We start from the raw sequence: 54,995 nt of genomic DNA on the forward strand, positions 1-54,995 counted from the left end.
CAACGAGTGTAGAGTGATAGGCAACGACGTTCGATTGCGTGATATAATCCAGTCCGGCCGGATTCCAGAAGACTGCCGAGCCATCATTGGCGATGGCGGTAAATGCCTGGCCGAATCCTTGCGCACGTGCGCCCAGGCCGGTTTCCATGAAAATACTCGTCGTACCGGCATCACCGCGCTGTGCAAATCCGGGCAAAGCACCAATTAGCCACCCGGAAAGGATGCAGCAATAGATTATTTTGTTAATGGAGAAGCGCAATTAGTATACTCAGATATGGGTCTGCAAGAAAGGGTTTTAATTATGGTAATAAAATAGCGCAAGTTGCCCGCAATAGCAACAAAAAATATAATAATGATCGATCTTAACTGTTTTTATAAACTGAACTTAAATGCTACGACACGTCAGAACTGATCTTTTCGCGGTCTTTATATTTTTGTTGATATCGTTCGATCTTTTCAGCGTCTTCTTTCCGCGCGCGAAATTTGATGGTCAACCGGGTTTCTTTATGAGTCTCATCGAGAATTTCGGTCAGATGCCGGACCATGGAATATAATTTCCCGTCGGTTGCATCCATTTTGATCGTTCTGACGACGTAGTCATTTTGCAATTGCGCGATCAGAGCGTTTTTGAGCTTATCAATTCCAATTCGCCGTGCTGCAGAAATATAAATACTTCCCGGGAATCGCTTTTTCATTTGCGTTAGCAAAGTATCGTCGGTAATACGGTCGACTTTATTGAAAACAACGATCGTAGGTTTCTCACTGGCTTTGAGTTCGGCCAAAACGGTTTGCACGGTTTCCATTTGTTCATCAAATAAATGATTGCCCAAATCGACCACATGAAGCAACACATCCGATTCATGCACTTCTTCAAGTGTTGAACGAAATGAGGCAACGAGATCGTGTGGCAATTTACGGATAAATCCGACCGTGTCGGTAATGATGCATTCGTAATCTTTGCTGAGAAATACTTTTCGTGACGTCGCGTCAAGAGTGGCGAAGAGCCTGTTTTCTACAAACACACCTGCATCGGACAATGTATTGAGCAGTGTGGATTTACCGACATTCGTATATCCGACGAGAGCGACTTTAAAAATTCCGTCCCGGCTGGCGCGCTGGACTTTTCGCTGTGATTCGATTTTCTTCAGTTCCTCTTTGAGCACGGCGATGCGCTGGCCGACGAGCCGCCGGTCCGTTTCCAACTGCGTTTCGCCGGGGCCTTTGGTGAAAACGCCGCCGCCGGCCTGACGTTCAAGGTGCGTCCAGATCCGCGTCAGACGGGGAAGGAGGTACTGCAACTGTGCCAGTTCTACCTGCGTTTTGGATTCGCGCGTTCGCGCGCGTTTGGCAAAAATATCGAGAATGAGCGCACTCCGGTCGATGATCTTACACTTAATGGATTTTTCAAGATTTTTGGTCTGTGCGGGCGATAGATCATCGTCGAAGATAACGACCTGGATTTTATTTTCGACAACTTTATCGGCAATCTCCTGAACTTTACCTTTGCCGATGTATGTTCCGGCATCAATATGTTTGAGCGTTTGTTTGACCGTGAGAATAACGTCAACACCGGCTGTGTCGGCCAGCAGTGCTAATTCTTCCAAACAATCATCGACCGGAAATAACGAAGCCGGCGACTGGATACCCACGAGCAATGCCCGTTCTTTGGTTTCCTGGGTAGGGTACGTTTTTGACAAATTAACCTTTCCTTCTCAATTCCAAGTATGCTAATAGTTTAGCTTGATTTTTACTCAATGCGATAGTATCATTGACTCGTCCGAATCTAACGCAAAGTTCCATCTTATTCAATATTCAATTATATTTCAGCATCATATTGAATGAATCGGTAAGCGATCTCAGGGGTTGTGTCATGGATCGAAATGATGAATTGCGTCAATGGATTGCCGAAGAAAAAAAAATACTGGCGCAATGGCTTTCGGAGCAATCTGAGATTGAACAGCAGTATCAGGAGCTTTTGAAGTGGCGGGAATTAGAAAAGGACATGGCCTCGCGTCGCAAAATTCATGCAGAATTAGTGCAGGGGATTGCCGAACTGGAAAAAGTTATTTACCGGCTGGAATCCGATCTGCGCGTAGAAATCAATGTCTTGACCGCGCAGATGAATGAAGAAAGACTAAAGGCTTCGGAAAAACCGGATTATGAAAAAGAACGTGAAAATTATGTGCGCGAATACAATCGGTTTAAAAAATTACAGGATCAATTCCATCAAATCCGGGACGAAGGCGTTCAGCTTAAAACCGAATTGGAAATATTAAAGCAGCAAACGCATGCAGAAGCGGTTTCATCCATTGCCGAAAAAGAAAATGCGTTGGCGGATATGCGCGTTAAATATTCCGAGCTGGATAAAGAACTTAAACAGTTTCCCAATATTCAGCGTCAATTGATCACGATTGATTTTTTATTGGCCGAATCACGTTCGGCAGAGAAGAACAGCCTCGAATTGCGCGAACGGTTGGATAAATTGTATGCCAAGCTCAATAATCAATCGTTCGCGAAACGCGAATGGCAGGCAATCGGCGATATTAAACAAAAACTCGATGAAAACGGATATAATGAAACCGAACACGAACTTCTTCGTTCAAAAATCTCTGAATATGGCGTAATCGAAGGAAAAAAAATATTTCTCGACCGTATGCGTGAACGGTTTCATCAATTGACCCTGAAAGAAAAAGAAATCAGCCCATAATCCCAATGGCTTACACGTACCTCATTGCAAAAAAATATTTGTGGACAAAACGCAAGACGGGATTCATTTCCGTCATTGCGTATATTTCCATTGCCGGCGTGGCTTTGGGTACCGCCGCTTTGATCATTACGTTGTGTATTGTTTCAGGATTTGAGAGAGAAATGAGACTGAAATTCATTTCTTTTGACGCGCATGTGCGATTCAAAACGTTCGAAGGGGCAGGATTGATGTATGATCGAGATGGTATTGCCTCCCGTATCCGTGGAATGCGACACATTCGCGGCGTCTCGCCTTATGTCGAAAAAGAAGCCATGATCCGTTCCAAACGTGCGACAGACGGCGTGATCGTGAAAGGGATCGATCAAACAACGGTCAATGAGGTTTTGAATATCCGCAAAGACGTGATTGCTTCTCGCGGGGCTTCGCCGATCGATCTGATCAAACCGTCGGACAGTTCCGCCGCGTTGCCGGGAATTCTGATAGGTAAAAAATTAGCCGATAAATTATTTGTTTCTCTCGGCGATAAAGTGACTTTATTTAGTTTGAAAAATACGCTGGCGTTTGTCGAGCAGCCCAAAGTCCGGCAATTTAGTGTGACGGGAATTTACCGGAGCGGTTTGGCCGAATATGACAATGTCCTGGTGTACGTGGATATTGCCGAAGCACAAAGGTTATTCGATTTTCATAGCGGAATTACCGGATTTGAAATCAAACTGGATGATCTGTACGAAGCGCCGGATGTGGCCGATTCGTTGACGGCAGCTTTCGGCTATCCGCATTACGCGCGGACGTGGTTTGACCTGCATCGTAATCTGTTCGGGTGGCTCGAAACCAATAACCTGCTGATGATGATTATATTTAGCTTGATAATCATGGTGGCCGCTTTTAATATTATCGGTACGTTATTTATGATCGTGATTGAAAAAACGAAAGACATCGGTATTTTAAAATCGATGGGCGCGCCGGAGCGCGGTATCCGGAAGATTTTTATGATCGAAGGACTTCTGATCGGCGTGTTGGGCGCCGGTTGCGGAGGCTTACTGGCATGGGTTTTATGCGAATGGCAGATGCGCTTTAAAGTTATTGCATTGTCCTCCGACGTGTATTTTATGGACGCCGTGCCGATTCAACTCAATCTGTGGTATTTCATTACTATTGCAACGTTTGCCGTAATATTATGCGTGCTGGCCACTGTTTATCCTTCCTTAAAAGCTTCGAAGCTTAATGCCGTCGAAGCCATTCGTTATGAATAAGTCATTAACAGGAAACTGAAAAGTGTCACTCGAGCGTTTTATAGCAATGCGGTACTTGCGTCCCAGAAGAGAAAATCTTTTTGTGACGTTGATTGGTTTGATTTCCGTAGCCGGCGTTACCGTAGGCGTGATGGCGATCATTATCGTGCTATCGATGCTGAATGGATTTGAACGGGAAGTGCGCTCGAGATTTATCGGATTCGACGCCCATTTGAAAATCAAGCATCCGCATGAAACGCCTATTGAAAACTGGGAAACGATGGCGGATAAATTGCGTGAGGCGAAACCGATAACCGGTTTGTCGCCGTATATTTTAGAAAAAGGCATGATCACCAGCGAAAGCGGCGGTCATGTTGCTTTCGTCAAAGGCACGTCGGAGAGCACCATTACAGAAGTCACGGATTTGCGGCATAAATTGGTTATCGGAAGCGTGGACTTCGGAGCCCAAAAAAATTCGTACGATGGCATTGTTGTCGGCTATAGCCTTGCCGTTCAATTAGATCTAGGTCCGGGCGACACCGTTACAGTTATTAGTCCGGTCGGCGTAACGAGTCCTTTCAGTATGCCGATTGCTAAAAAATTTATTATCAGCGGCATTTTCCGAACCGATATGTTTGAATACGATAATGCGTACGTCTTTATTTCGATCGCTGACGCGCAGACACTTTTTGAAATGCCGGATGCTATCAGCGGATTTGATATACGATTGCAGGACATCGAACAATCGTGGGATCAACAAAGATCGTTATCGCAGGAACTCGGTAATGACTGGACGGTTGAAACATGGTATGATCAGCATAGCGATTTATACAGCGCCATGCAGGTCGAGAAATGGGGGTCGTTGGTACTGCTCAGTATGATAATCATGGTGGCCGGTTTTAATATCATCAGCACGCTGATCATGGTCGTGATGCAGAAAACATCCGATATCGGGATTTTGAAGACAATTGGCGCAAATTCTAAAATGATCTCACGGATTTTTGTTCAGCAGGGGTTGACCGTTGGCAGTATTGGGATTGTAACAGGATGTTTAATCGGTTATACTCTTTGCTTTTTGCAAATCCATTTCAAATTGGTCAAACTGCCTGAAGACGTATTTTTTCTGGACGCCGTGCCGATGGAACTGCAATGGATGGATTTTGTTGCCATCGTGTGCGTCGCATTCGGTTTATGTTTATTTGCGACATTTTATCCGGCGCGTAAAGCATCGGCTCTTCAACCGATCGAAGCGCTTAAATCATAAGGAATCGCATGAGAATCATTTGGATGTCAGGATTGTGCGCCATGTTGTTGGCCGGAAACGTTTTTTCGCAAAAAAGTAAAATCGTTGTCTTGGTTTATAAATATAAACCCGGCGATCAGTATCGCGTGACTACAAGTACTTACAGAAACTTTAGTACTACTTCGCCGGTATATTCCAATGCTTCCTACGGCGAGACCGCTTTTGACGTGTATCAGGAAGTCACGGCGTTTGACGGCGAAATCTATGACATGAGCGCAGAGATCGAAGTGACGCGCTATACACGCGATGGAGAAAATTTAACATACAAGCTTCAAAAAGTTCTGTCCGGAGAAACGTTTGCTTTCGCTTTTGATAGGTTTGGCAAAATTCTGAATGAATCGGTCAAATATGAAAAATCTGCCGGTGTCAAAGAAAAAGACCGCAGCGCGCAGTTAAAATTATTTGAGAATGTTTTTATTCCGCTGCCGTCGGATCCTATTAAGGTCGGCGATAAATGGAAAATTACCGATTATTATTCGAAGGAGAAATTACTCCAGCTTTTTGGAAACGAATATGGTATTGCGTCTCCGTCCATCAGTGGTGAATATAAACTTGAAAGCGTCGACGGAAGCATTGCCAAAATTTCATTGCTAGTCGATGTCAGCGGCGATGGGAAGTTTGACGATGGAAAGCGAAAATTCGGGGTTAATTTTTTATTTAAAATTAGCGGGGAGTATCAGTTTTCAATCATCGAAGGGAAAATAAAAACCGGCGGCGTGACGGCTGAAATGGCCGGTGTCGGAATGTTGGACAATAAAGAAGTCGAATTTAGCGGTACCGAATCAACGAGTTTTGTTGTGGAAAAAATCAAATGACGGAGAAGCGCGTGAAGGCGGTCATCGAGGCGGTTGACATTTATAAATCGTATGTGATGGGCAAAAGCGAATTGCTCGTTCTGAAAGGCGTGAATCTTCGCATTGCTGAAGGTGAGATTGTGACGGTGATCGGTCCATCAGGCGTCGGCAAAAGTACTCTGCTGCATATTCTTGGAGCGTTGGATAAGCCGACCAGAGGACATATCGAGATCGACGGTGTTCCTGTCGCAACGATGAATGACGAACAAATGGCACAATTACGCAACGAACGCATCGGTTTTGTTTTTCAATTTCATCACCTGTTGCCGGAATTTACGGCGTTGGAAAATGTTTTGATGCCGGCGCTGATTGCCGGAAAAAAAGGATCGGATATTTCAAAGCGTGCGGAAGAATTATTGAAAAATGTCGGGCTTGGCGAGCGTCTGACTCACAGGCCGGGTGAACTTTCAGGCGGAGAACAGCAGCGGGTAGCCGTTGCGCGCGCGTTGATGAATCGTCCGCGGTTAGTTCTGGCGGACGAACCTTCTGGCAATTTGGATCGTGAATCGAGTGAGTCATTGCACAACCTGATTTTTGAATTGAGTAAAAAATATCAGCAGACTTTTGTCATTGTGACGCATAACGAACAATTGGCCGAGCGCTCCGACCGGGTAATTAAAATGTTCGACGGACGTATCAGTTCCGACACTGCGAAACGCTAGGTAATATGGTTACTTTTTTAAATGCTCTTATTCTTTCCGCCGTCGCTTTGGCGTTAATTCCGGTGATAATCCATTTGCTCAACCGGAAGAAAACGCAAGTTGTTCCTTTCAGTTCGCTCGAATTTCTTAAAATTCTTCAGAACAAAAAAATCAAACGTGTCAAACTTCAGCAGATCATTTTATTGATTCTGCGAACGTTGGTTCTGTTACTCGCGGTGCTGGCCTTCGCAAGGCCTGTGTCGAAAGCTGGATCATCCGGAACTGTGGATGCGCATGCCAAAACCTCCATTGTAATTATCATCGACAATTCTGCCAGCGCTTCATACGTCAGCGACAACGGTTCCGTATTCGAGCGGATGCAGATGAAAACGTCACAAATTATCGATTATCTTAAAGAAGGAGATGAAGCGCTCATTCTTCCGGCAGCCGGTTCGGAAAAGAATAACGGCTTTACGAGAAATTTTAGTGAACTGAAGCTTCAAGCAAAAAACCTGTCGTGGCTTTATCAATCAGCCGATATTCCTGCGGCCATTTTCAAAGCAAGGCAATTGCTCAGTTCGGCCAAAAATGTCAATCGCGAAATTTATGTATTAAGCGATATGCAGGAAAACGGTTGGAGCGCACAGCAAGAATCCCTTGCCGATCCGGAAGCCGTTAAGCCGATATTTATCGACTTTGCCGTACCGGATATACGTAATACCGGCATCACGGCCGTGACCGTACTCAGCAAGATCGTCGAGAAAAACAAACCGATTGATGTACAAGTTGAAGTACAAAATTATGGCACGCAAGGCGTTGATGAGCTTCCGATGAGCGTGTATCTCGACGGCAAACGTGTTGCGCAATCGACTCTGAGCCTGGCTGGATCGGACGCCGGAACATTTGATATTAAAATCACGCCGCAACGCACAGGATTTCTCGCCGGTCATGTTGAACTGGATGACGATCCGTATCTAGCCGATAACAAACGTTTTTTTCATGTTTACGTACCTGAAAAAATCTCTGTTTTGCTGGTAGGACAGCAACCGGAAGACGTGGAGTTTCTCGCGATTGCATTGAATCCCGGCGGCGATTTTACTTCGGTTATTCGTACGGAACGTTCCTCGCCCGGTAAGCTGGCGGCGTTGAATCTGAATGATTTTGACGTGATTGTTTTTTCGAATATCACGCGGTTTGAAGATTCGCACGGGCGATTGATCGAATCGTTTTTGGCCAAAGGCGGCGGCGTCATGATCTTTCCAGGCAAAAGCGCGGATTCAAAAAGTTATAATACATTGTTGCAGAAATGGCGTATCGGGCAGATGACGCAGTGGATCGACCAAAGCGCTGCGCAACAATTCGTTCAATTTGGTAAAATCGACTATTCCCATCCTGTGATCGCCGGTATGTTCGATTCCGGCGGAAAAAACAAAAACGATCGGTCGGTCGAGTCGCCGCGTTTTGAAAAATATTTCAAAATCGAAAACAGCGGCGGTTCGGGTAAAACCATTATTCAGCTCACGACGAATACGCCGTTTATGGAAGAAAGGGCGGTCGGTGACGGAACGGTTTTTCTGTTTGCGTCCGGTGTGGATCTCGAGTCATCCGACCTTGCTGTCAAAGGAATCTTTGCGCCGCTGATCAACCGATCGGTTTCGTATCTTTATTCAAAACGGCGCGGAGAGATGAAACAATTTATTGTCGGCGATCCTGTAGAATTTCGCTTGCAGGCCAGCGCCTCGCAGAATATCGTTATTAAAGGCAGCGAGGGGCGGGAACTGATTCCCAAAGTCAAACCGATGGGCAATGAAGCGCTGATTGAACTTCCGAGAGTTGAAATATCCGACAATTATGCGTTGTATCTCAATGATCGCCTGATGGAAAGATTTGATGCGAATGTTGATCCGTCGGAAAATAAACTTATTAAAGTCGCGGAGAAAAAAATGAAGGCCGTATTGGGCGATAACGGGTATGCGGTCCACAACGAAAACGATCCGATCGACGATATTATTTTAAAATCAAGATTCGGTACGGAATTATGGAAATGGGTGCTGCTGGGTGCCGTAATTTTATTGATCGCTGAAATGATCATCGCCCAAAGCCACCGTTTTGTTAAAACGGAAACTCAATTGTAAATCGGATTTTTTTTCGTACATTGAGGTCGAGTACTTACGGGGAGTCTTTATGAATTTGTATAAAAGCAATTACACGGTAAAATCCAAAGTTATGGACGAAACCGATCTGCAACGCGTTGTATCCCGCATCGCGCATGAAATCATCGAGAAGAATCGCGGTGCCAATAACCTCGCGATTATCGGTATGCGCACACGCGGCGAATTTTTGGCCAAACGAATTGCGGAGAAAATTCAGGAATATGAGAAAGTTCTCGTCAAAGTCGGTATTCTTGACGTGAGTTTTTACAGAGATGACACGCGCGCAAGGCTCAAACAGCCGATGGTGCAGAGTACGGAAGTCCCGTTTGACGTCAATGAAATGAATATCGTACTCGTGGACGATGTGCTGTTCACAGGCCGTTCGGTCCGTGCGGCGCTCGATGCTATCATGGATTTCGGCAGGCCAAATCGCGTCGAACTTGCTGTACTTGTCGATCGCGGCCGGCGTGAATTGCCGATACAGCCCGACTACGTCGGAAAAGTTGTGACCACGTCTTCGAATGAAGAAATACGCGTGAAAATGAAAGAATGCGACGATAGTGATGAAGTATTGCTCGTGAACGTAGAAAAATAAACGCTAAGCCGGAATCACGATGTGCGTTTCAAACGATTGAATCAACCGGATTAACGTTTCCAATTGAAACGGTTTTGCCAATGTCTTTGTATTGCCAACTTCCATCGTGTCAAATAAATCCACATGCGACCCCGAAACGACAATGATCGGTAAAAGATAATTTTTACTTTCCCGTATACGTTTGACCAAATCAGTTCCGCTCAACATCGGCATCATAATATCGGTCAGTACGAGATCAAATTCTTCTTTTTCCAAAAGATTCCATGCTGCCAGCCCGTTTTCAACTGCAATAGTTTCATAATCGAAAGCTTCCAGCATCTGCTGAGTGAGAAGACGAATATTAACGTCATCTTCAGCAATGAGGATTTTTTTTATTTTGTTAGGCGTATCGAACATATAAACATCAAGTCCTTTCACCAATCTTATTAAGCAATTCGTAGGCCGAAATATGTAATTCGATAAATTCAGTATTTTTGATTTAGGCTCGTGATGGATCGCACATAAACAGTGTGATTATGCGCAAGTGCAAGTAAAATAAGTGTATAACTTTTTAATTTCGTATCAAAATGAGACAATCGACTTTGGTAAGTTTGATAGACAAGTATTGCCGGTAAAACCGCCAGTAAGTCTGATTTCGTCACAATGTTTACAAAATCGGTTAAACTTTGGTCAAAAATTAAGAAAAACTACCCGAAAGTTCACCGGATTAGGTAATTCTAAAATTTCTGCAAACCGATTCCTCTTTTTACACATTTTTTATGTTTTTTTGGAATTTTAAAGATGGGGGAAAACAAAAAAGGAATTTTACGATCGAAGTAAAATTCCTTTTTTTATTTACAAATTCTTAAACGTAATTTAATGTTTACGGTGACCGAAGGTTTTTTCACCGGCTAGGATTTGAATCGGTAACTTGTTTTGTTGAGGCGGGAGAGGGCAAGTTGCAAATTCGGTAAAGACACACGGAGGATTGTATGCTTTATTGAAATCCAAAATAGTTTTTCCGGTTGAATCGAAATTTGGAATGTAGATAAATCGTCCGCCTCCGTAGGTTTCTTTACCGTTTGTCTGGTCGCCGAAGATGAGAAAAAGTTCGTCATCCGTTTTTTTGGCGACAGGATCGATGCGATACGTTTTGCCGTCGAGTTCGAACACGACAGCGCCAAAACATTCCGTCGTATCGATCGTGTTCAGAACTGTCGGGACGAATATCTGTTTCGGCGGATCATACGGTTCCAAATGCGCTTCCACGCGCCACGCCGGATCGATAGGATAGGTTTCGATATCGGTGAAGTTCTTTACCAATGGGCTTTCGAGATCCCGCAGGCGGATTCCGTATTCGTGTCCGCGCTTAATGATGTTAAAACGAAACGATCCCATTTCCAGACGCGTGGTATTGGAATCGGCGTCGGAATTGAGCGCCATTTCTTTGACTGGTTTTCCATTCGATAGTATATCGACACCTTTATTCACGCGGATCGATACGTGTCCGTCATGCAAGATGAACGTTCCAGCTTTTGCAGGCGCCGTGGGCGGGAAGATGATGGCATTCGAAGAATCGCTTCCAAAAGTATTTTCACCTTCTTTGAGCCAGAGTAATCCGACTAAATTCAGCCAACCTGTTTCTGTTTTCAGGCGAGCGATACGTTTCTGGTGCCATTCCTGAATTGATTGGACGTAGTCAGGATCGACAGGCAGAGGCTTTTTATTCGAGCAACCAATAACGCTCAAAAAGATGAGGCCGACGAGGATGCGGTAGGGCATAGATCAACTTTCGATTGATAGTGATGATGTGTGATGTGATGTTTTATGAAGAAATCGGATCAAAAGCAATACGCCGAACAATTGAAATTGTTTCCATTGTACAATGAATATCGTTCATTCGCGTATGATTCATCAGAAGTGGTGGGCCCTCAGGGATTTGAACCCCGGACCAAAGGATTATGAGTCCTCTGCTCTAACCGCTGAGCTAAGAGCCCGTGAAACGTGCGAATGATACGAAGTGAGCAGGAAAAAAACAAGGAGAAATTTACACGTTTCACGGATTCCTTAATCTATCTCATTCATCCAGTCTTCCAATAAATCCCCATCCACCGCCGAGTTCACGGATAGCCAATACCAGTTCATTACGGCCTTTTTTCAGCGGCAGATAGACTGCGTCGTTTTCCGGATCCATGATTCCGAGGAAACCCGGGTCGCGGAAGTTTTGTGCGCTGCGACCTTGGAATATGATCTTGCCATTGAGAAAAACGCAGACTTCGTCGCTATAACCAAGGTGGAGCTTTTTGACCTGGTCGCGATCGGATTCGATATTCGTACGTGCGTATATGAGCTTAGTTCCAGGCTGCGGATCGAGGCGCGTTGAAAAATCGGTCGCGAATGTTACTCGCAGATGCGGTGCCATGCGATACCGGTAGATCGTCACAAATCCGGGCGATTCCGCTTCCACATTTTGCCAAGGCATCGTGTCCATTTCAGCGGATGTAAGCGGAATTTCCGCATTGCGTTTCAAACCGTCGTAATCACGTGACAAACTCCATTTCGTCAGGATGCCGCGCGGCATTGGCGGTAAAGTATGTTTCCAGGCTGCGTCGGGCGTTTTCTTGATTTGAAAATTACTGAAATAGGTTGGGCCCGTGAGAACGCTCAATGCTATCTGACCTTTTTGAACGTCCGTTTTTAAATCGCTCATCACCAGTGCGGGATTATTCATATCGCCAACGAAAAGTTTGGCCTGCGCGCCTGTGATTTCAAGCCGGAGATGGAACCACGTGTCTTTCGGGATATCGATGCCGGCGGTGAATCCCGGTCCGCTGTAAATCTGCCAATTAAGTCCGGTATTCAGCACGGGCGTATATTGAATCGCGTCAGGAAGGCCGGACTTGTGCGGTCGGAGATACACGTATTCAGAATGAAGCCCGTCGGCAGTGGCGCGGAACTCAATTCCAAAAAAACCTTTCGGAGCAATCGGAGCATTGATATCGACGTCGATCACGCCGTCGCGGATTTCAATTTCTTTCAAAACCGCCACGCCGCCTTCCAGGAAAATACACGAATGTCCCTGATAGTCGGCTATTTTTGCTTTTCCCTGCAAATCCCAATGTGCCGTATCGGCGGGGATAGTTACCGATGTCTGCGAAAAAGCATGTGACGTCAAAAGAATGCTAAATACATAAAAAATTATATTCCGTAACATAGGGTCTGTCTCCTCATAAAATACATGAATAACAAATGATACTGAAATGGATGGGAATTTCTAGGATTCAGTTACGCTGCAGGATTCGTTTTGTTGCTTACACGTTCGGGGTAATCTGACTTGATTCGGTTGGATTAACAAAAATCCCGTGAACGAACCATTCACGGGATTTTTTCATATCCTCGGTGCAGGCCCGGAGGCTTACATCGCGGCTCCTAAGATTTCCAGTTTTGCCGCCAGGATTTCTTTGATTGAGGGATCGTTGATATTGGCCGTGAAACCGGAATCAAGCAGTTGAATCTTTGCAAGGCAGTTGGCGTACTGGTTTTTCTGGAAGTAACACGCCGCCTGGGTCCAGATCAGGTGCGTTTTGGTGACACGGGAATCATACGACAGCGAATAATTCGCGTTTAATCCCAGCACATAATCGGCCTCACTGATCGCACCGTCGAGGGAACCGGTTGCCCAGCCGGTGAAAACCAGCCCGGCGTGTGCGTCGATCGACGTGGATTGTGAAAATTCACCAGACGCAAGTGCGTAGTCGCTAAGCCGGAGTTTGCACCAGCCTGCGCCGGCGTGTGCGGAATCGGCTTTGCCGGTAGTGAATAACGTCGCGTAATGCGTGTAGGCGTCGGCATACGAGCCTGCGGAAAATAAGCCCTTGGCTTCGGACAAGATGATTGTCGTTTCATCCGGCGACGGTCCGCCGCCGTTGTTATCGTCGCTACCGCCTCCGCCGCATGAGCAGGCGAAAGCCGCTACACACGCCATCAAAAATGTTTTCAACAATTGTTTCATAACGTTTCTCCTATTTGATCATCGTCATTTTTTTAGTTTGCACCACGCGGCCGCCGGCACGCAGGCGATAAAGGTACACACCGCTCGATACCGACTGACCGAATTGATTTTTGCCGTTCCATAAAACCTGGAATGAACCTGCCGGCAGATCGTTGTCGACTAATTTGGTTACTTGCTGTCCGAGAAGATTATAAACAATGATCTGAACGTGCGACGGAGTGGCCAGTTTATACCGGATCGTGGTCGTCGGATTAAAAGGATTGGGGAAATTTTGTTCGAGCGCAAAATCTTTGGGCATGACGTCGTGATCGGCATTGTACATCACGGCGAAATTCTGACCGGTGACTTTAGCCGTCACATGACCGTCGTGACCCTCGCCGCCGGCGTAATTCCACGCACCGTTTTTGAATTCATAAATTCCAATCTTAGCTTCGTCCAATTCATCCGATGTATACACAGCCGTAACGGTCATTTCACCGGTATTACCCGATGTCCATTCGACAACTTCCGATAACGGACGGAATTTTTCAGGAATCTCAACGGATGTTTTGGTGAGTAAGAGGTATCCTGAACCGCGCGTTTCGATATTGAATGAGCCGAATACTACGGATTTGCCGAGATGCGTCACTTGGTAAGTTCGCGTAGCCTGACCGTCGTTGCCGGCGAGATCAGTTCCGACGGCGATCACGGTGAGATTACCGGCGCTTGTAACGTCATAATCGGAGAAATACAGTGAATTATTGACGGCTGTTGTTAGTGTGACGTTATTGACTTTTACGTTCGCGCCACTAAGCGGTTCATTACCGCCGTAAACAAACCGCACACGATTGAGTACAGGCGAGGCGAGTGCGCGGAGAAACATCGTCGGTGCGACGTTGTCAATGATGCTGACGGTAAAAGTGTCCGTGGTCGCATTCAATCCATCGCTTGCCTGCACGACGATTTGGCCGGAACCGGCTTCGCCGAAATTAACCAAAAGACTGTCGTGAGCAATGGAAGCGCCTACAGCGCCATTGGTAAATACGGAATAGGCGAGAGGGCTGGGGCCGTCTGTATCCTGAAATATGAACGACAAATAACCGATCAATTGCGGCGAAACCGTATTGACAAAAAAGCTCGTGTCCCTGATCGCGCTGACAATTTGGGGCGGCGTATTGACCGCAGAAATATTAACTGTAAATGTATCATATACAGAATATTGCCCGTCAGTGATCTGAACCCAAACCGAATCCAACCCGGTTTGATTATTAGCGCCGCTCAGGTATAGCGTATCATTGGAGATGGTCGTGTTGACTTTGAATTGTTTCGATACGGCTTGATAGCTGAAACTGGCCGGCGCATTGTCGATATCGGTTACCATCGATGAAAGTTTGGCCACAAACGTTTTGGTGAAATTTTTGACGTAGGCCTTGTTGTCAATATAACCGACCAAAATAGGCGGATCGTTTACCGGCGTGATCGTTACGGAGAACGTATCGCGCGCCGATTGTCCGGCCGGATCGGTGGCGGTTACATATACCTGAAGTACGCCGCTTGAGTCATGAGCCGGAGTAATGAAGATTCTCGATCCATGAAGTTCAACCGTAGCAAGTGAAGGACGGCTGCTGACCACGCTTGTTGTGAGCAGGTCCGGATCGGGATCTTCAATAGCTGGTGCGGCCGTAAGCGTGTCCGTTCCGCTATCTTCATCCAATGTTCTGTCCGATGCCGTCGTATAGCGAATCGGAGGAACATTAGTAAAAACGTCGAGGCGGTGAGAAATTTGTCCACCCATTCGGCTTTGAATTCCACCAAAATAGATATCGTAATTCCCTGCAGCAATCGTGACGACGGTCTGATTATCGTACGGATCGGATGTACTGCCCATGGCTGACCATTGATGACCGTCCCATCGAGCAACACCGGAAGCGGCTATACCTCCGGCTATACCAAAACGACCTCCGGCGTAGATATATTCGCTATAGGCTTCAATGGCCCGTACGACGTCATCGGGATCGGAGCCGATGCCGCTTCCGAGAGCTTCCCATGTGAATCCATTCCATCGTGCTATATTTTTGGCTTCGACACCGCCTGCATGTGTGAATTGCCCGCCTACGTATAAATAGGGTCTGACATACTTAACGGCGTAAACAGGACCGTCAATTCCTGCGCCTAGATTCGACCAAGATGCTCCGTTCCACTTTGCGACGTGATTTAAAGTCTTGCCATCGCCTGTAGTAAATAAGCCACCGGCGTAAACATCACCGTTGTCAAGGTCAACATCCAATGCCACCACTGCGGAATCAAGGTCATCCGATCCCAACACAGACCAATTTGTACCGTTGTACCTTGCGATATATTTTCCACCTCCTCCGCCGGCTGACGTAAAATACCCTCCGGCGTAGATATACTCATAAGCCGGATCGTATTTAATGGATTGAACGCCTCCATTAACACCTCCGGCCATGTTATTCCACGATGAACCGTTCCATTTTGCTATGTTTCCGGCCGAACTTCCACCAGCTTGGTCGAAATAACCTCCAACATAGACGTCATTGTCGTGCGTAGCTAATGTTCTTGCCTGGCCCCAGGTAGAGTTGATCCCAGAACCTAGCGGTTCCCATGTAACTCCGTTCCATTTTGCTACTTTGCGGAATGCCGAATCGCCGATTGCATTAAAAAGTCCGCTAACATATAGAGCAGTAGGGGTGACTGCGAGCGCATCTACATATAAATTCAATACTTTGCCAATTGGAGTGTATTCGTATAAACTTGAGTTATAGATGGCCAAATGATTAGAAGGTGACGAGCCTGTCGATGTATAAAGTCCGAATTGTGTAAAGTCTCCGCCAACGACGGGTAAGTCGTTTCTCAAAGTAATGGCACGGACAGCATTATTGGCATATCCGCGATAGGCTGACCATTCGGATGATGACCAGATGATATAATTTTGAACGGGATTGCCAAAATGGTCGGTTGCATTGAAAGATCCGCCAACGTAAAGTTCAGAATAAGAATAGAGCAAAGCATATACGCTGCCATTGACGCCATTATTAAAAGCCGACCACGAACTGCCGTTCCACTTGGCGACATTATTGCACAAAATGCCTCCGGCGAACTGGAAAGTACCGCCTGCATACAAATTCGTACCATCGGATTCGAGTGCAAAAACGAATCCACTAGTTCCTCCGCCGACTTTCTGCCATGCGGTACCGGTCCATTGCGCAATATTCGCTGTCGCTGAATCTCCGGATTGCGTGAAAGTTCCTCCTGCATAAATAGTTGAACCCACGGCTTCGATGGCCGTTACATTATTATTAAATCCGCTGCCCATCGCATAGAAATTGCCGCCCGAATAACGCGCAATATGGGATGCGCTGACACCACCGGCTGTTGTAAAATCGCCGCCAATGTACAGATCGCCTGAAAAAAATAACATGGACCAAACAGCTTGGTTACAGCCGCCGCCGGGCGAACTCCACGATGAACCGTTCCAATGAGCCAAATAATTAGCCGGCGAACCTCCGACATTGTGAAAACCTCCGCCGACATAGAGTCCGGTCGTACTGACACCATCCTTTGCCAAACTCAGTACTGTACCGTCAACACCTCCACCGACTTGAGACCAGGTCCATCCGTCCCATTGAGCGAGATTTTTCGCAGGAACACCGCCGGCGGTGGTAAATTCGCCGCCAACATACAAAATCTTATTCGTCGGGTTATACAAAACTGCATGCACAGGACCGTTCACACCTTCCTGTGCGAACTCATGATTCCAAAATTGATCAAGACTCTGACTTCGTATATCGGGAACAGTAAGCCCGATCATCAGAATCGTACACATCAGCGATACAAACTTCATACGTCCTCCTTTTGCTTACACGTTGGATATGAAATGGGACCCGGGTCACTTCCAACATAAACAAAAAGGCTTACGCGCTCTAACACACTGGTGCTGAAGTTTGACAAATTTGTGCAATAATTGAAAAAAAAGAGTTTAAGAGGGTAAACGAGGCTAAATATCCGAGGGATTGGTGCCAAATTGATCTTTAAAGCATTTGGCAAAATAGGAAAGATTATTGAATCCGACATCATAGGCAACTTCGGTAACATTGCCTGTTTTGTTTTTGAGAAGGTGATAGGCGCGTTTAAGCCGCATAGACCGGATAAATTCGGTCGGAGATTGCCCAGTAATGGCCGTTAATTTGCGGCTGAGTTGGAATCGGCTGAGGCCGATGATTTTACCGAGATCCTCCACGCCAAAATCGGGGTTGGTCATTTCGTGATCGATCGCTTCGCAGATTTTCTGAATAAAACGTTCGTCAGCCGATTGGATATCTTTGGAACCTACCGGATCGAAGAAATTTTTTGAAAACTTTTCGCGTAATTGCCGGCGGAGTTCGATCAGGTTCCGGACACGCACGGATAGTTCTTTTGAATCGAAAGGTTTGACCATGTATTCATCCGCGCCAATTTCTAATCCTTCAAGCTTATGATCGCGATCGGCACGCGCGGTTAACAAAATGACTGGAATATGATTGGTTCGTTGATCGGCACGAAGATCCCGAAGAAATGCATAACCGTCTTTTCGAGGCATCATGACGTCGCTGACAATGAGATCGGGAATCTCTCGCCCGGCAATTTCCAAACCTTCATTGCCGTCTTTGGCGTACAATATCCGGTAAGACGATAAATGTTCGCCGATATAATGCTGAACGTCGGGATTATCTTCTACAATCAAAATCAATTCACTGTTGGCGGAAGGAACCGTTTCAATACGGTTCGCAGATGTTTCCAAAACACTGTGTTCCAATTCACCGGGCTGGGTGCCCGAAGTTGGAGTCTCTGTAATTTCATTCGGTTGATAGTCGGAAAGGTTTTTAGGCAATTGAACTATAAAACGCGTACCGATACTTTGCTTGTTTTGAACGCTGATCTTACCGTGATGAAGTTCGACTAATTCTTTCGTCAGAGCGAGACCGATGCCGGTTCCTTCTTGATCGCGTGAAATGGTCGCATCTACTTGATAGAAACGGTCGAAAATTTTATCGACCCGGTCGGACGGAATGCCAATTCCTGTATCGGATACTTCAAAACCAAGGCTTCCGGATGGAAATTCCCGGTCAGGCGGCCATTCACTTAAAGCAATCTCTACACGCCCTCCGGCAGGAGTAAATTTGATGGCATTCGAAACAAGATTATAGATGATCTTTTCGAATTTATCCTGATCGACGGGATAAATCGATCCGTTGATTTTTTCGGTAAATTCGAGCGTTAAGTTTTTTCGATCGGCGAGAGAAGCGAAGGATTGAACGATCGCTTTTACAAAATGGATATCGACCGGGGCAACGGTCAACCGCATGCTTCGATTTTCAAGTTTAGCGATATCGAGAATTTGATTAATAAGCCTGAGTAAACGGCGCGCGTGTTTCAGCATGACTCTGTATGCGCCGGAATGTTCGTCGGTTTGATTTAAAAAATCTTCAAGCGGACCGATAATCAATGTTAAAGGCGTACGAAATTCATGTGAAATATTGGCAAAAAAGCGAGATTTGGTTTGATCCAATTCCTCGAGCCGTTGGGCCTGTTCACGGATTTTTTCGGTACGCTCATCGATAATTTTTTCAAGCCGCCGTTTATCTTCAAGCAGTTGTCGCGAACGCCATTGTGCGGCCGCATATACGAATCCGCCGATTATCAAAATGTACACACTGTACATCCATGCCGTTCTGTACCATGGCGGCAAAACCTGAAATGCCACAACCGCTTCATTGCCGATGTTATCGTAAATATTTTTAGATCGAACGTGGAAAGTATATTGACCTTCTGAAAGCCGGGTATAGTCTTTTTGATTTTCATACATCCAGTCCGACCACGTGTCGTCGAATCCCTCCATGTAGAATTGGAAACGATTTTGAGACTCATCGTCGTAGACCGGCGCAGTGAATAGAAAACGCATGTTGCCGAATCCGTATGGAATAAGATTGGATGAATGCTCATGAAAATTGTAGCGCTCATTATCAATAACGATTCCGGAGATCAGGGTGGAATATGACGGCACCGAAAGGTTGATTCTTTTTAAATCAATTCTGATTAGCCCGCCTTCCGACGTGATCCACATAATGCTGTCGCGATCGGAATAAAAATTAAACACAGCACCCATGGACTGGATTCTGTAAAATAGATTCGGGTACCATCGCCAACGGCCGTTGTTATCTTTCTGAGCATATCCTAGCGTATCACTGACGAACATCCAGAGTTTATCACCGATTTCTTCCGCACGGAAAACTTGTGACGAATCGCGAAAACCCAGTTGTGCGTACACGGAATCTTCGTAAAACATTTGGGCAGTTGAATCGAATCGGAGCAGTCCTAAATCAGTTGCAAAAGCGGGTCGCCCTTCGAATGCGGTAACTTGGTTATTGCCTGATCGTAGCAATCCGTTCTTTTCAGTGAAATGTTCCAGTCGGCGCGATGGAATATGTATTCTGAAATAACCATTGCCCGAAGTGCCGATCCATAAATATTCACCGTCTTCCAACATGGACAATCTCGCATCGGCTACAAATTCGGCTATTCGTTCGGATTGCCAAGTGGAGCCGGTTTTTGTCAACCTTACCAAATTACCCTCACTCAGAGTTGCGTACAAGACATTAGGATCAGTAGGTGAGTTGTAAAGCGTTTTAGTACTTTCATTGAAAATCAATCGCTCGCTTCCGTTTGATATTTCATAAATGCCGTCGGCCGTAGCGATCAAGGTGGAGGAGCCTCTCGAAATTATGCCGATAGCGCGTGTTTTGATCGCGGGAAATTGCGTCATGGCACCATTGCGGAGGATATACACAGGCGCTTCGGTGCTGACGTACAAATCATTTCCTCCGCCTGCAATGGTATACGTATAATGTTTGAAGCCTGAAGCTGTGGAATACATTTTAAACGGCGACCCAGTTTCTATACGGGTTAAACCGCTTTGATTACACACCCATAATCCTCGCTGGCGATCTTCATATCCGAACACAGTGGTTTGGTTGGACAGTCCGCTGGCTGAATTGTATATATCGGTAATGACGCCGCTGGAGTTCATAATAATCACACCTTCACGGATAGTCATGACGGCAATTTGGCCGCCGGTCAACAGAGTAAGCCGGTAAGTATTTGCACGGCGCATCAAATCATCGTTCGAAGTTTTAAAACGGGTAACCTGTCCGTTTTGATAAACGAAAATTCCTTCACGCGTTGTCAGTAATACGCGATCGGAATCGATCGCGAGTCCATTGGAGATGCGGAGATTGGCGAATGCTTCACCGCCGGGCAGCAATTTTAAAGAATCGCCATCCAATCGGACTAAACCGCGTCCGGCCTGACTCGACCACAGTTGACCGTGGATCTGAAAGATGTTGAAGAGCCGGCTTAAGGCAGGAATCGTTTTTATGGTTTGTCCCGACCATTTTAAAATTTTCCCTGAAGCCTGAAAATAAGCATCATGCCCGATTACAACGACGTCCCAGACTTCGAGAAAATCGCGGTCAACCGAATCCACTAACGCAGTCAACGAGGTATAGTGCAATGAGCCCGATTCCGATGAATAGTAACCAAATTCGCTTTCTCCGCCGGCCAGTAAACGCCCTGATGAATCCCAAGCCAGCGAATGAATAGGTGAAACATTAGCATTGGGAAAGACCTGCCAATGCGCTCCGTCATATTCCAACACTCCATGCGTGTTGGCAAAATACATACGCCCATCCAACGATTGCGTAATGCAGAAATTGTATGGCGATGCTTTATATTCGTTGGCGGAATAGTTGCGGATGAAAGGAAGTGGGGAATACGATTGACTAAAAAGATGAATGGGAAGAAACAAAATGAAAAGGAGTAGCAGGATAAAGTTCATAGGAAAAATTATCCTTCAGCGGGTCGTAATAAATGGGGGCTTAGTGATGTCAAAGAATTTAGGCGATTTTTCCTAACATGCTAATAAAATATATTTGTTCGTAATAAGCATAAAAAAATGACCAACGAAATTATTCATTGGTCATTGTCGATTTGCATTGCAAAAGTGGAGACAAGGGGGGTCGAACCCCTGACCTCAAGACTGCCAGCCTTGCGCTCTCCCAACTGAGCTATGTCCCCAAATTAGTTCATTTTTGGACGCGCGTAATGTAGAAATTCAGCAATCGAAATGCAAGAACATTTTTGCCTTTAAGAAGAAATTTCCCTTGCAAACCGAATTTGTGTTTATTATATTCCGAAGCTTTCTTTTCCTATTACGGAGTGGGTTCGCAAGACCCACTTTTTTGTTTTATATCATGTAAATTTAAAGTTAACAAATGGATAATATCCATACAACGATTCTTAAAATTATTGAAAATCGATTGACCGGGACTCCTTTTAAATTGGTAGAATTAATGGTCAAACCGGTTAGCAAACGGCTTTTAGTAAGGGCATATATTGATAGTGAACAAGGCATTACTATCGATCAATGCAAGGATTTTAGCCGAGATTTTGCACAGGAAATTGATGTTCAAAATCTAATTGAAAATTATATTCTGGAAGTGTCATCACCCGGTGTTGATCGGCCGCTCAGGGAAGACTGGCAATTTCGTAAAAACACAGGCCGCACGTTGACGATTGACTACGTTAATGGGCAAAACATTGATGCACATGTCACAGGTAAATTAGATAAGTACGAAAACGGCATTGTATATATATTGCTTCCCGGGAAAAGAAAAAAAGATCCCGAAGAAATTTTAGAACTGCCGCTAGACAAAATCAAAAACGCCGCCGTTCAGTTGCAATGGTAAGAAATTTTAATTTAAATATCGCGAATTAACCGGAGGAAATATGAACTACAATACTGAAATTGTAGATGCGTTTTCGCAAATTGCCAAAGAAAAAAATATTGAAAAGGACGAGCTCAATCTGATCATCGAAGACATTTTCAAAATGATGATCAAGAAAAAATACGGAACGAGTGACAATTTTGACGTTGTGATCAATTTGGAAAAGGCCGCCATCGAGATTTACCAGACTAAAAAAGTCGTAGAAGAAGTTAACGATCCGATTATGGAAATTGATATCGACGCTGCCCGCCGAGTTGAACCGGAAATGGAAGTGGGCGATGATTTTATTGACGTCGTCGATCCTGCGAGTTTCGGCCGTCGCTTGATTATCAACGCCCGACAGACGCTAAACCAAAAAATCCGCGACATTGAACGTAAACTTCTTTTCGATGAGTTTTCTAACCGTATGGGAGAAATCGTTGTCGGAGAAATTCGCCAGATCAACCGGAATGAGATTTATGTTAGTTTCGAACGCACCGAGCTCGTGATGCCGAAAAACGAACAAATAGCCAACGAACGCTACAAGCGCGGTGAAACTATCCGCGCAATCATCAAAGAAGTAGTCGATGATCCTCGCGGTCCACGTATCATAGTATCGCGTTCAGAACCGATGTTTTTGATCCGGCTTTTTGAAAATGAAGTACCGGAAATTTATGATGGCATTATCGAAATCAAAGCTATTGCGCGCGACCCGGGTGAACGCACTAAAATTGCCGTTTTTTCAAATGATAAACGTATTGATGCTGTTGGAGCTTGTGTCGGCATGAAAGGCGTTCGTATTCAGGCGATAGTTAAAGAATTGAACAACGAAAAAATTGACATTATTAGCTGGAATTCCGATCCCGAAATTTTAATTTCCCGCGCTTTGAGTCCGGCCAAACCGCTTCGTATCGAAGTGGACAGCAATGATCGCAAAGCGCTTGCCGTGATCAATGATGATGAAATGTCGATTGCCGTCGGACGCCATGGACAAAATATCAATCTGGCTTCGCGGCTAACCGGTTATGAAATCCAGACTATCAAATATTCCGAATTGAGTGCTGATACCGAAGAAAAAGAAGAAACGACTGAAATATCAGAAGACGAAGTCGTATCCGAGGAAGAAGTTGATCAAACACAAGAAAACGCTATGGACGAAGAAGTCGTTCAAGACGAAAAGATGAGCGAGGAAGAGATTACAGAAGAAACATTGATCAATGACATTAAAGGTGTGGCCAAAGCGGCCGCTGAAAAATTCGCCGAAGCCGGTTTTGTTAAGCTCGGCGATATTACTAATACGGATGATTTAAAGAAAGTAGAAGGTGTTTCGGATAAATCCATGAATAAACTCATCAGTACGTTGAACAAATTACAAGTTAAAGAATAAGTTCTTAAACATTCTAAGAAGATTGTCAAAATTATATGGCGAAAACAGGTAAAAAGATTTTTCAGTTAGCTAAAGAACTGCTGGTCGGCCATGCGGAGATTATCGAGTTTCTCCAGAAAAACGGATTTAAATCCGTGAAAAGCCACATGAGTGCTGTGGACGATGAGATGCTCGAAAAAATCATGGCACGTTTCAGTAAAGAGAAGAAACACGCCGAAAGTTATCAAAAACAGAAGAAAAAAGATAAGAAAGAAGAAGAACAGCCGACGCTTTTCGAGCAGCCTACAACGGCTGTCGAAACGAAAGAAGAAACGCCGGTTACTCCCATTGAAGAAATTCAACCGGTAACGCTTGAATCTGAAAAAGAGGAAACGCCGGTTGCTGAAATTGCAACGGAAGTCAAAGCTGAGACTAAAACCGATGTTAAGATTGATCATCGTGTCGGAGTGCCCTTACGTGGAACTGATTTGCGCACGGATGAAACTACGGATAAAAAAGAAGCCGTTGTCGATATCGGGAAGAAAAAAGTCGACTTGCTTGAATCACTTAAGTCGTCGCAAAAATCAATTGAAGAATTTAAACATGCATTTGAGAAAGCTCGCCAACAGTTGGAACGTCAGGCCATGAAGGACGAAACAGGCGGCGACGCACGGAATAAGAAAAAGAAAAAAGGAAAAGGCGATGATGAACCGGATGTGTTAGCGGTTGAAGAAAAATCCGGACGCCACAAAAAGAAAAAACGTAAAAAAACCAAAATCGACGAAAAAGACGTTGAGGCCGCCATTCGTGAAACTCTGGCGAAGATGGAAGATTCCAAAACACTCGGTGAAGAACGCCAGTTACGCAAAAAACGCAAACGGGCTGAACGTGAAGCTGAAGAAATGGAAACGACCGAAGAAGAAATCAATATTCTCAAGGTGCAGGAATATATATCCGCACATGAACTGGCCGATCTCATGGAAGTGGAAGTTGCGGAAGTTATTAAAACCTGTTTGTCGCTGGGATTGATCGTATCCATCAACCAACGTCTGGATATGGACACGATTACATTGGTCGCCAGTGAATTCGGATACCAGATTGAAAAAGCGGAAGCTTTTGATACGGAAGAATTGGAAGAAGAGGAAGAAGAGATTGAAAAAGAAATGAAGCCGCGAGCGCCGATCGTGACGATCATGGGTCACGTTGACCATGGGAAAACCTCGTTGCTCGATTATATACGCCGTGCCAACGTAGTAGCAGGGGAAGCGGGAGGAATTACTCAGCACATTGGTGCGTATGAAGTTGAATTACAAGATAAGCGCAGAATTACATTTTTGGACACGCCGGGTCACGAAGCTTTTACAGCCATGCGCGCGCGCGGTGCACAGGTTACGGATATCGTTGTCATTGTTGTTGCTGCAGACGACAGCGTTATGCCGCAAACCGTCGAAGCGATCAACCACGCTCAGGCGGCTAACGTACCGATTATTATTGCCATCAATAAAGTTGATAAGCCCGAAGCAAATCCGACGCGTATCCGCACGCAACTATCGGAGAAGAATATCCTGGTTGAAGACTGGGGCGGTAAATATCAATGTGTTGAAATTTCTGCCAAAAAAGGACTTAACGTTGAACAACTGCTCGAAAAAATTCTGCTTGAAGCGGAAGTGATGGAATTGAAAGCTGCCATCAATGTCCGTTGTAAGGGAACGGTCGTTGAATCGCGATTGGACAAGGGTCGGGGCGCCACGGCGACGATTTTGGTCGAAGAAGGAACGTTGTCTGTCGGTGAACCATTTCTCTGCGGTATTTTTGCAGGACGTGTTAAAGCGATGTTCGATGAGCGGGGAAATACGCTCAAAAAAGTCGGCCCTTCACAACCGGTTCAGTTGATAGGATTCGACGGTACGCCACAAGCGGGCGATCAATTTGTAGTGACCAAGAACGAAAAAATTGCCCGTGAAATGGCCATCAAACGTCAACAATTGAAGCGAGAGCAGGATCATCGTCGTGTTCGTCTGATGACGCTGGATGAGATTTCCAAACAAGTTCGTGAAGGCAAGGTTGAAAATCTGCCGATTATTCTCAAAGCCGACGTGGACGGTTCGGCCGAGGCGCTCAGCGATTCGATCCAGCGTCTGTCGACTGGTGAAGTGAAAGTTAATATTATTCACCGCGGTGTCGGCGTGATCACAGAATCCGACGTACTTCTTGCTGCGGCGTCTAATGCCATTATCATAGGATTCCATGTACGACCGAATCTCAATGCCCGTAAATTGGCTGAAAAAGAAAATATCGATATCCGGTACTACAATATTATTTACGACTGCATTGAAGATATTCGCAAAGCGCTGGAAGGCTTGCTTGAACCTGAATTCGAAGATAAGGTTACCGGAACTGTTGAAATTCGTGAAATCTTTAAGATTTCAAAAGTTGGAACTATTGCCGGATGCTATGTCCTTGACGGAAAGATCAACCGCACGCAGCCTATACGGCTCTTGCGCAATGGTGAAGTTGTACACGAAGGTAAACTGGCTTCACTCAAACGTTTTAAGGACGACGCGCGTGAAGTTGCTGCAGGATTTGAATGCGGGCTTACTATTGACAACTACAATGACATTAAGGCCGGCGACGTGGTAGAATGTTACGAGCGTGTTGAAACCAAACGTACTTTAACGGTGTGATCGGATGTTAGTTGGTGTATGCAAGCTGGAACTGTTCATTCATTCCAGCGGATCGCTCAAGGAAAAAAGATTTGTCGTCAAAAGCATCAAAGACAAAGTGATGCATAAGTTCAACGTGTCAATTGCCGAAGTAGATCATCTGGATAAATGGCAATTGGCTTGTTTAGGTATAGCAACCGTGACGAATGAACATAAAATGATTGACAATACTTTTTCTGAGATATTTCGGCTGATTGAACAGCGTGGCGATGTTGAAATCACGTCACGAACGATTGATATTTATTAACGACTTCCGCCAGAAAGATTTTATGAAACAACGAGCCAGGCGAATTTCAGAAATGATCCAACGCGAGATCGGACAGATCATTAATTTTGAAATGCGCGATCCGAGGATGAAAAACCTTACCATTACCGGCGTACAATTAAGTGATGATTTAGGATATGCTAAAATTTATTACGTAACGACCGGAACGGAAGCGGAGTTGAAACAGGTTAAAGAGACGCTGCTCCATGCACAAGGATTTCTCAGGACTAAATTAGGCGAGCGTATCGACATGAAATACGTTCCGCAAATTAAATTTTTCTTTGACGACAGTTTAGCCCATTCTGCACGTATGGACGAATTATTCAGGGAAATAAAAACCGGTGAATAAATTCGATTTTCCCGTTATTACCCTATCGACGTACTCTCAAACGATTCCAGACCAAAAACTTTTTGACGCCGGCACGGCGATTCTGATCGATAAGCCTGCGACATGGACATCGTTCGACGTTGTGAATAAAATCCGCAATATCAGTAAAGCAAAAAAAGTCGGACACTGCGGAACACTTGATCCGTTTGCGACCGGATTATTAATCATTTGCACCGGCAAAGCTACAAAATTCGTCGAAACATTTTTAGGACTTTCGAAAGAATATATCGCTGAATTTGAATTTGGCAAAACGACCGATACGCTCGATGTCGACGGAAAAGTAATTGAAGAAAAACCGGTGGACGATTTGGGAACCGATCAATTGCAATCAGTTTTGGACAATTTCATTGGTGAGATCGAACAGATACCGCCTCAATATTCTGCAATCAAAGTCGGCGGGGTGCCGCTTTACAAAAAAGCACGAAGAGGAGAATCGGTTGAAATTCAGGCGCGGTCGGTTAGAATTGATGCTTTTAAAATTCTGCAAATTGAAAAGAAAATAGTTACTGTTTGTATAAAATGTTCTAAGGGTACTTATATCAGAGCTTTGGCTCGCGATGTAGGTCAGCAAATAGGTTGTGGTGCGTATGTGAAAAATCTTCGGCGTACTATGATAGGCAATTACCAGATTACGGATGCGCTGACTTTAGATGAATTGAAAAACTGGATCCAATCGGTTCATGCAACTCATTAAAGATATAAATAAGTTAATGAAATTGCCGTCGTCCGTGACAATCGGAACGTTTGACGGAGTTCATGTTGGACACAGAAAGATTATTTCCCAATTAAAGGGTTACAATAAAAACTTACGCAATGTCGTGGTGACGTTTGAACCTCATCCTCAAACAGTGCTGCATCCGACCCGTCCTGAAATTTACATTCTGACGACATTGGAAGAAAAAGCGGCAATCTTTGAGTCGCTAGGCGTCGATGTGCTTTTTGTTGTAAAATTTGATGAACAAATGGCATCAAAAACCGGTGAAGAATTTGTTAAAGAAATTTTAATTAATGCCATTGGAATGAAACATTGCGTCATCGGTCACGATCATGCTTTTGGAAAGAATCGAAGTGGGAATTATCAAACACTCATGGAATTATCCAAATCGCTTGAATTTACGGTTGATAGAGTTGAGGCATTTGAACAGTCGGATATTATCGTCAATAGTACAACGATCCGAAAGTTCTTATCGGGAGGTGATGTAAACCGAGCGGCCGACTTATTGGGTAAGTATTATACAATGTCGGGTCTTGTTATTCGCGGGGACGGCCGGGGACGGACCATTGGTATCCCTACAGCAAATTTACAAATTGACCATCCAAAAAAATTGATACCGCGAAATGGTGTGTATGCGACACGTCTGATTCTCAATGAAAAAAAGTTTCCTGCCGTAACCAACATCGGTACTCGACCGACTTACAACGGCCAGTCGGTTTCGATTGAGACGCATATTTTGAATTTTGATAAAGATATTTACGATCGGCCGATTCAATTGGAGTTCAGCAACCGTATCCGTGATGAGAAAAAATTTGCTTCCCCGGATGAACTGGTTGCGGCTATTCGATTGGACATCGATGTTGCTATAAAACAAGGGCTTACAAATATTTGATTTTATAAGATTTTATTTGATTTATACATTTATTTTTTATATAATTGGCGATTATTAAAAATAAGGAGAATCACGTAATCATGGCAGTGACAAAAGAAATGAAAATTGAGCAAATCAAAAAATACGGAGGCTCAACCAACAATACCGGAGCTACGGAAGTTCAGATTGCTTTGCTCACAACTCACATTAATGAATTGACTAAACATTTGCAGACGCATGCAAAAGACCATAGTTCGCGGCGATCGCTATTGAAGCTCGTCGGGCAGCGCAAGAGGCTGCTGACGTATTTAACGAAGAAAGATATTGAAAAATATCGCTCGTTAATCAACGAACTCGGTATTAGAAAATAATCACCAAAACAAAAGTTAAACTGTGATGTTTAACTTTTGTCGTTTTATAATAAAAATCTTTGCGAGAGTAAAGTGTAGGAGTTTGAATGATTTTCAAAAAAGAAATGGAAATCGGCGGTAAAGTGTTAAGCATTGAAACCGGTCGTGTTGCAAAACAGGCAGACGGTGCGGTGATTGTACGGTACGCCGATACGATGGTGCTGGCCACGGTAGTTTCAAGTAAAGAACCCAAAGAAGGTGCGGATTTTTTCCCGCTTTCAGTCGATTATCGTGAGAGCGCTTTTGCGGCCGGTAAAATACCTGGTGGCTTTTTTAAACGTGAAGGCCGTCCGAGTGAAAAGGAAATTCTTAGCAGCCGATTAATCGACCGGCCCATACGCCCGTTGTTTCCTGAAGGATATATTTTCGATACGATCGTTAACGTTCAGGTTATTTCGAGCGATCAGGAAAACAATGCTGACGTATTGGGTGGTATCGGAGCGTCTGCTGCATTAGCGGTCAGCGATATTCCGTTCTTCGGCCCTATTGCTTCCGTTCGTGTAGGCCGTATCAATGGGCAATTCGTCATTAATCCAACGTTCAAAGAATTGGAAACAAGCGATATGGATATCGTTGTTTCCGGAACGAAAGATTCTATTGCAATGGTGGAAGGCGAGTCACAGGAAATTTCTGAAGATGATATGCTCAACGCTATTCAGCATGCTCATTCTGTTATAAAAAACATTGTTGCGTTGCAGGAACAATTAGCTGCAGCAGTTAATAAACCTAAGCGTACATTCGAAGTTCCGGCGCTCGACAAGGAACTTATGAATAAAATCGTTGCGATTGCTAAACCTGTCGTAGCTTCCGCAGACCGTATCATCGACAAGGCAGAACGAAACGGCAAACTGAAAGAGTTAAAAAATTCTTTGATAGAACAATTCAAAGAAACGAACCCGGAAGTTGAAGCATTTATTCCGAAAATTATTGATGATCTGCAGTATGCCGATATGCGTCGAATGATTTTGGAAGAGAAGCGCCGGTTAGATGAACGCCGCACGATCGATATCCGTCCAATTTCCTGTGATATTATGTTATTGCCACGGGTGCATGGCTCGGCTTTATTTACGCGCGGGCAAACACAGGCTTTGGTTTCAGCGACGTTGGGTACAAAAATTGACGAGCAATTTATCGATGGTGTTGATGGTGAAACATCGAAACGATTCATGTTACATTATAATTTTCCCGGTTATTCAGTTGGCGAGGCAAAGATGTCTCGAGGGCCTGGCCGTCGTGAAATCGGTCACGGGAATTTGGCGGAACGTGCGTTGAAAGCTGTTTTGCCCAGCGAGGCTGATTTTCCGTACACCATTCGCGTTGTGAGCGATATTCTTGAATCCAACGGATCGAGTTCAATGGCATCAGTATGCGGCGGTTCCTTATCGCTAATGGATGCCGGCGTGCCTGTTCGTTCATCGGTCGCAGGGATTGCGATGGGGCTGATCAAGGAAGATAATAGTTATGCGATTCTGAGCGATATTCTTGGTGATGAAGATCATCTTGGCGATATGGATTTTAAAGTAGCCGGTACGCGTAAAGGTATCACTGCGTGCCAAATGGATATTAAAATCAAAGGTATTTCCGCTGAAATTATGCGTGAAGCTTTGCAACAAGCCAAAGATGGCCGTATGCACATTTTGGGCATAATGGAACAAACCATTGCCCAAGCTAAACCGGATATTTCGCCTTACGCTCCGAAGATTACAACCTTGAAGATCAAAGTCGATCAGATCGGATTAGTCATCGGTCCTGGTGGAAAAACAATTCGAGATATTGTAGAGAAATCAGGGGCTAAGATTGATATCGCTGAAGACGGTACGGTCTTAATTGCATCGGTCAATTCTGAAGGTAGTGAAATTGCAGTGCGATTAATTCAAGGCCTTACTGCTGATGCCGAAATTGGTAAAACCTACAAAGGTATTGTTAAGAAAATAACCGATTTTGGTGCATTCCTCGAAATATTGCCAGGCAAAGAGGGATTATTACATATTTCAGAAATTGATCACAAACGGGTTCAGCGTGTTGATGAATATATGAAGCTGGGTGATGAAGTTGAAGTGCTCTTACAGGAAATTATCAATAAAGACGGTAAGACAAAATACGAACTCAGCCGTAAAGCGCTGATCAAGCGCGAAGGTCACGATGATCACGCGCATCATCATGACAAAGAACACGCGAAAAAGTAAAGGCTTCCATTGAGAAGACGCAAGCACATCGCCGCTCCTTTTGTAGAGACGCGGTCATTGCTCAGTACAAAAACACTGTATGATGACAATAATTATGTAAAACATAAGCTGGACAACGGTCTTACGCTCATCTCTCAATACATGCCTCATTTGAAATCGATTGCGATCGGAGCGTGGGTTTTAGTGGGCAGCCGATACGAAAAGCGTAGCAACATTGGCATTTCTCATTTTATTGAGCATTCGGTCTTTAAAGGAACGAAAAAACGCAATCCGTTGCAAATAGCCAAAAGTCTCGAAAACGTTGGCGGTAGTCTCAATGCCTTTACCAGTAAAGAGCATACATGTTATTACGCCAATATCTTGAGTGAAGATCTGCCTCTTGCCGTCGATGTCATTTCTGATTTAGTGACGAATGCGACTTTTCTGGAGAAAGAAATTGACAAAGAAAAGTTAGTTGTTATTGAGGAAATCAAGGATACAGAAGATACACCGGAGGAATTTATTCAGGATTATTTCTATTCGCGTGTTTTTCCGGAACATCCTCTCGGGCATGGGATACTTGGAACTAAGGAAACCGTAGATCATTTCACGCAAGAACAAATCGACGCCTATTACTCAAAATATTACGTCCCATCCAATATTGTTGTCTCTGTCGCTGGTAATTTCAATCAGGATGAACTTCTCAAAATAGTTCATAAACGATTTAAATTTCGCCAAAATACAGCCAACCGTTCTTACTGGCCTAAAGGATTTGAAAAATATCAATTGCGTAAATTCAAAGGCGAGCGAGATATGATTGAGAAAAATATTTCTCAAGCTCATATTTGTATGGGGCTGCCAATTAAAATTTCGTATATGCATAATAAAAAATTCGAGTTATTGGCGCTGAATACGATCTTGGGTGGGGGAATGAGTTCTCGGTTATTTCAAAAAGTTCGTGAACGGCACGGATTGGCCTATTCTATTTACAGTTTTGTCGATTTTATGTATGATACCGGATTATTTGGAATTTACTGGTCAACTGACAAAACCAAATTGGATAAAGCAGTTGAACTCGTAAAAAATGAATTAAAAAGAATGACCAGTCAGCCGATTAAAAAGAACGAGCTTAAAATGGCTAAATCGCAAATCAAAGCCAATCTGCTCTTCGGCTTAGAAAGTACATCGACCCGAATGATACGATTGGCCAAGAATGAAATTTATCTCAAAAAGAAACTTAATATTGCTGATATTACGGAATATATCGACAATATTACTCTTGATGACATCAATGAAGTTGCTGCAACACTGTCGGATAAAGTTGAGTCGATGCAAGTTTCGATACTCTGCTGATACACACATAGTTTAAATAGGAGATCAAGCATGATCGTAGGGGTTCCCAAGGAAATAAAGACGAAGGAAAATCGGGTTGGATTGTTACCGGTCGGCGTTTCAGAACTCAAGAAAAACGGCCACACAGTGTTAATTGAAAATAATGCAGGCGTAGGTAGTGGTTTTGATAATGATGCCTATATTAAAGCCGGCGCTGAAATCGTTCCGACAGCGAAAGACGTTTATGGCCGGGCTGATATGATTGTCAAAGTCAAAGAACCGATCAAGCCGGAATATGAACTCTTACGGGCTGGCCAGATTGTATTTACGTATTTCCATTTTGCGGCGGATCGTGCTTTAACCGAAGCCGTTATCAAATCGAAATGTGTAGCCATTGCCTATGAAACGGTACAACGCACCGATCGCAAACTGCCGCTATTAGATCCGATGAGTGAAGTTGCGGGAAGAATGGCCGTGCATGCCGGCGCAAAATATTTGGAAAAAACGTATGGTGGGCGAGGATTACTGCTCAGCGGCGTTCCGGGTACTGAACCGGCCACGATCGTGATCATTGGTGGTGGAGTGGTAGGAACGAATGCGGCTAAAATCGCCGCCGGTTTTGGCGCACGAGTCATTATCCTCGATATCGATTTATATCGTTTGCGGTATCTTGATGACATTATGCCTAAGAACGTGCATATGATGATGTCCAATGGCTATAATATCGGAGAAGTAATCAAACAAGCGGATTTAGTAATCGGTGCCGTTTTGATTCCCGGCGCCAAAGCGCCGAATCTTGTAACGCGAGACATGTTGAAAACGATGAAACCCGGTGCTGTTGTTGTGGATGTGGCCGTAGATCAAGGCGGTTGTTTCGAAACAACAAAACCTACAACCCATGAAGAGCCTATCTTTATTGTTGAGAATATTGTTCATTACTGCGTAGCCAATATGCCTGGCGCGGTTCCTTTTACCTCAACTATTGCTTTGACCAATGCTACGTTACCGTACGCCGTAAGTCTTGCCAATAAAGGATGGACGAAAGCAGTCAAAGATAACAAAGAACTGTTATTAGGCTTAAACGTGGTCGATGGAAAAGTCGTTTATAAAGGCGTTGCCGATGCTTTTAATCTGGAATATCATCCGGTAGAAACAGTGGTGAAATAAAATTGAACAAAACAAAATGAATAAAAAGGCGACTTGATAGGTCGCCTTTTTTGTATTAATTTGAGATTAGTATGGAAGAAAAAATTAAAATCAAAATATCGTTTACTCCGGATCGCAAAGAAGATGTACCGCTTCCAAAATATATGACCGAAGGAAGCTCGGGGCTTGATCTATGTGCGGATGTTGACGATTTTCTTACGATTAATTCGCAAGAAGTGGTTGGCATTCCAACGGGATTACGTTTGGAAATTCCTCAAGGCTATGAAGGACAGATTCGGCCGCGAAGCGGATTGGCGGCTAAATTCGGCGTAACCGTCATAAATACTCCAGGAACCATTGACAGTGACTATCGAGGAGAGATTAAAGTACTGCTCATCAATATGTCTACTGTGCCATTCATAGTGCATCGTGGAGACCGAATCGCTCAGATTGTTTTTAGCCCTGTCATTCGTGCAGAATTAGATTTTTCCGAACAACTAGACAACACAAAAAGAGGCGACGGTGGATTTGGGCATACCGGAACAAAATAACATTCCTATTTTGGTGTATCACAAAATAGACAATCGGATGGATTTTGGCATATCGAGTGTGACACCAAACATGTTTGAACTGCATATTAAAGAATTGTACAACTTGGGGTTCCAATGTATAGGAATCTCTGAAAGCTTTAATCAATCGAGCAAAATTAAGGGGTGCTGTATCGTATTTGATGATGCTTATGAAAATGTATATATAAATGCTTTTCCTATCCTCAAAAAGTACGGTTTCACGGCAACAATAGCCGTTATAACGGATTTCGTTGGAAAAAATAACAGTTGGGATGTACATTTTGGCTATAAATTTAAACACGCAACATGGGAGCAACTTAAAGTATTGGTTGAGAATGGATGGGAAATAGCTTCTCATACCTGCTCCCATAGAAGTTTGACTATGCTCCAACGAAATGAAATTAAAAATGAAGTATTGGATTCAAAAATAGAACTTCAGAATAGGCTAAATATTGCTGTTCGGCATTTGGTTTATCCTTTTGGACGTTTTAACAATAAAATAATGCAAATTACAGCGGCTTCCGGATACAATTCAGCCGCAGGATTTAAAACAAGTTCGTATGGTAATCAGTATTGTTTGCCTCGTCAGGCCGTTTATAGAACCGATAGAAGCATTATAAACAAAATTCATGGGTCCATGCTTGAGACGGCAAAAACCTGTATTATCAATTTATGTTCAAATGCAACCATTGCAGTGAAAGAGTTGATGCCTTAACATTCTGAGGTGTTACTATGCAAGAAGAAATTAAAAAATTGTATTATTCGATCAGCGAAGTAAGTGAAAGAACAGAACTTAAGCAGTATGTTTTACGGTATTGGGAATCGGAGTTTGATCAACTCAAACCAATCAAGAACCGATCGGGAAATCGGATTTATACTGATGAAGATATAGCGATGATTCTTCAGATCAAAAAATTGTTGTATGAAGAAAAGTTTACAGTGGAGGGCGCTAAACGCAGACTTACGGAATTAGAAGAGCAGGGAACTGTGCAAAATACCGGAGCCGACCAATTGATGAAAGAAATCAATCATGAATTGAATGAAGCCCTCAAAAAATTAGGATAGCAGTTCATAATTTTAAAAAAGCCTAAAAATATCTTGATTTTCGAAAGCAAATGTATTACAATTACGCCGCTTTCGGAAAACGGGCGCGTAGTTCAATTGGTTAGAGCACTGCCCTGTCACGGCAGAAGTTGCGAGTTCGAGCCTCGTCGCGCCCGCAAAAATCCATCAGAATTTCTGATGGATTTTTTATTTTAGTCAAATAATGAAAAACCAAAAAGGATCGTTAGGTAGTATCTCCATTCTTTACCATTTAATACTGTCTGGTTTTGTTTGATCAAATTACCGGTGTTAATGTCCTGTTTAGTGATAATGGGACCATTGCTTATAAACTTATCCAGACCATACGCAGCGCTGAAAGTAACGCGTGTAGGGTAAACATAAAAAGAGTTGAATTCGATACGTATCTCGCCTCCAATGTCTTTTTTGAAGTGGTTAAACTGATCGAATGATGTTTTATTGCTCCAGGCATTACCATAACCGAAATAAAAAGCTCCGAAAATTTTATCTAAATAAAGAAAACCTAAGGAACGATCTATACGCCTGAAAATGGGAAATCGATAATAGCTTGTTAATAAAGCCATCCGGCTACCTTCGATACTATAGTATGAATAGCCTTTAAGTCCAATCAAGCCGCCGCCAAAAAAATTGTAAAAGCTGTCTACTTTAGTGGGAACAATTCCTCCTTGAAAATTGATATCCAATGTATGACTGGTTCCTGGTATTTTTATAAATTCATTCCAATATCCTTCCAGGCGATGATGGAAGGCCTTTTGATAGAGCACGGCCGATGAACCGGTGTTTGAATTAAATGCAAACCCTTCGAAAAGGTGATCCAGATTGTAACCGTATTTAAAATTGATTTTTCTACCACCGCGAGGATTGATGTCATAATCGACCGAAGGTTTAAGTGATGACCATTTCCAACTTACAGAAAAATCGTTCCCGTAAAAGTATTTAATATTACCCGTTGAAGGAATTTTAGTATATTCACCGCCTTCAAATTCCTTCCCTTTGATTTTTACAAAATATTCACTATGCATGAAGTTTAAACGAATATCTCTTGGTGAGATCAGGCTTAAGTCTATTCCGGTGTCTACTTCGCGTAATTCGAATCGGTTGGTTTGAATAGATTCATATTTGACAATATCGTCATTTGAAGGATCAACATTGTCATGAAAAGTTTTTGATCGTGTCACATTGTACAATTCAAGAAATAGGGTTGGTCCAAAACCTCCAAATTCAAAAATACCAAACAAATCGCGATCAAAATCAGTTAAATTGAACAGTATTCCCCCAAAAAATGACGATTTATTCAGAACATCGCTCGAATAAAAGTATGCGCCGGGCTTGAAGGTGCCGTAATCAATTCTGGCAACCGGTAAAATTGAGAAATCCAAAAAAGTAGTTCTGTAGTTAGCAACAGAATCAAATATCGGTGTTACTGAATCGTTGTAACTTTTTGGATATGTTGCAAACCGCGTTGGATAAAAAGTTTGGTCAGTTAAATTTGGATTTTTGATGGGGTATGTTGCATTAGAGGGTTCTATAGCAACTTGATTTGACAAATAGTTCAGCTGATAGCCTATATCGCGGTAAAGTGTAAAACTGATTGTACCATTGGGGGAAACTGTCGGGTAAAAAGCCCCACCAATGACATTGGTTAGCAAAAATTTTTGATTATTAGATAAATCCAATTTATAAATATTAAAAATGCCTGTTTCATCGCTTGAATAATATAGTGAATTTCCATCCTGGCTTATAACCGGTGAACGTTCGTCATAAGGTTTATCGAGTACCATTTGCCATTGGCCGGTTTTCGCATCAATTATAGCGATGTCGCGACCATCGTCAATGGAAGTATCAAAAAAAATTCGCTGTCCGTTCGGATGAAAGATGGGTTTATATATCTGACGTCCATCATCAAATTGTGTCAACCACTTAACTTCAATATCGTCAGTAACAAATGGATTTTTATCATTTTTTCCGCTTAATGTACGTAAGTCAACCGGTAAGTGAGTTAATAAAATCAGATTATTAGTGCCATCTTGGTTTAATACTCCTACAATAGTCTGGCCGTCTGGTGAAAATGCAGGAGCGGATAGCCGTAATCCATACGTGATGCGTGTCTCTTTTTCTTTTTCCAAGTCATAGATGTAGATATCGTTAACCTGAGAACGATAGTCGTTGTAATGCAAATTTTTTGCATAGGTCAGATAACGTCCATCGTGTGACCACGAAACAGAACCTTCGACATCATTCGTTATTTTCTTAAGCGATTGTTTTTTGATATTGAAGAGATACAGAGCTGTTTGACTCAAATAATCGTTATCGCGGTTAGAAATAAATGCCACGATATTGCCGTCGGGAGAAAACGCCGGAAAAAAATTGCCGGTGCTTTCTTTTTCAATGGCGGTTCCTTCAGTAGCGTTTTTCTTGATATTTTCTGTTGATGACAGATACTGAGTTGTTAGATATTGTATCCAATCTTTGTACAATTCATTTAAAGGTTGACCAGTTGCTTCTTTAACTGCGGCCTCAAACGAAACCAATTTTTTTTGGTTATTGACAGTGATTCTTTCAATGACGTTTTCACCAAATCTTGAAGCGAGGTAGCTAATAAACGCATAACCTGCGTTGTAGGCTGATTCATTGCCGATACTGTTCTTACCAAATGTACTCATTTGTGTTAAAGAGAGCATTTGGCCCGATAGAATTCGTGAACGAAGAATCATATCGCGATGCGAATCCCAATATTCGTAGTCGAGGTTTTTTTGCTGATATTGAGCGACACCTTCGGCAAACCACACGGGAATTGAGAGGGTTGAGACGGGGTACGAAGCGATAATATTAGGAAACCCACGTAAGACATCCTGTCGGCGCTCTTTCTCATAACCAATATATTGTAAATATACGGCCGGAAAATGACGAGACAATTTCATCGATGCCTGGATAGATACCATGTGCGTAAACTCGTGCGTTACAACGTTGCGAAGCCAATTGTGTGCTCCGCGAAGTTCAAAATTTAAACTTGACGCCCAGATTTCTATTTTATTATCAAAATAATAAGCGCCGCCGTTAGAATAATCATCGGTATCGCGAATAATAAAGTGGACTCGTTCGGGCCGATATTGATAAAGCTGAGTAATCGGCTCATAGATTTCTTCTGCAATTTTTGCAACCAATTTGGCCGTTCGTACCGGCCCTTTAAATTCGGGATGATCTTTGGAATAAGCATTGTCATGGTAATGTATGTCGAAATGCTTTGTTTTGATAGTATACCAATTGATTTCGCGATGTGACCAAGATTCAGGCTGCGCGGCAAGCGAGCTGGCCAATAAAAGTAGATTGGAAACTATGAGCGTAATAAAAGCGTTTTTCATTTAATTATTTTAGTTTCTTTGAAATTTGACATGAATCCATCCGTCGGTATATACCGCGTTGGTAGGAGATAATCCTGAGAGAGAATCGGGGATGATAAATGATCGTAGTTGATTTCCAATTTGGATTATGAGTTCGTTGCCACGCGTTGTCAATTCAATCAGACCGGGCTTAATAAAAGGGGCTTGCACAGCAAATATTTTTTCTTTTTTTGTTACAATAACTTTTACCGGGCGTTCGGTATAAAATAATTCTGTCGGATCAAGTTTATCATAAAGGCATTCGGCGAGTTGTTTGAGCATGGAAATTCCGATGACTTCTTCTTTAAAAAATGGAATGGTTTTTATGGGAAGAGGACTAAATAGTTCATGCACACTTTTCAAATGCCGTTGTTGTAAACTATACCAATCATGAAAATAACTACCTTGAACGATGTCAGGAATCACTCGATTGACGATAACACAATCAACCGTAATTCCAAATAGATTCAAGTAAGTTAAAGCTCTTTGAGACTCACTGATGATCATTTTTTCTGGATTCAGAACAAGTCGTGTTGAGGTAACAGTATCGAATTCAAAGATTTTTCGGATGTCCAGAAGTTTCTCTAAAAGCGCTTCCCATGATTTTGCAACTTCTTCAGGGGCAACGACTGCCCGTAAAGATTTCGACATTTTAGATGCTGGACGAATCACCGGAGACACCAGGTATTTCTCAAGATAACGAGTGATCTTGAGCGTTAATGAAATAGCATCTGGTAGGCTTAAAAGCCTTAAACTCTCTCCGGTTGGTGCCATATCGACAATAATGACGTCATACTTTTGCGATTGATGAAACTCTCTGATCCGCAATAAGCTGAAAAGATTGTCCATTCCGGGAATTGTCGCGAGTTCACCGGCAAGCGAGGCATCCGCACCCATAGAAATAATGAGAGACGATAAATAATCTCTGATTTGACCCCAATTTGAATTCAATTCGAAGTAGGGATCGATTTCAAATGCTTCAAGATTGGACTGTAAGGGTGTCACGTCCTTTTCGATCGTACATTCAAAAGTATCTGCAAGACTATGAGCGGGATCAGTGCTCATGATCAATGTACGGTATCCGCTTTGGGCTGAACGCAATGCTGTCGCTGCGGCTGTCGTTGTTTTGCCAACACCGCCTTTGCCTGCAAAAAAGATAATCCGGGTTTTATTCAATAAGGCTACCTTTGCTTCGACAGAATATCGAGGATGTCTTCTTCCAAAGTTTCGTGAAAAGGATTTTCAACAATGCGGCCTAATTCTTTGCCATTAACATAAAATATCATAGTTGGAACATGGCTAATTCCTAGTCTGGAAGTTTCACCGTTTTTATCACGTTTGGTTCGGTCTACACCATGTAAATGGCACTGGATATGAGGATTATTAGCCATAGCAAAAATTTTGAGAAATGGTGGCACATCGCGTTTTGAATCAGAGCACCAGGTACCAAGATACGTCTCGATAGAAAGGTTATTTGAGAAACTCTTTAGAAAATCGATAGCGTTTTGTGAGGGTTGATAGGAATCAAAAGATGCCTTAAATATTGTGAACTCATTCATAAGTTCGTTCTGGGTAAAGTCTCCTATGAGCATTCGTTCACCATTGACCATCTCTACATGAGATGTCTGAACTTCATGTTTAATTGGTTTTGTACTGCACGAGGATAATATCAGAATGAGGGCGAATCCTATCGCTACATTTACTTTCATGAACTTTCTTTCCTTTTTTTCCGACTTACGGCTGCAGAAACCCATATACTGACTTCGTATAAAACAATGATGGGAACCGCCACGACAAATAACGTAATCATATCGGTTGTTGGAGTTACGACTGCGGAAATGAACAAGGAACCTATAACCGCATGACGCCAATATTTTCTGAGGAATGATGAAGATAATATTCCGATTTTTGTCAAGAAATAGGATAATACCGGTAGCTCAAATGTAATACCGCTGATTAACATAAAGCCGCTTACAAAACCTAGATAGGCATCTAAATCGATCATATTTTCGACAACAATTCCAAGTTCCGGATCAATTGAACCCATTGAAAGAAGAAAATTTAGAGTAATTGGAATTACAACTATATAGGAGAAAAAAGCTCCTAACATGAAAAAAAATGTAGCAAACAGAATGACCGGAATGGCATAGCGGCGTTCTTTTTTTCGTAAACCAGGCGAAATAAACCGCCAAAGTTGAAATAAGATGACCGGCAAACTAAAAATAATTCCGGCTATCAGACCTACTTGAATTTTTACCATCATCAAGCCTTGGACTTGAGTAATAACAGGTCTCATCATTTCAATCGGAGGTTTAAGGCCCGGGAGCAAAATAGGGGGATAGAGCAGAAATTTTATAATTTCGTTACTAAATGCGAACGACAACATCATCATGACCAAAACGGAAAGAATAATTTTTATGAGTCGTTGCCGTAATTCATCTAAGTGCTCAAGGAAAGACATTTGCTGTCCAGCAATTCCTTCTTCAGAATCATTTTCAGGTTCGAAGGCCGTTTGGCTTTGCCTTGCTGGGACCCGTGTCTCTTCCATTAAAACAATCTTTCATATTTCTCTTTTGAGAAAGCAGTTACTTCTTTTTTAAACCAATAAGTAGAACTTTTTTTGTCAATGCGTTTACCCAAAAGATCTTTACGAAATAATCTTGTTATTAAACCTACTGGGATAAAGAAAATCGTAAACAAGAATATTAAAATTAGTTTGGATACGAAATATCCGATGATCATGGATATAAAAGTCAAACCGTAATAGATCGGAAAAAGTATCATTGGAACTACAAAAGCAAGGAGCGCTGAAACTGTTCCTGCGATACCAAACCAGGTCCACAAAGCATTGGATTTATAAAATAAAAAGCCTGAAATCAGTAAAAGAAAAATCGATAAAAATATTCCAAATTTTCGTACCGATTTAACATTCCGGTCGATTCCGGAAATTTCGTGCCTAATATCATTTATAATAGCTTTCATAATTATTTCCTTTTTATTCGATCAATCAAGTTCAAATTCTTTCATCCATTCTTTATTATCTTCAGACGGTGTTTGATCCGTTTTGCTTAATATGAAATTCCCTAAAATCAAGTAGTCCATCTCTGTTCTCATGAAACATCGGTAAGCGTCTTCCGGAGAGCACACAATGGGTTCGCCACGTACATTGAACGATGTATTGACGATGACAGGGCATCCGGTCTTTTCATAAAATGCCCGAATCAATTCATAATAAACACCGTGAACTTCTTTGTGTACCGTTTGAATACGTGCTGAATAATCCACATGCGTAATTGCTGGAACATCGGAACGGGGTATATTTAATTTATCAATTCCAAAAAGTTTTTCTTGCTGCTCGGTCATTGAAATCCTGCGGTTTTCCTTAACGTCTGCTACCAACAGCATGTATTTACTATCATAATTGACATCAAAATAGTCCGACATCTTTTCACGTAATACACTCGGAGCAAACGGCCTGAACGATTCCCGATATTTAATTTTAAGATTCATGACTGATTGCATTTTAGAAGAACGAGCGTCTCCAATAATACTACGAGCTCCTAAAGCTCTGGGTCCGAATTCCATTTTTCCTTGAAACCATCCTATTACTTTTTCTTCCGCTAAAAAGCCGGCAACCTGATCGACCATTTTCTCTTTTGTACATTTTTGGAAGGTTATATTTTTGCTGACAAGGAAATGCTCGATTTCTTCATCGGAATATTCGGTACCTAAATATGAAGCGAATTGGGAATCATCTTTTTCAACATTCCTGGTATTGCCTAAATATTGATACCAAACGAACATTGCGGCTCCTAAGGCACTGCCTGCATCGCCGGCGGCCGGTTGGATCCAGATGTCATCAAAAATTTTTTCTTTGAGTAATTTTCCATTCGCAACGCAATTGAGAGCAACGCCGCCAGCCAAACAAAGGTTTTTTTGTCCGGTCGCTTTACGTACATGCTTGGCTATTCTCACCATAATTTCTTCAGTTACTACTTGAACTGATTTGGCCAAATCCATTTCGCGCTGAGTCAACATTGATTCGGGTTTGCGCGGCGGTCCTCCGAAAAGACGATGAAATTTTTCGTTGGTCATAGTTAAACCTGCCGCGTAATTGAAATATTCCATATTGAGCTTAAATGAGCCGTCATCTTTTAAATCAAGTAGGTGATTATAGATCAAATCCACGTACTTTGGTTCGCCATACGGCGCCAAACCCATAACTTTGTATTCGCCTGAATTGACTTTAAATCCTGTGTAGTATGTAAAAGCAGAATAGAGGAGGCCCAAAGAATGTGGGAAATGAATCTCATAATCAATTTGAATCTGATTACCTTTACCGGTCCCAAAGCTCGTTGTAGTCCATTCGCCGACACCGTCAACCGTCAAAAAAGCAGCTTCCTGGAATGGCGAGGGATAAAATGCAGCGGCAGCATGGGATTCGTGATGTTCGGGATATATAATCTTTCCTTTGAAGCCGTTAAGCTCTTCCATAATTAATTCCGGCATCCATAGTTTTTTTCGGATCCATTGAGGCATAGCCTTTAAGAACGAATTAAGCCCGATCGGAGCATACGTGAAATAGGTTCTCAGGAGCCTTTCAAACTTTATAAGTGGTTTTTCATAGAATGCAACATAATCGATTTGCTCCGGGCTGATTCCGGCTGTTTTTAAACAAAAAGCAACCGCATTTTTTGGGAAATTATCATCGTGTTTTTTTCGTGTAAAACGCTCTTCCTGTGCAGCCGCTATAATCCGTCCATCTTTAACTAGAGCCGCGGCAGAATCGTGATAAAAACTTGAGATACCTAAGATATTCATTTACTTATTCCATTTTATTGATAGTTCATAAAAAGTTTTTTAAAAATCTCATCAGCCATTATTTCATGTCCAATTTCAGTAGGATGCCCACCGTCGACATATAAATCTTTATCTTTCTGAGTGCGGAAAGGTAGCATAAAATCAACCGTTGGTATGTGGTTTAACTCGGCGATTTCTTTCATCGCCATTTGATGTTTAGAATAACGGATAGAATCAGCGGTGATTTGGTTTTTCGTTACCGTAATCATAAATACAGGTGTTGCATTCATTTGTTTAGACGTTTCAATGATACTCTGCAAGTCCTCCTGATAGATCGTAAACGCATCATCGGCTATCCATGTAGGGTCTTCAGTAACTTTCTTTGCAAGCTTTACGTACTGACTTGAAAAATTATATTCGACAACAAAATGATAAAGCGCGATATTTCTTAATATATTCTTTATTTTCATTGAGAAAAAGACCTGATCTTTGATTTCCTGAGGACTTCTGGGATTGACCCTTTTTCCTTCATTGAACGTATGAGAAATCAACACCATATCGGGGTTCCATTCAACTCCATCGGATTTCAGATATTCAAGTTCCTGTGCAATAGAGTATCCGATAACTCCCGCGTTGATGACTTCGAATTTTTTTGATGGATACGATGCCGTTAATTTTTTTTCAAGAACTTTTGAATATGTGTCCTCTTGGCTTACGCCCCATCCGTAAGTGCAGGAGTTCCCTAAAACAAGAATTCTGAAAGTACCACTGGGTTTTGGCTTTTCAAATTCACGATCCCTAAGGCCAGCAGAATTTATATAAACCGGTTTATTTCCAAATTTAGTAAATGTTTTTTGATTCGGTTTGAGTCTCCATATTAGGTTCTGATCCGGCAGGTATGTCTCTACATTTCCGTAGCCAATCATACGCAGAATAATTTCCATTATGAGTAAAATGAAAAATATACTGCCCATGGAGATCAGCAAATTTTGTTTTAAAGTTGATTTTGTTTTTGTAGGTATTTGATCAGGGTGATTCATTGTATGGATTTTGAATATTGAATGATCCAATTAATTCCGACTGATGCTTCCAGGAAATTTTTGTTTTTTGACAGGTGATTATATTTTTTGAATCGACTCAACCCAATCGTCGCATCCGCCGTCAGCCTTGGAAAGGGTTGATAGAAGGTATTGAAGGAGATAGCCATTTTATCCTGGGTTTTGCCTGAGGGAAATGGCAATTTCACAAACGTCGAATCTTCAAAATCGTTACTTTGCAATGTTCTTTCACCCTCACGAGCAAAGACGGCTTCTATAGAAAAAATAAACTTGGGAAATCCAAAATAACGGCAACTTAATGTCCAATTATCTTGATCGTTATTTGTGGCGCCTAAGCCACGTTCCAGGAAAGTGTAAGCTTGCCATGGGCGCTTTTGCTTTACATTGTAAGTGTAACTTCCCAAGCGTTCATATTCTATGTTTATTTGAGCTTCTCGGATGCCAATGTCATTTACTTGAAAACCAAACAAAAAGCCTAACCGGTCGGAAGATGTTTTTCGATTAGGGGCCGGTTTATCAGCGCCATCCAAAATAAAATCATCGATTAGAAGTTGGCCTTTGAAATTAAATTGTTTAATCGGAATAAAGAAGTCCAGAGCAACATTTTCGTTTGCTTCTTTCTTATCGTTCAATTGCGCTGCTGCGAAAATACTAAAAGGATTTAAATACACTAGTTCAATTGGTTGATTCACTCCGCCATAGACGACAGATTCGGTAATACCGAAATTCATACCATTATTTAATTTTATATCGAGCCTGTGAGCTGAAAAATAGCGGGTAGCGTTTTGAATATTATCTAATTTTGCAAACAAACTTCTGAAAGCGATATGTTTTGTTTGAAAAGAAAAATTTATTTTGTCATAAGTGTACGGGTTACCGGATAAAATTAAACTTCGATCAGGAAATGGAGACCAATTTTCTGCATAACGGCCAATTCCAAAATTCATCTTTCCAAATTGCCAGAAGCCGTAAGCATCTTCAAGTCGTGCGGCTAAATATTGAGTTGTTCGTCCGGAATATGTTGTATCATTAAGAATACCGTTGTCGACTCTTCCTCTGGCTGACACCGAGAAATGCTTCATTGAATAATTTATTTCAGGAAACAAAGCCCAATCTATTTCATTGTCACCATTAAATCTGTAGGTATTCATAGTACCGGTAACACGTGAATCCAGTTGTACGTTTTCAAAATTATGATCGCTATCCAATAACAACAACTCAGAATGAAATTCTTCTTTTAAAGATTTAATCCAAAACAGTTCTGCTTGTGACAGGATTGTTTCATCAATAGCTTTGAGCTCTTTGGCGATGTCTATGCGTTTATATGGTTTGGCGGATCGAAACAAAGAGCGAAAAAAGCCGCGATCCTCCAAAATTGAAATATACCGGTAAGCCCAGTGATCAAGGTAGAGAAAAGTAGACGAATAACCGCTTTCTCCTGCTTCTTGCCCCAACGCAGTTTTTGTTTCGATCAAACTAATAGTCAAGGTTATTAGAATTGTATACGATATTATTTTCAATCGATTATCTCAGATTTGTCATTTTGTGGTTTTTCATCATCATCGTGAACATCTAACTGGCCTTCAGCTTGTAATTTGATAATGGATATAAATTTGACAAATAAAAATGTGAAAAGAGCGACAAAAAACAGAACGCCCATGATAAATGTATTGAACCGATTGAACGTCGCGAATAGAAAAGCCATGACCCCGAAAAATAGGCAGATGACATACAATACAATCACCGTTTTCTGATGGCTGTAGCCGTATGATAAAAGTACATGGTGGATATGTTCTCGATCGGCAACGAAAATGTTTTTTTTGGCTTTGGCTCTTCTGAAAATAGCCATGGCTGTATCGATAATAGGGTAGCCGAGAGCAATTAGTGGGGTCAGAATTGCAAAACTCACGGCTGTTTTTTGCGAACTGACCAAGCCGAGTGCGGCGATCACAAGACCTATAAACATACTTCCCGTATCGCCCATAAATATTTTTGCCGGATAAAAATTGTGCCTCAAAAATCCTAATAAACTACCGGTAAGGCCTATGCTCAACAATGCGACATATGTTTTTCCAAAATAAAGGCCGATGAGAAATATCGTCATGGATATAATCAAACTGACACCGGAAGCGAGGCCGTCAAGGCCATCTACTAGATTAATGGCATTAATAATTCCTATCACCCATAAAATGGTTAAAGGATAGCTAAACATTCCTAATTCTATGATTGGACCGATAGGATTGGAAATAGCTTCAATCTTGTAGCCAAACAGTATAAGAATAATTGCAGCCACAATTTGAAAAATCAATTTCAGCCATGGTTTGATATTACGCAAATCGTCGATGATACCGACCATGACGATAAAGGATGATGCAGCAAATAATCCAACCAATTGTGTTTCACGTTCTTCATATAAGGAAGGATAGCGAAAATAGGCAATGACCAAACTAACACAAAAACCAAAATAAATGGCTACGCCGCCTAATCTAGGGATCGCTCGGGTGTGAACTTTTCTTGCATCAGGTTTATCGACGAACCCTTTCCGAAGTAATAAATTCTTGATTAAAGGAGTTAATATAAACGATACAATTAGTCCGCTCAAAAATATGATTAAGTACGCGAGCACAAACGTTCCTACTCTAAAATCAGTTTTTTAGAAAAGTTATATTGGGTCTTATTATCAACATTCAATCGGAAGTATTTCTTTGCAATTGTCAACAAGGCAAACTTTGGTAACGCAATCATCCTGGGAGCGCGAAAAGGTTGTTGAAGTAACCTAAAAAGCCATTCCAGATGCATGTTCAACATCCATCGAGGGGGACGGGGAACGTTGTTTGTTACAGCGTCGAAGCTTCCGCCAACACCCATTAGTAATGGAATATTCGATCCTAAAGCGACGGCTTCAGATTGGATCAGCTTTATCAGATCTTCTTGAATTTTCGCTCCCATAGCCACAAGAACAATATCCGGTTGAGCTTTTACAATTTCTTTTGCTACTTCAATTTCTGACGTTTGGTCGGCAAAATATCCGTTTCTGATTCCGCAGATTATCAAGTTTGGGTAGTCTTTGAGAAACAGATCACGGGTTTTTTCAACAATATTTTGTGCGGCGCCAACCAGATATATTTTAAACTTATTTTCCGCTGCCAATTTCACAAGGTCTAACATGAGGTCGCAGCCGGGAATAGGTTTGTACTTTTTACGGGAAAAGCGAGACATGGCCCAAGCAATACCATAGGCGTCCGGGTACACAAGGTCTGCTTCATGAATGTGTAAAGCTAGTTCGTGTTCTTTACGCGCGCGGCAAACTTTGATGGGATTTAAGGCCATGAGGTGATGGGATACCTCGTGACGGACAATCCATTGTCTAACTAAATCCAAAATTTCAGTTCTCGACAAAGTTGTTGTATGAAATCCCAGGACATCTATTGTTTGATTCGATGGCGACATATCAGGATTTGTTCCAATCCATTTCGACAACATAGTTGCCTATGGCCAGCGCATGAATTTTACTTTGCTCGAAGGCTGAAATCGCTTCGGAGGGCGTTCTTACAATAGGTTCTTCATGCATGTTGAAACTGGTGTTAACTAAGATCGAATGACCGGTCAGCTTTTTGAATTCTTTCAATATGTTATAGTACGAGCGATTAATGGATTCAGTCACAATTTGTGGTCGTGCTGTTTTATCGACATGAGTGATCGCGGGTGCTGATTCGCTACACTTTGTTGTGACGTCATAGGTCAGTGTCATAAATTCTGCAGCATAAGAATGATCGCCGCTGAAATTGACAAGATAGTCCGGAGCGTCTTCCTTCAAAACTACCGGAGCAAAAGGCATAAATTCAGTGCGGTTTAATTGTTCATTTAGCCATGAATTAACCGAGCGGTCGGCGCAGTGATAAAGAATGGATCGATTGCCTAATGCGCGCGGTCCATATTCCATTTTGCCGTTAAAACGAGCAACGATTTTTTTCTGGGACAATATTTGTGCGATAACCGTTTCGACGTTATCATATCGCTTGTAAGGATATCCGGAATCTTTCAATGCCGATTCGATTTCTGTGTCGGTAAATTCACTGCCCAAATAAACATCATGCATGCGATAGGGGCGAAAAGAAGGATTTTTCCTGAAATAAAGATCAAAAGCTGCGCCGGCAGCAAGACCGCCATCACCCATATTGGGGAAAATATAAATCTCTTCAGCATTAGCCCGCTTCCAAACTTCCTGATTTAATTTAACGTTGGAAAAAACACCGCCACTCAAAGCAATTCGTTTTGCCCCTGTTTTTTTAACAGCATCAGCAACATATTGCGATACCATATCTTCAAAATAATCCTGTATTCCTGCGGCGATATCTTCTTTAGAATACGGCTTTAGCAATTTTTCCAAAACCCTTAATTCAGCTTGTAACCAACCGCCTTTATTGATGAAAGAAAATTTTTTCGAATCGTATTGGATTCGTCTGGAAAAGATTTCTTTTGTTTTTTCCGGATTACCGAATGCCGCCAATCCGGTGACTTTACCTTCATGTCGTAAAGCAATAAATCCTAAAAGGTGAGTAACATAACAGTAGTAAAAGCCGGGTGAGTGATAGGCGGGGATGGAATTGATCAATTGCATCTTGCCGTCTTTACAATCATAAACTCTTGAACAATATCCGTCGCCGCTGCCATCAAGAGATAAAGAAAGGCAGTCATTCCATCCGGATGTATAATATGCTGAAGCGGCATGGCACAAATGGTGATCAACGAATTCCATGGGTGCAGCAATGCCGAATTCTTTGAATTTAGTTTCGAGTTCTGTCGTACCTCTGAAAATAGAAGTTTCAAAAACTTTTCTGGTCGCCTTGGTTCCGATATCGGTTCCCATGAGTAAACCGGTCAATGGCGTGTTGCTCAATTCGGCAACGAATGTCCGAAAAAAACCAACGGATTCATACCCGAATTCGAGAGGTTTGGCGCGTGTTGAACTCGTTCCGGCTATGGCTATCGCGTCTATGCTTTTCGGATCTATTTTGGCTATACGCATACATTCAGCAATGGCAAGAGTCGGAAATCCCCAATACATCTTCTGGCGATTCAGACGTTCTTCATTGATTGCACAAACCATTTTACCATCTGCAATAATAGCTGCACCGGCGTCGTGCCCTGTACTGATGCCTAGAATGATCATTGTTCTCCTTGATGATTGAATATTCCACCAGCAGTCTTATAGGTCGTAAGCGCATGATACATCCACGCTTGCGACCAGCGCATGTACGAGATCGTATTCGTAAAAAATTTACGGCGTTGAAAATAGAAAAAGCCCTTTTTGCTCTGCATATTATTTAAAATCCAGAAAATCAAATTGTTCAAAACTTCATCGCTTTTTTCATGATAACTCTTCAACTTTACTAAAGTCACAATACCTTGCGCTGCGCTGTGTATGTCAACCGGATAAGTGTGATTATGGTAATATTTTGGTGTTCCGTCATTCAAAAAAAAATGGGAAATGAAAAATTCATATCCTTTTTGCAAGTTGGGAATGTATGATGAATCGTTAACTCCACGAATATATTGGTCCAATGACTCAAGAACAAATCCGGTATGAAAACTGTCGATCCATTTTTGAATGTTTGTTTCAGCATAATGCCATGACCCATCGGCCTGTTGATAACGCATGACGTAGGAGACTGAACGGCGTGCATAGTCTGATAACACGGGTTCTTTAGTATAACCGAATACTCTCGCAAGGAGTGCTCCACCCAGAATATTGGCGTTATGAACTTTCAGTTGGTCGATCGGGGTATAGCTGAAACAAATCGAGTCATTTTCTTCAGTATGATGAAGATCATTCAAAATAAAGTCGCAAGCACTGCGGGCAATTTCAAGAAATTGATTATTATTCGTTGCATCAAAGGCGTCTAAAAAAGCATTAGCTATATACGATGTATTGACAATAGTCGGTGTAAATTTAGGCACAAAGAAAACCCGGCTTTGCCAATCAAAATTATAACCCCAGCATTTCCCTGAATAGCCTTTACTTGCTAAGTTTTGCAATAACTTAGCCAAAAACTCAAGCTTTTTCAAATAGTTTTTGTCACCAGTAGCCCGATAGAGCTTTGATGTTGCTGATAAGCATAAGCCCAACCCTTTTGGGTTATGCCCTTTGGGTATCAAAAGCAGCGGGCGTACATTGATAGGAGATAGTTTGAGTGCCTGAATATAGGCTATTCGTAACTTTTTCTGTTTGAAACTGAGCGCCGATAAAATCGGACTGTTCAGTGCATCATAACAATCGTAACCTTTGTAAGATTCCTTTTCAATATAGCGTTCAAGGTCAGAAAGTGCGGTTGTAATGTCGATCATGAATCCTATTTAAATTTAAGCGCGAAGATGTTCGGTGTGAATGCGCGATAAACCCATCAGAAAATCCTGCCTTTCATCCAGTTGTATTTCTACAGGCAGACCGGTATTAATCGATTCTAATATTTTGAAAGTGGCAATAGTTGCATTGACAGAATCCCGAAAAGGGATGGGGGAATCATTGCCTGATTCAATGCTTTTGATAAAATGTTCAAGAGCGCTATGATATCCTTTGTCTTGTTTCGAGCCTCCGAATGTTTTGACTTTGCCATGTCTCGAAAACGTTACTTGTTTGAAATCATCAATTACTGCAATTGAATTTTCACAAAACATTTCAATGCGTTCTTTAGGAAACGTTCGATCGCCGGATGCGGTATAAATAATATGGCCAATGGATCCATCTCTGAATTTAAAAGTAATACTGATATTGTCTTTGCTCATCATATCGTCACGTGTGATCGAAATAGTATCGGCATAAACTTTAATGGGCAAGGAACCTGTCAGAAACATTAAGAGATCGACGAAATGACAAACTTCGCCGATGATGCGCCCTCCGCCTTCGATCGGATCTTGCGTCCAATGTTCTTTAGGAACAAATCCGGCGTTGATGCGATAAGTAATCGTCACCGGTTGAATTTTTTTATCGAAGAATTTTTTAGTCTCAACGATCGTTGGTGCAAAACGCCGGTTGAATCCTACCATGACACGGCCGTTAAACTCTTGATAGGCTTCGATAACTTGATTAAGCTGTTCAACACTCAATGCCAGCGGTTTTTCTACAAAGATGGATTTGCCACGTTTAATTCCTTCGATTACGTAAGGCGCGTGGAGGTTATGGCGGGTTGCAACAAAAACACAATCGATATCGGTTTGATTTAGAATCTCGTTATTATCGGTTGTAGCCGATAAGAATTTAAATTTTTTTGCAACGTTGGAAGCGGTGACGCCACGCGATGTTGAAACCGAAACAAGTTCGACTCGTTTTTTATTTTTCTTCAAAATCGGTAACAAATAATTTTGAGCGAAATTACCCGCGCCAATAAACCCGATTTTTACTTTTCCTTCACTTGGTGATCGATTATAATCAGTAATGGGAATGATCGTTTCTGCTTGTATCTCGTGTCGATGCGTGTAAGTCAGTAAAATGCCTATATAGCGTTCACGTTTTTTTGATTTTCCTGAAATCAGATTATAGGCATCTTCCGCATCCTCAATTTTGAAACGATGGGTGGTTATGCTTTGCAGGTCAATTTTTTTTGCAGCAATTAGATTCAAAAACGATATCATGTTACGATTTTCTGTCCAGCGAACATATCCATATGGATAATCAATACCTCGTTCTTCATAAAAAATATCATAACGGCCTGGTCCATATGAACGGGAAAAACGTACATCGATTTCTTTTTCATAAAACGGGCTCCGTGGGATATCGGCCGGTACACCTCCCACAATGATCAACTTGCCCTTATTGCGAAGAATCTCTCCCGATAATACAATCGGTTCGTTGGTAGGGGTAGCCGCTGTCACGATAGCACAGTCAACACCATAGCCATCGGTAGATTTTTCAATGATCGGCATATAGTTATCCGATGCAAGGATCGTGTAATCGGCGCCAAGGGACGAGGCGGTTTTGCAGGCATCTTCAGAAATATCTAGTCCAATAACCCGACAGCCGGCTGCTTTGAGAATCTGAACTGTAATCAAGCCGATCAATCCAAGACCAACCACAACAACATTTTCACCGATGCTCACTTCGGCTTGACGAACTCCTTGCATGGCGATAGCGCCTAATGTCGAATACGCTGCTTCATCAAGTTGAACACTTTCGGGAACTTTTGCTGCAAGATTTTGTGGGACGAAAATAACGTCAGCATGTGAAGCATAACCTTGGCCTGCACAGGCAACACGGTCACCAACGGCAAAATCATTTACATTTTCGGCAACGGCTACGACTATACCCGAACTGCTGTATCCGAGCGGAACAGGAGTATCCAGTTTGTTTTTTACTAACTGGATTGTCGTCATCAAGCCGTCACGCTTAGCTGTATTGATGACTTTTTTAACTAGATCCGGACGGCTTTGCGCCTTTCCAATCAAGCTTTTTTGAGCCGTCTCGACAGTGGTGCGTTCCGTTCCGGCGCTGATCAGTGAAAACATATTTTTGACTAAAATTCCGCCGGCTTGCAGTGCGGGAGGCGGCACATTGTCAACTTTCAATTCGCCGTTGTTGTAATTTTGAATGACTTGCAGCAAGGTAACCTCAACCAGTTTTTTTACATTTTAAAAAATACATCATTCCTAAACAAGAATGGCTCATCCATGATTGGATAAATTTTGAATTTTCGAAAGGACCGGCATAATAAAGGGATGTCAAAGTGCTCAGACCGAATTTTTGTAATTGCAGCTGTATTTCGGTTGAACGGTATTGATGATGCTGGTATTCAAGATAACTTGGTTTGATCGTTTTTGACAATCGCAATAAGCTCTTTCGCATAATAGCTGATAATTTTTCAAACCATCGTAACAGGCTGCTTTTATTTGGAACGGATAGAATCAAAATGCCATCCTTCTTAAGCACGCGCGATATTTCACGCAAAGCTTTTTCATCATTTTCTATCCACTCCAAAACGCTGATACAGGTAATGAGATCAAATGTCGCATCAGGAAAATTGAGCGCTGTTGCATCGCCGACTGCAAAAGTAGCATTCATGTTGTTTTGTGAAAATAATAATCGGGCTTCTCCGATCATGTCTTCAGATACGTCGATGCCCGTCACACGCGCATCAGACTGGGCGAAGTAGAAACTGATCATGCCGCTACCACAGCCAAGGTCGAGAATGGCCTTATCTTTTATCGAAACATCGTTTGAAAGTTCCTGAATTTTATTAAGCCTTTGTTGAAAAAGACGGCTTTTTTTGTAATTCAGATTCCAGCGTGAGGCGACTTGGTCAAAAAAAACTTTGGTATCCGTCATTGAATTAAAATAGGGTATAGATAAACGGAGCCAAACCTGAACCTTGTGCGAATACCAATAATAATCCAAATAACACCATAACGATCACCATTGGTATCATCCACCACAGTTTCTTTGCCCACAGGAATTGTAGCAATTGGCTAAAAATTCCCATTTTACTCATAAAACCCATAATTATTTTCCTTTCTTTATTTAGATCAAATTTTTATAGCTTCGACATGTAAACCCCCACGAGTATCCAGAAGAGCGACATCTTGAATGTTGCCCGATTTAAACGGTTTCTCAGATATTTGTGAAAATCCCGCCGATTCTAATATTGATTTCATTTCGTAAAAATTATACATCCATCGGTGATTGCTATAGTAGCTATTAAATCCGACGATATCAGTCGTGACAAATCTTTGTAGCATAGTAACATCTTGGGGATAAGTCTGCAAGGCTGATTTTATGCGCGTGACTTCTTCGTCCAACGAGGGCACGCATATTCTGATAATCCCATTAGGTTTTAAAACTCGGTAACATTCTGATAAGAGCGATTGTGCCTGCGTTTTAGATAAATGTTCAAAAAAATGGGATGAGTAGACTGCCGGAACGATATTATCATCCAAAGGTATTCCATAAGTGCAGTCATGGTGAATAATTGTTGAATGGTTTGCTTTATTAATATAAGTAGTCGATGAATAATTATGTGACATATTAAAAAATCTGAAAAACATTCGCGTCAATATAGGATGCTCGTGCGTTAGCCAAATTGAAATTCCTCCATCGATACCAAGCCAGTTCGTTGGATTATCCATACCGCAGCCTAGATTGATTCCTTTAAATCCTACTGGAAAAGAATAGCGTTTTTTTTGCTTTTTTTTAAGCAAGTAGGGGTTTAATCCTTCCCATGCAATAATTTGTAATATATGTTTTATCAACGGCATAACTTTCAAAACAGGTTATATTTTAATATGCACCAGATTGCCGACACACCATCTTTCCAATTAATCTTTTTTCCTTCTTGATAAGTTCGTCCGTGATATGAAATCCCGACTTCGTATATCCTGCAATTTTTAATTTTTGCAATTTTTGCCGTTACTTCCGGTTCGAATCCAAACCGATTTTGTTCGAGGTTGATATTTTGTATGA

Annotated in this window: 46 protein-coding genes and 3 tRNA genes; 22 read left to right on the plus strand and 27 right to left on the minus strand. The window is 42.5% G+C overall.

Annotation, left to right across the window (positions count from 1 at the left end; translation table 11 throughout):
- Together K1X84_06785 and hflX are read right to left on the minus strand one after the other, a co-directional pair.
- Nucleotides 1-196 (minus strand): hypothetical protein (locus tag K1X84_06785; GenBank protein ID MBX7151329.1); only part of this gene is annotated, 196 nt, incomplete at its 3' end.
- Nucleotides 197-392: 196 nt separating this feature from the next.
- Nucleotides 393-1,697, minus strand: a complete 1,305-nt coding sequence (hflX, locus tag K1X84_06790; protein ID MBX7151330.1) for a GTPase HflX — start codon at nt 1,695-1,697, stop codon at nt 393-395.
- Nucleotides 1,698-1,870: 173 nt separating this feature from the next.
- Here hflX and K1X84_06795 point away from each other — a divergent pair, with 173 nt between their 5' ends.
- Genes K1X84_06795 through pyrR form a run of 7 tightly spaced genes read left to right on the plus strand, consistent with a single transcriptional unit; the run spans nt 1,871 to nt 9,485 of the window.
- Nucleotides 1,871-2,707: a hypothetical protein gene (locus K1X84_06795; GenBank protein ID MBX7151331.1), complete on the plus strand. Its 837-nt coding sequence runs from the start codon at nt 1,871-1,873 to the stop codon at nt 2,705-2,707.
- Between the two features lie 5 nt (nt 2,708-2,712).
- Complete coding sequence (locus K1X84_06800) at nt 2,713-3,960, plus strand: ABC transporter permease (protein ID MBX7151332.1); 1,248 nt, start codon at nt 2,713-2,715, stop codon at nt 3,958-3,960.
- A 22-nt stretch (nt 3,961-3,982) separates the two neighbouring features.
- The gene (locus K1X84_06805) at nt 3,983-5,203 is read left to right on the plus strand and encodes an ABC transporter permease (protein MBX7151333.1); all 1,221 of its coding nucleotides are present in this window, start codon (nt 3,983-3,985) and stop codon (nt 5,201-5,203) included.
- 8 nt (nt 5,204-5,211) lie between these two features.
- Nucleotides 5,212-6,057 (plus strand): hypothetical protein, encoded by an 846-nt coding sequence (locus tag K1X84_06810; GenBank protein ID MBX7151334.1) that lies wholly within the window; start codon nt 5,212-5,214, stop codon nt 6,055-6,057.
- An 11-nt stretch (nt 6,058-6,068) separates the two neighbouring features.
- Nucleotides 6,069-6,758: an ABC transporter ATP-binding protein gene (locus K1X84_06815; protein MBX7151335.1), complete on the plus strand. Its 690-nt coding sequence runs from the start codon at nt 6,069-6,071 to the stop codon at nt 6,756-6,758.
- Nucleotides 6,759-6,763: 5 nt separating this feature from the next.
- Entirely contained in the window at nt 6,764-8,872 is a 2,109-nt protein-coding gene (locus K1X84_06820) for a BatA domain-containing protein (GenBank protein ID MBX7151336.1), read from the plus strand.
- 49 nt (nt 8,873-8,921) lie between these two features.
- On the plus strand, nt 8,922-9,485 hold the full coding sequence (gene pyrR / locus K1X84_06825) for a bifunctional pyr operon transcriptional regulator/uracil phosphoribosyltransferase PyrR (protein MBX7151337.1): 564 nt from the start codon (nt 8,922-8,924) through the stop codon (nt 9,483-9,485).
- Nucleotides 9,486-9,488: 3 nt separating this feature from the next.
- Here the strand turns inward: pyrR and K1X84_06830 are convergent, their stop codons facing one another.
- The 8 genes from K1X84_06830 to K1X84_06865 form a co-directional block, all read right to left on the minus strand.
- Nucleotides 9,489-9,881, minus strand: coding sequence for a response regulator (locus tag K1X84_06830; protein ID MBX7151338.1), 393 nt, complete (start codon nt 9,879-9,881; stop codon nt 9,489-9,491).
- Nucleotides 9,882-10,340: 459 nt separating this feature from the next.
- Entirely contained in the window at nt 10,341-11,246 is a 906-nt protein-coding gene (locus K1X84_06835; GenBank protein MBX7151339.1) for a DUF1684 domain-containing protein, read from the minus strand.
- Nucleotides 11,247-11,385: 139 nt separating this feature from the next.
- A tRNA-Ile gene (locus K1X84_06840) sits at nt 11,386-11,461 on the minus strand.
- Nucleotides 11,462-11,541: 80 nt separating this feature from the next.
- Nucleotides 11,542-12,678, minus strand: a complete 1,137-nt coding sequence (locus K1X84_06845) for a DUF1080 domain-containing protein (GenBank protein ID MBX7151340.1) — start codon at nt 12,676-12,678, stop codon at nt 11,542-11,544.
- Nucleotides 12,679-12,879: 201 nt separating this feature from the next.
- Entirely contained in the window at nt 12,880-13,476 is a 597-nt protein-coding gene (locus K1X84_06850) for a hypothetical protein (GenBank protein ID MBX7151341.1), read from the minus strand.
- Between the two features lie 10 nt (nt 13,477-13,486).
- Nucleotides 13,487-17,317: a T9SS type A sorting domain-containing protein gene (locus K1X84_06855; GenBank protein ID MBX7151342.1), complete on the minus strand. Its 3,831-nt coding sequence runs from the start codon at nt 17,315-17,317 to the stop codon at nt 13,487-13,489.
- Nucleotides 17,318-17,470: 153 nt separating this feature from the next.
- The gene (locus K1X84_06860) at nt 17,471-21,346 is read right to left on the minus strand and encodes a response regulator (GenBank protein MBX7151343.1); all 3,876 of its coding nucleotides are present in this window, start codon (nt 21,344-21,346) and stop codon (nt 17,471-17,473) included.
- Between the two features lie 166 nt (nt 21,347-21,512).
- Nucleotides 21,513-21,585: transfer RNA gene (locus K1X84_06865), tRNA-Ala, on the minus strand.
- 197 nt (nt 21,586-21,782) lie between these two features.
- On the opposite strand from K1X84_06865, the gene K1X84_06870 reads away from it, so the two are divergent.
- The 15 genes from K1X84_06870 (at nt 21,783) to K1X84_06940 (ending at nt 35,444) form a co-directional block, all read left to right on the plus strand.
- A complete protein-coding gene (locus tag K1X84_06870; protein ID MBX7151344.1) occupies nt 21,783-22,256 on the plus strand; it encodes a hypothetical protein in 474 nt (157 codons plus the stop codon).
- A gap of 40 nt (nt 22,257-22,296) precedes the next feature.
- Nucleotides 22,297-23,661: a transcription termination factor NusA gene (nusA, locus tag K1X84_06875; protein ID MBX7151345.1), complete on the plus strand. Its 1,365-nt coding sequence runs from the start codon at nt 22,297-22,299 to the stop codon at nt 23,659-23,661.
- Nucleotides 23,662-23,696: 35 nt separating this feature from the next.
- Complete coding sequence (gene infB / locus K1X84_06880; protein MBX7151346.1) at nt 23,697-26,324, plus strand: translation initiation factor IF-2; 2,628 nt, start codon at nt 23,697-23,699, stop codon at nt 26,322-26,324.
- A 4-nt stretch (nt 26,325-26,328) separates the two neighbouring features.
- Nucleotides 26,329-26,610, plus strand: coding sequence for a DUF503 domain-containing protein (locus tag K1X84_06885; protein ID MBX7151347.1), 282 nt, complete (start codon nt 26,329-26,331; stop codon nt 26,608-26,610).
- A gap of 22 nt (nt 26,611-26,632) precedes the next feature.
- On the plus strand, nt 26,633-26,977 hold the full coding sequence (gene rbfA, locus K1X84_06890) for a 30S ribosome-binding factor RbfA (GenBank protein MBX7151348.1): 345 nt from the start codon (nt 26,633-26,635) through the stop codon (nt 26,975-26,977).
- 43 nt (nt 26,978-27,020) lie between these two features.
- Nucleotides 27,021-27,710 carry a tRNA pseudouridine(55) synthase TruB gene (gene truB / locus K1X84_06895; GenBank protein MBX7151349.1) on the plus strand — a complete coding sequence of 230 codons (690 nt, stop codon included), beginning with the start codon at nt 27,021-27,023 and terminating at the stop codon, nt 27,708-27,710.
- Nucleotides 27,697-28,623: a bifunctional riboflavin kinase/FAD synthetase gene (locus K1X84_06900; protein MBX7151350.1), complete on the plus strand. Its 927-nt coding sequence runs from the start codon at nt 27,697-27,699 to the stop codon at nt 28,621-28,623. The genes truB and K1X84_06900 overlap by 14 nt, the downstream gene beginning before the upstream one ends.
- Before the next feature lie 80 nt (nt 28,624-28,703).
- Complete coding sequence (gene rpsO / locus K1X84_06905) at nt 28,704-28,973, plus strand: 30S ribosomal protein S15 (GenBank protein MBX7151351.1); 270 nt, start codon at nt 28,704-28,706, stop codon at nt 28,971-28,973.
- An 86-nt stretch (nt 28,974-29,059) separates the two neighbouring features.
- Entirely contained in the window at nt 29,060-31,198 is a 2,139-nt protein-coding gene (gene pnp / locus K1X84_06910; protein MBX7151352.1) for a polyribonucleotide nucleotidyltransferase, read from the plus strand.
- A 9-nt stretch (nt 31,199-31,207) separates the two neighbouring features.
- Nucleotides 31,208-32,530, plus strand: coding sequence for an insulinase family protein (locus K1X84_06915; protein ID MBX7151353.1), 1,323 nt, complete (start codon nt 31,208-31,210; stop codon nt 32,528-32,530).
- Nucleotides 32,531-32,560: 30 nt separating this feature from the next.
- Entirely contained in the window at nt 32,561-33,676 is a 1,116-nt protein-coding gene (ald, locus tag K1X84_06920) for an alanine dehydrogenase (protein ID MBX7151354.1), read from the plus strand.
- 71 nt (nt 33,677-33,747) lie between these two features.
- Nucleotides 33,748-34,206, plus strand: coding sequence for a dUTP diphosphatase (gene dut / locus K1X84_06925; GenBank protein ID MBX7151355.1), 459 nt, complete (start codon nt 33,748-33,750; stop codon nt 34,204-34,206).
- Nucleotides 34,178-34,939: a polysaccharide deacetylase family protein gene (locus K1X84_06930; protein MBX7151356.1), complete on the plus strand. Its 762-nt coding sequence runs from the start codon at nt 34,178-34,180 to the stop codon at nt 34,937-34,939. The genes dut and K1X84_06930 overlap by 29 nt, the downstream gene beginning before the upstream one ends.
- Nucleotides 34,940-34,956: 17 nt before the next feature.
- Complete coding sequence (locus K1X84_06935; GenBank protein ID MBX7151357.1) at nt 34,957-35,289, plus strand: MerR family transcriptional regulator; 333 nt, start codon at nt 34,957-34,959, stop codon at nt 35,287-35,289.
- Between the two features lie 81 nt (nt 35,290-35,370).
- Nucleotides 35,371-35,444 (plus strand) — tRNA-Asp (locus K1X84_06940).
- A gap of 36 nt (nt 35,445-35,480) precedes the next feature.
- Here K1X84_06940 and K1X84_06945 read toward each other — a convergent pair.
- The 17 genes from K1X84_06945 to K1X84_07025 all read right to left on the minus strand — a co-directional run.
- The gene (locus K1X84_06945) at nt 35,481-38,669 is read right to left on the minus strand and encodes a hypothetical protein (GenBank protein MBX7151358.1); all 3,189 of its coding nucleotides are present in this window, start codon (nt 38,667-38,669) and stop codon (nt 35,481-35,483) included.
- A 9-nt stretch (nt 38,670-38,678) separates the two neighbouring features.
- The gene (locus K1X84_06950) at nt 38,679-39,863 is read right to left on the minus strand and encodes an ArsA family ATPase (protein MBX7151359.1); all 1,185 of its coding nucleotides are present in this window, start codon (nt 39,861-39,863) and stop codon (nt 38,679-38,681) included.
- A gap of 5 nt (nt 39,864-39,868) precedes the next feature.
- A complete protein-coding gene (locus K1X84_06955) occupies nt 39,869-40,396 on the minus strand; it encodes a thioredoxin family protein (GenBank protein ID MBX7151360.1) in 528 nt (175 codons plus the stop codon).
- Nucleotides 40,393-41,235: a twin-arginine translocase subunit TatC gene (gene tatC, locus K1X84_06960; protein MBX7151361.1), complete on the minus strand. Its 843-nt coding sequence runs from the start codon at nt 41,233-41,235 to the stop codon at nt 40,393-40,395. The genes K1X84_06955 and tatC overlap by 4 nt, the downstream gene beginning before the upstream one ends.
- A complete protein-coding gene (locus tag K1X84_06965; protein MBX7151362.1) occupies nt 41,235-41,669 on the minus strand; it encodes a hypothetical protein in 435 nt (144 codons plus the stop codon). The genes tatC and K1X84_06965 overlap by 1 nt, the downstream gene beginning before the upstream one ends.
- Before the next feature lie 21 nt (nt 41,670-41,690).
- Nucleotides 41,691-43,508, minus strand: coding sequence for a carbamoyltransferase (locus tag K1X84_06970; protein MBX7151363.1), 1,818 nt, complete (start codon nt 43,506-43,508; stop codon nt 41,691-41,693).
- A gap of 14 nt (nt 43,509-43,522) precedes the next feature.
- Complete coding sequence (locus tag K1X84_06975; GenBank protein MBX7151364.1) at nt 43,523-44,527, minus strand: hypothetical protein; 1,005 nt, start codon at nt 44,525-44,527, stop codon at nt 43,523-43,525.
- Nucleotides 44,524-46,020, minus strand: a complete 1,497-nt coding sequence (locus tag K1X84_06980) for a capsule assembly Wzi family protein (GenBank protein ID MBX7151365.1) — start codon at nt 46,018-46,020, stop codon at nt 44,524-44,526. The genes K1X84_06975 and K1X84_06980 overlap by 4 nt, the downstream gene beginning before the upstream one ends.
- A 41-nt stretch (nt 46,021-46,061) precedes the next feature.
- Nucleotides 46,062-47,171: an undecaprenyl/decaprenyl-phosphate alpha-N-acetylglucosaminyl 1-phosphate transferase gene (locus K1X84_06985; protein ID MBX7151366.1), complete on the minus strand. Its 1,110-nt coding sequence runs from the start codon at nt 47,169-47,171 to the stop codon at nt 46,062-46,064.
- An 8-nt stretch (nt 47,172-47,179) separates the two neighbouring features.
- Nucleotides 47,180-48,028, minus strand: a complete 849-nt coding sequence (locus K1X84_06990; protein MBX7151367.1) for a WecB/TagA/CpsF family glycosyltransferase — start codon at nt 48,026-48,028, stop codon at nt 47,180-47,182.
- A complete protein-coding gene (locus K1X84_06995; GenBank protein MBX7151368.1) occupies nt 47,997-49,718 on the minus strand; it encodes a hypothetical protein in 1,722 nt (573 codons plus the stop codon). The genes K1X84_06990 and K1X84_06995 overlap by 32 nt, the downstream gene beginning before the upstream one ends.
- Nucleotides 49,715-50,893, minus strand: coding sequence for a delta-aminolevulinic acid dehydratase (locus K1X84_07000; GenBank protein MBX7151369.1), 1,179 nt, complete (start codon nt 50,891-50,893; stop codon nt 49,715-49,717). Before K1X84_07000 ends, K1X84_06995 begins: the two co-directional genes overlap by 4 nt.
- A 15-nt stretch (nt 50,894-50,908) precedes the next feature.
- Entirely contained in the window at nt 50,909-53,143 is a 2,235-nt protein-coding gene (locus tag K1X84_07005) for a bi-domain-containing oxidoreductase (protein MBX7151370.1), read from the minus strand.
- A gap of 7 nt (nt 53,144-53,150) precedes the next feature.
- Complete coding sequence (locus tag K1X84_07010; protein MBX7151371.1) at nt 53,151-53,864, minus strand: methyltransferase domain-containing protein; 714 nt, start codon at nt 53,862-53,864, stop codon at nt 53,151-53,153.
- Between the two features lie 4 nt (nt 53,865-53,868).
- A complete protein-coding gene (locus K1X84_07015) occupies nt 53,869-54,036 on the minus strand; it encodes a hypothetical protein (GenBank protein ID MBX7151372.1) in 168 nt (55 codons plus the stop codon).
- A gap of 25 nt (nt 54,037-54,061) precedes the next feature.
- The gene (locus tag K1X84_07020; GenBank protein MBX7151373.1) at nt 54,062-54,580 is read right to left on the minus strand and encodes a methyltransferase domain-containing protein; all 519 of its coding nucleotides are present in this window, start codon (nt 54,578-54,580) and stop codon (nt 54,062-54,064) included.
- Between the two features lie 215 nt (nt 54,581-54,795).
- The coding region (locus tag K1X84_07025) for a glycosyltransferase family 2 protein (GenBank protein MBX7151374.1) at nt 54,796-54,995 on the minus strand (200 nt) is incomplete at its 5' end.

The sequence above is a fragment of the bacterium genome (assembly GCA_019695335.1).
Classification (GTDB): domain Bacteria; phylum CLD3; class CLD3; order SB21; family SB21; genus JABWBZ01.

Coding starts and splice junctions, on each gene's coding strand:
- K1X84_06970 (MBX7151363.1), bottom strand. CDS start 43,508: ATGAATATCTTAGGTATCTCAAGTTTTTATCACGATTCTGCCGCGGCT.
- K1X84_06965 (MBX7151362.1), bottom strand. CDS start 41,669: ATGAAAGCTATTATAAATGATATTAGGCACGAAATTTCCGGAATCGAC.
- K1X84_06945 (MBX7151358.1), bottom strand. CDS start 38,669: ATGAAAAACGCTTTTATTACGCTCATAGTTTCCAATCTACTTTTATTG.
- K1X84_06995 (MBX7151368.1), bottom strand. CDS start 49,718: ATGATCATTCTAGGCATCAGTACAGGGCACGACGCCGGTGCAGCTATT.
- K1X84_06990 (MBX7151367.1), bottom strand. CDS start 48,028: ATGTTGTCGAAATGGATTGGAACAAATCCTGATATGTCGCCATCGAAT.
- K1X84_06810 (MBX7151334.1), top strand. CDS start 5,212: ATGAGAATCATTTGGATGTCAGGATTGTGCGCCATGTTGTTGGCCGGA.
- K1X84_06845 (MBX7151340.1), bottom strand. CDS start 12,678: ATGTTACGGAATATAATTTTTTATGTATTTAGCATTCTTTTGACGTCA.
- tatC (MBX7151361.1), bottom strand. CDS start 41,235: ATGGAAGAGACACGGGTCCCAGCAAGGCAAAGCCAAACGGCCTTCGAA.
- K1X84_06870 (MBX7151344.1), top strand. CDS start 21,783: ATGGATAATATCCATACAACGATTCTTAAAATTATTGAAAATCGATTG.
- K1X84_06800 (MBX7151332.1), top strand. CDS start 2,713: ATGGCTTACACGTACCTCATTGCAAAAAAATATTTGTGGACAAAACGC.
- infB (MBX7151346.1), top strand. CDS start 23,697: ATGGCGAAAACAGGTAAAAAGATTTTTCAGTTAGCTAAAGAACTGCTG.
- K1X84_07020 (MBX7151373.1), bottom strand. CDS start 54,580: ATGTTTTTCAGATTTTTTAATATGTCACATAATTATTCATCGACTACT.
- K1X84_06885 (MBX7151347.1), top strand. CDS start 26,329: ATGTTAGTTGGTGTATGCAAGCTGGAACTGTTCATTCATTCCAGCGGA.
- K1X84_06900 (MBX7151350.1), top strand. CDS start 27,697: ATGCAACTCATTAAAGATATAAATAAGTTAATGAAATTGCCGTCGTCC.
- nusA (MBX7151345.1), top strand. CDS start 22,297: ATGAACTACAATACTGAAATTGTAGATGCGTTTTCGCAAATTGCCAAA.
- pyrR (MBX7151337.1), top strand. CDS start 8,922: ATGAATTTGTATAAAAGCAATTACACGGTAAAATCCAAAGTTATGGAC.
- K1X84_06835 (MBX7151339.1), bottom strand. CDS start 11,246: ATGCCCTACCGCATCCTCGTCGGCCTCATCTTTTTGAGCGTTATTGGT.
- pnp (MBX7151352.1), top strand. CDS start 29,060: ATGATTTTCAAAAAAGAAATGGAAATCGGCGGTAAAGTGTTAAGCATT.
- rbfA (MBX7151348.1), top strand. CDS start 26,633: ATGAAACAACGAGCCAGGCGAATTTCAGAAATGATCCAACGCGAGATC.
- K1X84_06830 (MBX7151338.1), bottom strand. CDS start 9,881: ATGTTCGATACGCCTAACAAAATAAAAAAAATCCTCATTGCTGAAGAT.
- dut (MBX7151355.1), top strand. CDS start 33,748: ATGGAAGAAAAAATTAAAATCAAAATATCGTTTACTCCGGATCGCAAA.
- K1X84_06795 (MBX7151331.1), top strand. CDS start 1,871: ATGGATCGAAATGATGAATTGCGTCAATGGATTGCCGAAGAAAAAAAA.
- K1X84_06820 (MBX7151336.1), top strand. CDS start 6,764: ATGGTTACTTTTTTAAATGCTCTTATTCTTTCCGCCGTCGCTTTGGCG.
- K1X84_06855 (MBX7151342.1), bottom strand. CDS start 17,317: ATGAAGTTTGTATCGCTGATGTGTACGATTCTGATGATCGGGCTTACT.
- ald (MBX7151354.1), top strand. CDS start 32,561: ATGATCGTAGGGGTTCCCAAGGAAATAAAGACGAAGGAAAATCGGGTT.
- K1X84_06935 (MBX7151357.1), top strand. CDS start 34,957: ATGCAAGAAGAAATTAAAAAATTGTATTATTCGATCAGCGAAGTAAGT.
- K1X84_07010 (MBX7151371.1), bottom strand. CDS start 53,864: ATGACGGATACCAAAGTTTTTTTTGACCAAGTCGCCTCACGCTGGAAT.
- rpsO (MBX7151351.1), top strand. CDS start 28,704: ATGGCAGTGACAAAAGAAATGAAAATTGAGCAAATCAAAAAATACGGA.
- K1X84_07000 (MBX7151369.1), bottom strand. CDS start 50,893: ATGATCGACATTACAACCGCACTTTCTGACCTTGAACGCTATATTGAA.
- K1X84_07015 (MBX7151372.1), bottom strand. CDS start 54,036: ATGGGTTTTATGAGTAAAATGGGAATTTTTAGCCAATTGCTACAATTC.
- K1X84_06860 (MBX7151343.1), bottom strand. CDS start 21,346: ATGAACTTTATCCTGCTACTCCTTTTCATTTTGTTTCTTCCCATTCAT.
- K1X84_06850 (MBX7151341.1), bottom strand. CDS start 13,476: ATGAAACAATTGTTGAAAACATTTTTGATGGCGTGTGTAGCGGCTTTC.
- K1X84_06975 (MBX7151364.1), bottom strand. CDS start 44,527: ATGAATCACCCTGATCAAATACCTACAAAAACAAAATCAACTTTAAAA.
- K1X84_06955 (MBX7151360.1), bottom strand. CDS start 40,396: ATGAAAGTAAATGTAGCGATAGGATTCGCCCTCATTCTGATATTATCC.